46 protein-coding genes, 1 tRNA gene and 1 pseudogene (2 of these 48 running past the window's edge) are annotated in these 57671 nt (G+C 62.8%); 26 read left to right on the top strand and 22 right to left on the bottom strand.

Features of this window, described 5'->3' with window-relative positions; genetic code table 11:
- From tolQ to B0E48_RS13355, 9 genes are all read left to right on the top strand, one after another.
- Positions 1–656: the 3' portion of a protein TolQ gene (tolQ, locus tag B0E48_RS13315; protein WP_077518629.1), read on the top strand. It extends 31 nt beyond the left edge of the window; the window shows 656 of its 687 coding nt (coding positions 32–687); its start codon lies off the left edge, out of view; its stop codon occupies positions 654–656.
- Between the two features lie 14 nt (positions 657–670).
- Positions 671–1123, top strand: a complete 453-nt coding sequence (gene tolR, locus B0E48_RS13320; protein WP_077518630.1) for a protein TolR — start codon at positions 671–673, stop codon at positions 1121–1123.
- On the top strand, positions 1110–2048 hold the full coding sequence (locus tag B0E48_RS13325) for a cell envelope integrity protein TolA (protein WP_077518631.1): 939 nt from the start codon (positions 1110–1112) through the stop codon (positions 2046–2048). The genes tolR and B0E48_RS13325 overlap by 14 nt, the downstream gene beginning before the upstream one ends.
- An 8-nt stretch (positions 2049–2056) precedes the next feature.
- The gene (tolB, locus tag B0E48_RS13330) at positions 2057–3373 is read left to right on the top strand and encodes a Tol-Pal system beta propeller repeat protein TolB (RefSeq protein WP_077518632.1); all 1317 of its coding nucleotides are present in this window, start codon (positions 2057–2059) and stop codon (positions 3371–3373) included.
- 247 nt (positions 3374–3620) lie between these two features.
- Complete coding sequence (pal, locus tag B0E48_RS13335) at positions 3621–4130, top strand: peptidoglycan-associated lipoprotein Pal (protein ID WP_077518633.1); 510 nt, start codon at positions 3621–3623, stop codon at positions 4128–4130.
- 41 nt (positions 4131–4171) lie between these two features.
- On the top strand, positions 4172–4969 hold the full coding sequence (ybgF, locus tag B0E48_RS13340; protein ID WP_077518634.1) for a tol-pal system protein YbgF: 798 nt from the start codon (positions 4172–4174) through the stop codon (positions 4967–4969).
- A gap of 31 nt (positions 4970–5000) precedes the next feature.
- On the top strand, positions 5001–5672 hold the full coding sequence (gene queE, locus B0E48_RS13345) for a 7-carboxy-7-deazaguanine synthase QueE (protein WP_168170368.1): 672 nt from the start codon (positions 5001–5003) through the stop codon (positions 5670–5672).
- A 95-nt stretch (positions 5673–5767) separates the two neighbouring features.
- The gene (gene queC / locus B0E48_RS13350; protein WP_077518692.1) at positions 5768–6463 is read left to right on the top strand and encodes a 7-cyano-7-deazaguanine synthase QueC; all 696 of its coding nucleotides are present in this window, start codon (positions 5768–5770) and stop codon (positions 6461–6463) included.
- Positions 6464–6526: 63 nt separating this feature from the next.
- Positions 6527–6602 (top strand) — tRNA-Lys (locus B0E48_RS13355).
- A 52-nt stretch (positions 6603–6654) separates the two neighbouring features.
- Here the strand turns inward: B0E48_RS13355 and B0E48_RS13360 are convergent.
- The 4 genes from B0E48_RS13360 to B0E48_RS13375 all read right to left on the bottom strand — a co-directional run bounded on the left by B0E48_RS13360 (position 6655) and on the right by B0E48_RS13375 (position 16413).
- Complete coding sequence (locus tag B0E48_RS13360; protein ID WP_168170362.1) at positions 6655–10929, bottom strand: MBG domain-containing protein; 4275 nt, start codon at positions 10927–10929, stop codon at positions 6655–6657.
- Positions 10930–10998: 69 nt separating this feature from the next.
- On the bottom strand, positions 10999–12696 hold the full coding sequence (locus tag B0E48_RS13365) for a ShlB/FhaC/HecB family hemolysin secretion/activation protein (RefSeq protein WP_077518636.1): 1698 nt from the start codon (positions 12694–12696) through the stop codon (positions 10999–11001).
- Positions 12693–14825 (bottom strand): CHAT domain-containing tetratricopeptide repeat protein, encoded by a 2133-nt coding sequence (locus tag B0E48_RS13370; protein ID WP_217318037.1) that lies wholly within the window; start codon positions 14823–14825, stop codon positions 12693–12695. Before B0E48_RS13370 ends, B0E48_RS13365 begins: the two co-directional genes overlap by 4 nt.
- Before the next feature lie 154 nt (positions 14826–14979).
- Positions 14980–16413 (bottom strand): HAMP domain-containing sensor histidine kinase, encoded by a 1434-nt coding sequence (locus tag B0E48_RS13375; protein WP_168170363.1) that lies wholly within the window; start codon positions 16411–16413, stop codon positions 14980–14982.
- Between the two features lie 351 nt (positions 16414–16764).
- Here B0E48_RS13375 and B0E48_RS17900 point away from each other — a divergent pair, with 351 nt between their 5' ends.
- Both B0E48_RS17900 and B0E48_RS13385 read left to right on the top strand, forming a co-directional pair.
- Positions 16765–17358 carry an OmpA family protein gene (locus B0E48_RS17900; RefSeq protein WP_217318041.1) on the top strand — a complete coding sequence of 198 codons (594 nt, stop codon included), beginning with the start codon at positions 16765–16767 and terminating at the stop codon, positions 17356–17358.
- A 10-nt stretch (positions 17359–17368) separates the two neighbouring features.
- Positions 17369–17758, top strand: coding sequence for a DUF4280 domain-containing protein (locus B0E48_RS13385; protein WP_077518638.1), 390 nt, complete (start codon positions 17369–17371; stop codon positions 17756–17758).
- Positions 17759–17898: 140 nt separating this feature from the next.
- On the opposite strand, the gene B0E48_RS13390 is transcribed toward B0E48_RS13385, so the two are convergent.
- The 7 genes from B0E48_RS13390 to tssI all read right to left on the bottom strand — a co-directional run bounded on the left by B0E48_RS13390 (position 17899) and on the right by tssI (position 25696).
- Entirely contained in the window at positions 17899–18810 is a 912-nt protein-coding gene (locus B0E48_RS13390; RefSeq protein WP_139350292.1) for a hypothetical protein, read from the bottom strand.
- A 53-nt stretch (positions 18811–18863) separates the two neighbouring features.
- Entirely contained in the window at positions 18864–19973 is a 1110-nt protein-coding gene (locus tag B0E48_RS13395; RefSeq protein ID WP_139350293.1) for a hypothetical protein, read from the bottom strand.
- Positions 19974–20161: 188 nt separating this feature from the next.
- On the bottom strand, positions 20162–20767 hold the full coding sequence (locus B0E48_RS13400) for a hypothetical protein (protein ID WP_139350294.1): 606 nt from the start codon (positions 20765–20767) through the stop codon (positions 20162–20164).
- Between the two features lie 148 nt (positions 20768–20915).
- Positions 20916–22181, bottom strand: a complete 1266-nt coding sequence (locus B0E48_RS13405; protein ID WP_139350295.1) for a hypothetical protein — start codon at positions 22179–22181, stop codon at positions 20916–20918.
- Positions 22182–22184: 3 nt separating this feature from the next.
- Positions 22185–22985 (bottom strand): hypothetical protein, encoded by an 801-nt coding sequence (locus B0E48_RS13410; RefSeq protein ID WP_077518643.1) that lies wholly within the window; start codon positions 22983–22985, stop codon positions 22185–22187.
- A 2-nt stretch (positions 22986–22987) separates the two neighbouring features.
- On the bottom strand, positions 22988–23578 hold the full coding sequence (locus B0E48_RS13415) for a DUF4123 domain-containing protein (RefSeq protein ID WP_077518644.1): 591 nt from the start codon (positions 23576–23578) through the stop codon (positions 22988–22990).
- Complete coding sequence (gene tssI, locus B0E48_RS13420) at positions 23579–25696, bottom strand: type VI secretion system tip protein TssI/VgrG (RefSeq protein WP_168170364.1); 2118 nt, start codon at positions 25694–25696, stop codon at positions 23579–23581.
- 688 nt (positions 25697–26384) lie between these two features.
- On the opposite strand from tssI, the gene B0E48_RS13425 reads away from it, so the two are divergent.
- The 4 genes from B0E48_RS13425 (at position 26385) to B0E48_RS13435 (ending at position 32581) form a co-directional block, all read left to right on the top strand.
- Entirely contained in the window at positions 26385–31010 is a 4626-nt protein-coding gene (locus B0E48_RS13425) for an RHS repeat-associated core domain-containing protein (RefSeq protein WP_168170365.1), read from the top strand.
- Between the two features lie 6 nt (positions 31011–31016).
- Positions 31017–31463 (top strand): SEL1-like repeat protein, encoded by a 447-nt coding sequence (locus B0E48_RS17585; protein WP_139350296.1) that lies wholly within the window; start codon positions 31017–31019, stop codon positions 31461–31463.
- 375 nt (positions 31464–31838) lie between these two features.
- The gene (locus B0E48_RS13430) at positions 31839–32225 is read left to right on the top strand and encodes a VOC family protein (protein WP_077518647.1); all 387 of its coding nucleotides are present in this window, start codon (positions 31839–31841) and stop codon (positions 32223–32225) included.
- 17 nt (positions 32226–32242) lie between these two features.
- Positions 32243–32581 (top strand): VOC family protein, encoded by a 339-nt coding sequence (locus tag B0E48_RS13435; protein WP_077518648.1) that lies wholly within the window; start codon positions 32243–32245, stop codon positions 32579–32581.
- 18 nt (positions 32582–32599) lie between these two features.
- Here B0E48_RS13435 and B0E48_RS13440 read toward each other — a convergent pair whose 3' ends face one another.
- From B0E48_RS13440 to B0E48_RS13475, 10 genes and pseudogenes are all read right to left on the bottom strand, one after another.
- Complete coding sequence (locus tag B0E48_RS13440) at positions 32600–32965, bottom strand: hypothetical protein (protein WP_168170366.1); 366 nt, start codon at positions 32963–32965, stop codon at positions 32600–32602.
- Between the two features lie 32 nt (positions 32966–32997).
- Positions 32998–33453 carry a hypothetical protein gene (locus B0E48_RS17590; RefSeq protein WP_139350297.1) on the bottom strand — a complete coding sequence of 152 codons (456 nt, stop codon included), beginning with the start codon at positions 33451–33453 and terminating at the stop codon, positions 32998–33000.
- A 17-nt stretch (positions 33454–33470) separates the two neighbouring features.
- The gene (gene tssH / locus B0E48_RS13445) at positions 33471–36119 is read right to left on the bottom strand and encodes a type VI secretion system ATPase TssH (RefSeq protein WP_077518650.1); all 2649 of its coding nucleotides are present in this window, start codon (positions 36117–36119) and stop codon (positions 33471–33473) included.
- 46 nt (positions 36120–36165) lie between these two features.
- Positions 36166–37308 (bottom strand): type VI secretion system baseplate subunit TssG, encoded by a 1143-nt coding sequence (gene tssG, locus B0E48_RS13450; RefSeq protein ID WP_077518651.1) that lies wholly within the window; start codon positions 37306–37308, stop codon positions 36166–36168.
- A 13-nt stretch (positions 37309–37321) separates the two neighbouring features.
- Positions 37322–39157, bottom strand: coding sequence for a type VI secretion system baseplate subunit TssF (gene tssF, locus B0E48_RS13455; RefSeq protein WP_077518695.1), 1836 nt, complete (start codon positions 39155–39157; stop codon positions 37322–37324).
- Between the two features lie 119 nt (positions 39158–39276).
- Positions 39277–39864, bottom strand: coding sequence for a hypothetical protein (locus tag B0E48_RS13460; RefSeq protein WP_077518652.1), 588 nt, complete (start codon positions 39862–39864; stop codon positions 39277–39279).
- A gap of 43 nt (positions 39865–39907) precedes the next feature.
- Entirely contained in the window at positions 39908–40588 is a 681-nt protein-coding gene (locus B0E48_RS18095; RefSeq protein WP_343124609.1) for a 3D domain-containing protein, read from the bottom strand.
- 330 nt (positions 40589–40918) lie between these two features.
- Positions 40919–41371: pseudogene (locus tag B0E48_RS18195) on the bottom strand (MltA domain-containing protein); the annotation flags it as partial.
- 572 nt (positions 41372–41943) lie between these two features.
- Entirely contained in the window at positions 41944–43029 is a 1086-nt protein-coding gene (gene phnD, locus B0E48_RS13470; protein ID WP_254423966.1) for a phosphate/phosphite/phosphonate ABC transporter substrate-binding protein, read from the bottom strand.
- 143 nt (positions 43030–43172) lie between these two features.
- A complete protein-coding gene (locus B0E48_RS13475; protein ID WP_077518654.1) occupies positions 43173–43829 on the bottom strand; it encodes a response regulator transcription factor in 657 nt (218 codons plus the stop codon).
- Between the two features lie 186 nt (positions 43830–44015).
- Here B0E48_RS13475 and B0E48_RS13480 point away from each other — a divergent pair, with 186 nt between their 5' ends.
- From B0E48_RS13480 to tssA, 5 genes are all read left to right on the top strand, one after another.
- Positions 44016–45098: a TraB/GumN family protein gene (locus tag B0E48_RS13480; RefSeq protein ID WP_168170367.1), complete on the top strand. Its 1083-nt coding sequence runs from the start codon at positions 44016–44018 to the stop codon at positions 45096–45098.
- A gap of 35 nt (positions 45099–45133) precedes the next feature.
- Positions 45134–46561, top strand: coding sequence for a type VI secretion system baseplate subunit TssK (tssK, locus tag B0E48_RS13485; RefSeq protein WP_077518656.1), 1428 nt, complete (start codon positions 45134–45136; stop codon positions 46559–46561).
- 5 nt (positions 46562–46566) lie between these two features.
- Positions 46567–47910 carry a DotU family type IV/VI secretion system protein gene (locus B0E48_RS13490; protein ID WP_077518657.1) on the top strand — a complete coding sequence of 448 codons (1344 nt, stop codon included), beginning with the start codon at positions 46567–46569 and terminating at the stop codon, positions 47908–47910.
- 11 nt (positions 47911–47921) lie between these two features.
- Positions 47922–51431 carry a type VI secretion protein IcmF/TssM N-terminal domain-containing protein gene (locus B0E48_RS13495; protein ID WP_077518658.1) on the top strand — a complete coding sequence of 1170 codons (3510 nt, stop codon included), beginning with the start codon at positions 47922–47924 and terminating at the stop codon, positions 51429–51431.
- Between the two features lie 85 nt (positions 51432–51516).
- Positions 51517–52599, top strand: coding sequence for a type VI secretion system protein TssA (gene tssA, locus B0E48_RS13500; RefSeq protein WP_077518659.1), 1083 nt, complete (start codon positions 51517–51519; stop codon positions 52597–52599).
- A 46-nt stretch (positions 52600–52645) separates the two neighbouring features.
- On the opposite strand, the gene B0E48_RS13505 is transcribed toward tssA, so the two are convergent.
- Positions 52646–53098 carry a cupin domain-containing protein gene (locus tag B0E48_RS13505; protein ID WP_077518660.1) on the bottom strand — a complete coding sequence of 151 codons (453 nt, stop codon included), beginning with the start codon at positions 53096–53098 and terminating at the stop codon, positions 52646–52648.
- A gap of 222 nt (positions 53099–53320) precedes the next feature.
- Between B0E48_RS13505 and tssB the strand changes: the two genes are divergently transcribed.
- The 6 genes from tssB to B0E48_RS13535 form a co-directional block, all read left to right on the top strand.
- Complete coding sequence (gene tssB / locus B0E48_RS13510) at positions 53321–53839, top strand: type VI secretion system contractile sheath small subunit (protein ID WP_077518661.1); 519 nt, start codon at positions 53321–53323, stop codon at positions 53837–53839.
- An 88-nt stretch (positions 53840–53927) separates the two neighbouring features.
- A complete protein-coding gene (gene tssC, locus B0E48_RS13515) occupies positions 53928–55412 on the top strand; it encodes a type VI secretion system contractile sheath large subunit (RefSeq protein WP_077518662.1) in 1485 nt (494 codons plus the stop codon).
- 21 nt (positions 55413–55433) lie between these two features.
- Complete coding sequence (locus tag B0E48_RS13520; protein WP_077518663.1) at positions 55434–55922, top strand: type VI secretion system tube protein Hcp; 489 nt, start codon at positions 55434–55436, stop codon at positions 55920–55922.
- Positions 55923–56016: 94 nt separating this feature from the next.
- Positions 56017–56619, top strand: a complete 603-nt coding sequence (locus B0E48_RS17595; protein ID WP_139350298.1) for a type VI secretion system tube protein Hcp — start codon at positions 56017–56019, stop codon at positions 56617–56619.
- Positions 56620–56663: 44 nt separating this feature from the next.
- Entirely contained in the window at positions 56664–57104 is a 441-nt protein-coding gene (gene tssE / locus B0E48_RS13530; RefSeq protein ID WP_077518664.1) for a type VI secretion system baseplate subunit TssE, read from the top strand.
- Between the two features lie 13 nt (positions 57105–57117).
- A protein-coding gene (locus B0E48_RS13535) for a YkgJ family cysteine cluster protein (RefSeq protein ID WP_077518665.1) crosses the window boundary here: on the top strand, positions 57118–57671 show its 5' portion. Its footprint extends 214 nt past the window's final position; the window shows 554 of its 768 coding nt (coding positions 1–554); the start codon lies at positions 57118–57120; its stop codon lies off the right edge, out of view.

Genomic DNA, 57671 nt, shown 5'->3' on the forward strand with positions numbered 1-57671 from the left:
TCGCGGATTCGAGCCTGCCAGTGCAACTGGTGCTGCTGGTGCTGCTGGTGTTCTCGTTTCTGTCGTGGGTGATCATCATCCGCAAGTACACGCAGACCAAGGCGGCGATGGAAGACGCCGAGGCGTTCGAGGAGCGCTTCTGGTCCGGTGGCGACCTGGCCCAGTTGTTCCGCGAGGTCAGCAACCGCGGTGCCGAGAACGGCGGTATCGAGAACATCTTCGAGTCGGGCTTCCGCGAATTCGCCCGCCAGCGCCAGCGCAAGACGCATGACGTGCGCAGCGTGATGGAGAGTTCCGAGCGCGCGATGCAGGTCGCCGGCACCCGCGAGATCGGCCGGCTCGAGCGCAATCTGGAGTTCCTCGCCAACGTCGGTTCGATCAGCCCGTACGTGGGCCTGTTCGGCACGGTGTGGGGCATCATGGGCGCGTTCCAGGGCCTGGGCGAGATGAAGGACGTGACCATCGCGGTGGTCGCACCGCACATTTCCGAGGCGTTGATCGCCACCGCGATGGGCCTGTTCGCGGCGATTCCGGCGCAGTGGGCGTACAACCGCTACGCCACCAAGGTCGAGCGCATCGCCTCGCGCTATGACGTGTTCCAGGAAGAGTTCTCCTCGGTGCTGCAGCGGCAGATCCAGACCGACGACGTGGCCTGAGCGGAGCAGCAGTCATGGCAACCCTCCGGCGCCAGAAGCGCTACAAGCTGAAATCCGAAATCAACGTCGTGCCGTATATCGACGTGATGCTGGTGCTGCTGATCATCTTCATGGTCACCACGCCGATGATGAACTCCAGCGTCGACGTACAGTTGCCGCAGGCCAATGCCAAGTCGCTGCAGCAGAAGAAGGACCCGGTACTGGTCTCGGTGCTGCAGGACGGCCAGCTCTATCTGACCCTGAGTGGCGCCAAGAAGGAGCTCGTCGACGAAGACGCGCTCAAACTCAAGGTAGGCGCCTTCGTGCGCGAGAACCCCGAGGTCAGCGTGCTGGTTGGCGGCGACGAGCGTGGCGCCTATGGCGGCGTGTTCAAGGTGCTGGCCGATCTGCAGCAGGCGGGTGTCGCCAAGGTGGGCTTGATGGGTCAACCCGAGCAGGGCAAGAGCACGTCCAATGGACGAAAGTAAGGGCACGCCGAAGGCGGTCGTATTTTCCGCCATCCTGCACATCGGCATCGTGGGGTTCCTGTTCCTCGCGATCCTGCCGTGTTCGAGCTACGAGAATGTCTTCAACGCCCTGGGCCTGCCGGCCTGGATGAATCCGATCACCTGTTCCAAACCGCTGGAGCTGCAGGGCCAGATCATCGAGGCGACCCTGATCGGCACGACTGGCAGTCCGCCGCCCAAGGCCGTCAAGACCAAGCCGATCCCCGATACCGTGCCGCCACCGCCGACGGTGCCGCCACCGACGCCGCAAGTCGAGGCGCCGCAGGTGAAGACCTTGCCACCGCCGCCCGAGCATCCGGACGTCAAGGATCAGGAGCGCGTGGTCGAAGACGCGGCGGAGCAGGCCGAGGCGAAGCAACTGCAGGAAGAGAAGCAGCGCCAGCGTCAGGCCGAGCTGGATGCGCAGGCTGCCAAGCAGAAAGAGGAAAAGCAGAAGCAGCTCGACGCGTTGTTCGCCAAGATGGACGCGGCGGCACAACAGACGAACAAGCTCGACAACAAGGCCAAGCAGGCCAAGCAGCAGATGGATGACCTGAAGAATGCCCAGGACGACGCCCAGGCCGATCTGCCGGATGCTGCCCAGCGTCAGACCGGCAACAACAGTCCGAACAGCAGCCTGGCCGACCTGTATGCCGCGGCCATTCAGAATGCGGTCACGCCGAACTGGCTGCGTCCGGATAACATGCCGAGTGTTGCGTGCCAGGTTCATATCGTGCAATCACCTGGTGGCGACGTGTTGAGTGCCACGGTGGATTCCAGTTGTCCTTACGACGATGCCGGCCGACGTTCGGTCGAAAATGCGGTGCTGCGCACCAAGACCTTGCCGTACAAGGGTTTTGAAAGTGTGTTCCAGCGCAACCTTACCTTCACCTTCAGGCCGCAGTGATCAAGCCCATGCGCAAATTCAGCTCAAGCTTCGCCGTCATCCTGCTCGCTCTGGCGACGTGGTTTGGTGGCCCGGTAACCGCCCAGTCGCTCAATGTCGACATCGTCGGAGGTGTCAAGACCGCCACTCCGATCGCGGTCATACCGTTCGCCCAGGCCGGCGGCGCGCCGCTGTCGACCGATATCGCCGACGTGATGCGCAACGATTTCAACCGCTCCGGCAAGTTCCGCTCGCTGGCCAAGAGCGACATCGTGGAATTCCCGTCGCAGGGTTCGGACATCAAGTTCGCCACCTGGCGCCTGCTCAAGCAGGACTACATCTTGGTCGGCCGCGTCAAGGATGCCGGCGGCGGCATGTTGCGAGTCGAGTACGAGCTGTGGGATGTCAACAAGCAGCAGAGTCTGCTGGCCCAGGCGTTCCCTTCAGTTCCGGCCGGCGACCTGCGCGGCATTGCGCACCAGATCGCCGACCAGGTCTACGAGAAGATCACCGGTGTGCGCGGCGCCTTCTGGACCCGAATCGCTTATATCACCGCGGTCGGCCTAGGCAACAACACCACGTATTCGCTGATCGTGGCCGATTCGGATGGCTTCAACCCGCAGGTGGTGGCTCGTTCGAAGGAGTCGCTGCTGTCGCCGGCATGGTCGCCGGACGGCCGCAAGATCGCCTATGTGTCGTTCGAGAGCGGCAACTCGAACATCTATATCCAGGACATCACCACCGGCTCGCGCCAGCTGGTCTCGTCGCACAAGGGCATCAACGGTGCGCCGGCCTTTTCGCCGGACGGCCGCAAGCTGGCGCTGGCGTTGTCCTATGTAGGCAACCCGGAAATCTACGTGCTGGATCTGGCCAGTCGTCAGGAAACCCGACTGACCAACAATCTGGCGATCGACACCGAGCCGACCTGGGCGCCGGATGGTCAGAGTATCTTTTTCACTTCCGATCGTTCCGGCCGGCCACAGATCTACCAGGTTCCGGCTGGCGGCGGCGGTGCGGACCGGATCAGTTTCCAGGGTCAGAACAACGCCAAGGCCTCGGTGAGCTACGACGGCAAGCAGATCGCGATGGTGCAGGGCAACGGGAACGTGTATCGTATTGTAATTCTGGATCGTAGCTTGGGTGGGCAGGTACGCTTCATCTCGCCTGGGCCGATCGACGACGCCGTCAGCTTTGCGCCCAACGCAAGCATGCTGCTGTACGCCGCCACCGAGGGCAGTCGTGGAGTTCTGTATTCAGTATCCAACGACGGGATGGTCCGGCAGCGGCTCGCACTTGCCGACGGCAATGTGCAGGAGCCAGCTTGGGGTCCGTACCGGCAACGCTGATTTTCCGTGCTGCTTCGCACCATGTGTGGCAGCATGAAAGCCCAAGGAGTGGGCCCGAACAGCGCTCTGGCGCATGTCGGTTTCAGGTTGTGACGCTTCGCCGCGCCATGGCCAGTCAGGTCGGTTGTGCACTGTCATGCACAATCGACCTTTCACATGTCAAAATAACAGCCGGTTAACCGGCGTCGTTGTCCCGTAACCCAGATCGTCATCGTTAGTCGGAACTCAACTCGTAAGGAACGTCACCATGAATAAGACCGTTCGCGTCGCCCTGGTCGCCCTGCTCTGCGTAGGCGCGGCCGCCTGCTCCAAGAAGCAGGAAGTCAAGCCGCAGGCTCAGCCTCCGGAACAGGTTGCCCAGACTGAAACCAACCAGTCCAGTGGCAAGTACACCCCGGCCGATCTCGATACCGATGCCTGCCTGCGTCAGCGCGTCGTGTACTTCGATTTCGACAAGACCGAAATCAAGCCGGAGTTCCAGCAGATCATGGCGTGCCACGCCAAGTACCTGCAGGATCGCCCGATGTCGCACATCCGTCTCGAAGGCAACACCGACGAGCGCGGCACGCGTGAGTACAACCTTGGCCTCGGCGAGCGTCGTGGCAATGCTGTCTCCAGCGCGCTGCAGTCGGCCGGTGGTTCGTCCAGCCAGCTCGAAGTGATCAGCTACGGCAAAGAGAAGCCGGTGTGCCGTGAGCACAACGAGGATTGCTGGAGCAAGAACCGTCGCGTCGAGATCGTCTACACGGCGCAGTAAGGATGAGGCAACTGGCTAACAGCTTTGCAGCCAGGATCGGCATGGCGGGCGCAATCGCGTCCGCCATGCTGTTCGCGTTGCCGGTGTGCGCGCAGAGTTCGCGGCTGAGTCTGGCCGATCGCGTCGCAGCGCTGGAACAGCAGGCACAGAACAAGGACCAGTCCGGTATCGGCATGGTCAACCAGATGCAGCAACTGCAGGCACAGGTGCAGCAGTTGCAGGGGCAGATCGAGGAACTACAGCACAAGCAGCAGGAACTCGAAGACAAGAACAAGGCCCAGTACACCGATCTCGATGCCCGTCTGGGCCGTCTTGAGAACGGGGGCGCTGGTGGTGCGGCCGGTGGCAATCCGCAAGCCCAGGGCGATACACCGCCAGCCGCTAGCGCAGTTCCCGCTGCAGGCAATGCCACTCAACAACAGCCCGCAGTGGCAGGCAGCGCCGATCCGGCGGCCGCCCAGGGCGCTTACGACGTGGCCTTCAAGGCTATCCGTGCCGGCGACTATGTGCAGGCATCGCGCGAATTCCGCAGCTTCATCAAGCAATACCCGAATCACCCGCTCACGCCCAATGCCTGGTACTGGCTGGGTGAGTCGTACTACGTCACCACCAATTATCCGGTGGCGCTGCAGTCCTTCCAGCAACTGCTCAGCCAGTTTCCGCAAAGCGACAAGGCACCCGATGCCATGCTCAAGGTTGGCTACAGCCAGCTTGAGTTGAAGCAGAACGCGGCCGCCAAGGCGACGCTGACCCAAGTAGCCACCAAGTACCCGGGCTCCAAGGCTGCCAGCCTGGCCAAGGAACGCCTGCAACGCATCCAGTTGCAGTCGGCCAACTGAGGTCATTGTGGTGAACGGCAATAGCGCAAGCGTGGACGCTTCCACGCCTGCCTCGGCAGTCAGCGAACGGCTGCGCATCACCGAGATCTTCCACTCGATCCAGGGCGAGGCCGATGCGATCGGCTGGCGCACGGTGTTCGTGCGGCTGACCGGCTGCCCGCTGCGCTGCGTCTGGTGCGATACCGAGTATTCGTTCTACGGCGGCAACTGGCACGCGATCGACGACATCCTGGCCGAAGTGGCCTCGCATGGCGTGAGGTATGTCTGCGTGACCGGCGGCGAGCCGCTGGCGCAGAAGCGCTGCCTGATCCTGCTGCAGAAACTGTGCGACGCCGGTTACGAAGTATCGCTGGAAACTTCCGGTGCGCTCGACGTCTCCGCGGTCGATCCGCGCGTGCGCAAGGTGATGGACCTGAAGGCTCCCGATTCGGGCGAGAGCAAGCGCAACCTGTGGTCGAACCTCGATCATCTGCTGCCGCACGACCAGATCAAGATCGTGATCGCCAGTCGCGCCGACTACGAATGGTCACGCGCGATGCTGGACGAGCATGCGCTGGCCGAGCGCTGCATGGTGCTGTTCTCGCCAGTGCACGGCGCGGTGCAGCCGCGCGAGTTGGCCGAGTGGATTATCGCCGACAAGTTGCCGGTGCGTTTTCAGATGCAGTTGCACAAGCTGCTGTGGAACGATGCAGCAGGTCATTGACCGGCTGCTGAAGCGGACCACGATTTATGCGCGCCGGCCTGTGTTGCCGGTGGCGTTTGCGGCCGGTGACCAGTCACTTCTGTGTGGAATACATCATGTCTCAAAATTCATTGCGCAAGGCTGTCGTGCTGGTTTCTGGCGGTATGGATTCGGCGGTCACCATCGCGCTGGCGCGCGAGCAGGGCTATCAGGTGCACGCGCTCAGCGTGGCCTATGGTCAGCGCCACAACTCGGAACTGGCCGCGTCCGATCGTGTGTCGAAGATGCTTGGCGCGGTCGAGCACAAGACCGTCAGCATCGACCTGCGCAGCATAGGCGGTTCGGCACTCACTGCCGATATCGACGTGCCGCTGGACGACAGTGCACACGACGGCGACGGCCATATCCCGGTGACCTATGTGCCGGCGCGTAACACCATCATGTTGTCGATCGCGCTGGGCTGGGCCGAGGTGCTCGGTTCCAGCGACATCTGGTGCGGCGTCAATGCGGTCGATTACTCCGGTTATCCGGATTGCCGCCCTGCCTTCATCGAGTCGTTCGAGGCGCTGGCGAATGTCGCCACCAAGGCTGGCGTCGAGGGCGCCGGCATTCGTGTCCATGCGCCGCTGATGCGCATGAGCAAGGCCGATATCGCGCGCGAAGGCCAGCGCCTGGGTGTGGACTTCTCGGCCACGGTCAGCTGCTACAAGGCCGACGACGCCGGTCGCGCCTGCGGCCATTGCGATGCCTGCCGGTTGCGCGCACAGGGTTTCCGCGAGGCTGGTCTGGCCGACCCCACGCATTACGTCTGAGCATCGTTGCTTGTGCGGTTGCCGCCCAGCCCGTAAAATTGTCCGCTTGAGTTTTGCAATGATGGGTCGTTAGCTCAGTTGGTAGAGCAGTAGACTTTTAATCTATTGGTCCCGGGTTCGAATCCCGGACGACCCACCAGTTTCGAAGCCTGCATGGTCACCGACCCTGCAGGCTTTTGTTTGCGCGAAGCTCAGAAGTCGCCGCAGCTGTTCTTCTGCTTCGACGATATGCAGTTCGCCAAGTTCGGCCGCGAACGTACCCGCGACCACTCGCGTGCCAGCGTGTCGCCTTCCTGCTCGCGGCTGCCGGCCGCGAGGTCAGGTGCCGGGCACAGTCCGACGATGCCGAAGTTGCTGTCGTAGACGTAGGTGACCGGCATCTCGCGAACCACGTCGAGCGTGTAGGTGTCCAGTTGCGGCGCGATGGTCAAGGCGGTCGCATTGCCGTTGGCCTGCACGAACACGTAATTGGTGGCATTGAGGCCACTGCCGAAGATGCCATAACTGCCCACGGGCGAGTCGGTACCGGCCGGGCTCTGGAAACCGAGCGTGCCAGTGGTGGCGCTGGCCTGGGTATCGTCGAGCTTGAAGCCGGTGACGCTGCCGCCCAGGGTGCCGTTCGGTGTGCCGATGAGCCGCTGCAGCGGATTGGCCACATAGGTCAGCGTGGCCGGATTGATGGTGAATGCCGTGGCATTGCCGGCCGCCTGCACGAACACGTAATTGGTGGCGCTGAGGCCGCTTCCGTCGATTGCATAAATGCCCACGTTGGAGGCTTGCGTGGCCGCTGTGGTGAAGGCAAGCGTGCCGGTGGTGGCGCTGGCTTGCGTGTCGGTCAGACGGAAGCCGGTGAGCATGCCTGAGAACGTGCCGTTCGGATCGCCGTAAATACGGCTGTACGGATTGGCGATATAGGTGAGCGTGGCCGGGGTAATCGCCAACGCACCCGGAATGACATTGACCAGATAGCCTGCCGGCGAGGTGAAGTTGCCATTGATGGCATAGCTGCCGACATTGCTGGCCTGGGTGGCCGTAGTCAGGGGCGAGCCGGCAATGGCATTCGTTGCCTGATCGCCAAGTATCAATCCATTGATGCTGTAGCTGATCGCTGCATTGGGCAAGCCGTATTCACGCGTGCTGTTCGCAAAGTTCACCGTGGCCACCGGCTGTGTCACGTAGATGAACTGATTTGCGGTGGTGGATAGTGTGAGCGCGCAGGGTGCGCCGAAGGTGCAGCCGTAGAGATTCGGCAGCGTGCCATTGCCGGCCACGCCACCACGAGTCTCGCCTACCCAGGTGTTGCCCCATACGTGCCAGTCGCCGGTCGCGGTGATCGTGTCGCCGCCGGCGTTATCGAAGATGCCGGCGCTGACGAGGTCGACGTTGCTGCCGCTGACGTTTGCATTGAGGATCATGTTGCCGGTGAGCGCACGCACCAGCACGTCGTTGCCGCTGACGCCGGATCCGCTCAGCGCGGTCGGCGTATTGGCGGCGGCACCGAAACCGGTGGCGGCGACATTGCCGATGCCGACGGTGCCGGCGTTGACGAAGGTGAAGTCGCCGTTCGCCGAGCCGGCCAGCGTGGCCGACGAGACGTTGTTGCCGGCGTTGTCGAGGTTCACCAGGCCGGCGCTGGATTGCGCGAGCAGGGATGCCGCGGTGACCGCTGCGGCCTGGGTAATGTCGCCCGCACTGATCAGCGCCAGCGTATTCGTGCCGAGGTTGAGTGCGCCGTTGACCGCGATGCCGCCGCCGGCACCGCTGTAGAGCGTGAGATTATGGGTGTAGGTGATCGGTGCGGAAACGGTGATCGCACCGGCCTGAATGTCGCTGCCCAACACCAGGTCATGCGCGGTGATGTTGCCGATTTCCGTCGCGCTCAGGGCGAATCCGGTCGCACCACCCAGGGCGATCGCATCGTCCGGATTTTCGGTCAGCGCGCCATTGGCGTCGACCCCGCCCGGGCGCAGGTCGATCGTGCCTGTGCTGGCCAGCGTGCCGTCCAATACCAGCGCGTCGGTCGTGCCATCGTTATGCGCGCGCACAACGACGTTGCCACTGCCGCTGTCGATGGTCGGCGACGCGAGTATGGTGCCGTCTCCTTGCGTGCTGACCAGGCTGACGCCGGCGCCACTGCCGGCCGACGTGCCGCTCAGATAGATATTCCCGCTGCCACTGCTCACCGTGGTCAGGCTGTCGAGTACCAGTCCATCGTTGAATGCGGGAGTGCTGACATAGCCGCCGTTCACTGCGCCGTAGCCGCGCAGATCGATCGTGCCGGTCGTGCTTTGCAGCGTGTAATTGACGGCCGACAAGCCATCAAGACTGCCGAACTGGTAGCTGCCGCTGCTGCCGATGCCGGTGATCGCGAGGCTGCCGCTGGTGGTGGTGATCAGGCTGGCGGCGCCCTGGGTGCTGGCGAACAGCGAGACACCGCTGCCGCCGCCGGTGCCCATGCCGAAGATGTCGATATTGCCGGTGGAACTGTGCAGATCGGTCTGGGTCAACGAGACCCCGGTCCCCCCGCCATAGTAGCCGGCGAGGCCGCGCAGGCTGATCGTACCGCCCGCGTTCGCATCGCTACCCGCAATACGCGTGTCCAGCGTGCTCTGCTGCAGTGAAATGCCGGTGATGAAGGATTGGGCGAATCCATTGACGGGATCGTCCTGCCCGAACATGGCGATGCTGCCGCCGTTGGTCAGCAGATTCGCGGTGTTGAACGAAATGTCGCCGTTGTTGGTGCTGCCGTTGTTGGCATCGCTGTCGAACACCAGATTCAACGCACCGACCGTGGACTGGATAGTGAATGGGCCGTTGCCGGAGATATTGGTATTGGCGTCGAGGCGGAAGGTCAAGGGTGCGGTGCCCACGTTGCGCAGGATGTCCACGCCGCCGTTGATGGTGATATTGCCGTTGGTCGTGCTGCCACTGGTGCCGGTGGTGATGGTGACGTTGGAGCCGCCGTTCAACGCATCGTTGATGTCACCGTCCTGGATCGTCGAGGTGGTCAGCGGTACGAAAGGAGGATTGACCGGCAACGTGCCGACAGCGCTGCCGTGAACGATGGACACGTCGTACGGATCGATCAGCCAGGTGCCGGCTGCGCCGTTGGCGGCACCGGCGCTGACCTGGATGCCACGCAGGTCGAGCCCGCTGCCGGATGTCTCGATCAGGCCACCGTTGCCACTGGTGGAGCCGCCGCGCGCGCTGAAACTGCCGTAGGCGTAAAGCCCATTGGCACCCTCGGCGATGATGGATCCGCCATTGCCATTGGTCACGGCATTGGCGTTCAGCGTCGAGAGATTGTCGATCTCGGCGACGTTGCGTGCGTTCAGGCTGATCGTGCCGCCGCTGGAGCCGGAAGCGTCCAGCACAGAGGGGATCGAACCCACCTCGGTCGTTTCCGAGAGGATGCCGACGTTGTAACCATCGACCTCCACGCTGCCGCCACCGGCACCGTTCCCGCTCACATCCAGGGTTCCACCCTGCACCAGTACCTGATCGCTGGTGCCGTTATCGGAGCCGCTGGTCAGCACAATCTTCCCTGCGCGGGACTGCAGCGAATGTGCCTGTATCACGCCATTGTTGACCACCGATGCAAACGACACGACACCATCGTTTGTGCCGCCGGACGCCTGCGCCAGGATCTGGCCGCCGTCGGCGCTCAAGTTCGCGCCGGCGTTGTTCTGTGCGTATATGCCGTTGCCATTGGTCGCGCCGACATTGATCGTGAGCTGGGTCAGTCCGTCGCCACCGATGTCCAGGGTGATCTGGCTGCCTGCCCCGAGCGCGATCGTGCCTTGTGGCGCATTGATCGATGCGGCGTTGATGCCGTCGCCGTTCTGCACACGGCCACCGAGCAGGGCCACCGTGCCGTAGATCGGCACCGTGATCGTCCCCTCATTGTCGACATTGCCTTGCTGAACTACGCCCGCGGTGCCGAACACGAACGAATTGCTCGTTACGCCTGCATTGAAGGCGTTGTCGCTGATGGCCAGGGTGGAGGCCACCAGGCCGCCCACGTTCACCTGGGCGCCGCTGCCGAACAGTATGCCGGCCGGATTGACCAGGAAGACGCTGCCGTTCGACGCGTTCATCGCGCCCAGGATGTTCGATGCTGTCGGGTTGTCGCCGGCGAAGCCGACTACCCGGTTCAGGGTGACACTGCCCGCGACCTGCTGATTGAAGTTGACCGTATTCTGCGCACCGATGGAGAACGAGCCCCAATTGATGATCGCTCCCTTGGTGGTCTGGGTGATGGTGGTGCTCTGGGTCAGCGGGATCGAAGTGTTCTGGGCTGGGTTGTACGAAATGCTCGCGCTACCACTTGTCACGGTCCCGACACGCGGCAGTTCACCAAGCGCCACTTGCGCCAGCGCGGGCGAGGCGATCGGCGCGAGAACCAGCGCAATCGCAAGCGCCAGTGGGCGGCAGGCTGGGAGGTAAGCGGGCTTGAATGCACTCATGGCAGATCTCCGATCGCGACGCCGATGCGCCGCCGTTCGCGTGATGGCGCGCAGGCGCGCCATCGGGTGTCAGAAGAATTTCTGGAACTGCAGAAACACCCGCGGTCGCTTGTTGCCATCGCTGGTCACGGCCGGTCGCGTGTCGCTCCAGCCGAGAGTCAGGTCGAGCGAGAAATTGCCCGGCTTCGCCCAGTTCAGGCCCAGGCCGGGACCGCGCAGGCTGCGGACCGGGCGGCCACCGGGTGGCGTGTACGAGCGATCGAGCCAGCCGCGCGAGGCGTCGTAGAACGCATAGGGCGTGATGTCCGCGCTCAGCGCATAGCGGTATTCGAGGTTGGCGATGATGCCCTGATTCACCAGCACCTCGCCCTGCGGATAGGCACGCACGGCATCGTGGCCGCCGAGCGATAGCTGCTCGGACGCGTCCAGGTTGCCGCTGCTCAACTGGCCGCCGATGCCGAGGAACAGCGTCTGCTTCGGCGCCAGCGCCTGCAACCGGGAGAACTGGAAGGTGAGCTTGGTGAAGCTGCCTTCGGTGTGGCTGCCGTAGATGCTCTGGTCGTAGGCGCGCGCGGCCGGGTCGCGGATGTGCAGGTCGCCCACATACAGCACGCCGTTGCTGCTGAAATAACCGCCGCCACCGAAGTCGTCGCGACGTTCCCACGCCCAGCCAAGTCCCACGCCGTGCACCTGCTTGTGCGAGCTGTAATCCACGGCGTGCAGATTGTCGGTGAGTAGCTTCTGGTCCACGGAAAGCCGAAGGAACAGGTTCTGGTCGCGTTGGCGGATGACCGGGAAGGTCATCGATGCATCGTCGATCAGTGCGGTGCCATACGCGTCCAATGGCTGGAAGGCGCCGCCGAGGGTGTAGTCGACGCGGGCGACGCCGGCGCCGACACGGATGCCGTCGTTGCCGAGCGGCGCCTCGTAGGACAGTCGTCCGAACGTGGTGCCGCCATGTTCCGAGAACAGCGCACGCGCATCCAGGTTGTCGCCGATGCCGAACGGGCTGTTCCAGCGCAGCGAACCGCCCAAGCGCCATATGCCGGACTCGCGTGTGCCGTAGTCGTCGATGCCCACCGAGGCGGTCACCGGATGGGCACGGCTGATCTTCACATCGAGGTCGGTGGTGCCAGGCGCAACGCCCGAGCTGAGCGAGGACTGCGCCTTGATGCCGGGTATATCCGACAGCAGCAGCATGGTGCGCTCGTAGACCTTGCCGTTGAGCGGCTGCCCTGGCACCAGTGGCGCCAGCATCGCGCGGATGCGTGCTTCCTTGATCGGTGCGGTCGGATCCACCTCGACCTTCATCTCGCCGAGGCGGCCCTCGATCACGCTGATCTCGACCACGCCGTCCTTCACTTCCTGCACCGGTACCAGCGCGGTGGCGAAGATGAAACCGGCCTTGTGATAGAGCATCGTGACCCGCTTCGCCAATTCGTCCAGATCAGCCAGCGTCACCGGCTTGCCGATATGTTCGGCAGCCAGTGCGTCGAGCTGTGTCGCGGGGAACACGCTGGCGCCGTTGAACACCACCCGGCGCAGCACGAAGCTGGCTTGTGGCGCAGTCACCGGCGGCGGCGCGGGTACGTTCTGCGGTTGCGGCAACGGTGCTGCCTGCTGGTTGTCGGCGGGAATCTGTGGCGTGGCCTGTGACTGCAGACCCTGACTGGTGGTCTGGGCAAACGCGGGCAAAGCCAATAGTCCCAACACGATCGCCAACGACAAACGTCGCGGCGGCAGCGCAATCCTCGCGAGGCATGTCATGGCTTGGCTCCCACGGTGAGGCGCCAGTCACCGATGACATCGAACGGCGCCCAGAAGAACGGATGATCCATGCCCTTGGTATGCAGCACGGCCAGTTGCGCGCGCTGCATGGCCACCTGCACGTCGCTGCCCTTGGCCAGTTCGCCGTACAACGTGGACATCAGCAGCTTGGTGGCGTCGTCGGAGACCGGCCACAGCGAGACGATCAGGCCGGAACTGCCGGCGGACAGGAACGAGCGGGTGAAGCCGAGCACCTCGTCGCCATCGGCGACGCGACCCAGTCCCGACTCGCAGGCCGACAACGTCACCAGCGAGACCTTGTCGAGATTCAGTCCGAGCACTTCGTGTGCTTCGAGGAAATCGACCTTGCCGTTTTCATTGGCAAGCAGGATGCGCGAGTACAGCGGATCGATGGTATCGGCTTGCGCATGCGCGGCGACGTGGATCAGCGAGGTCTTGCCGGCGCTGGCCTCGAAGCGGCTCTTGGTCGCCTGGTCGTGCAGGAACAGTTGCGTGCCCGGGAATGCGGCCGCGAGCGCCTTCACCTCGGCCTCGGAACCGGGCAGTGCGTATTGCGGCGCCACGTCCGGATTGCCGAACGCGGTCAGCGAACCGTTCATCACGGTGCCGCGCCGGATCAGCTGCATCGCGATGCTGATCGATGGCGTCACCGAGATCGGGTGTTGCTCGATCAGGTAATGGCCGTCCACGCGCAAGGCTTGAAACGGCAGATAGTGCAGCGGCCCGTGTGGCACCACGATCAGGCGAGCATTCAGCGGCAGGTTCAACGGCTTGATCAGCAGTTCACCGAGTTGTTCGGCGGCCCCTACCGCGCTGCGTCGGCCCGCGATGATCGACTGGCGGAACGCATCGACCAGCCGGATCAGGTCCTTGTGTGGAATCGGATAGCTCTGCTCACGCAGGCCGTCGTCGCCGACCACCCAGACCAGCAGGCGGTCGGGCAGCGAATGGAACTCGACCACCCGTTCGTCGGCATGCAGCTGTTTCTGCAACTCGGCCACCGGAATGGTGGACGCCACGCCCGGGGCGAGTTTGGCGCGGTCGCGCACCTCGTCCAGCAACGCGCGCGAGCGGCTACGCTCGGACAGGTCGAACGCTGTCGCGCTGTCGCCCATTTGCGAGTACAGATCGATTGCTTGCGCGAAGACGCTCTGCACATCGGAGAACAGGCCGATCTTGAATTCCTCGCTGCGGAATTGCGCGCGGACCTGATCCAGCCCGTCCAGCGCCTGGGTCCAGGTCGCCGCCGCCTGTGCCTTGTCGCCCATCGCCAGCTGGCTGCGCGCGATGCCGTCCTCGGCCCAGAAGCGCTGGTAGCCGCCGTCGTCGCCGCTGGCCGAGTGTTCCAGTTCGCGATAAAGCACCAGCGCGTCGGCCGGCTTCTTCTCGGCCAGCAGCAGCTTGGCCTCGGTACGTTTCAGTTCGGTCGACAGCAGCGTGTCGGTCGCGGCGATCTTCAAGCTGCCCAGTTCGGTACGCGCACTGGCCAGGTCGCCTGATCCAATCAGCGCGTTGACCAGCGACAGCTGCACCAGTGGACGGTAATGATCCGAACTGCCCGGTAGCGCCAGCCGGTATTCGGCGATCGCGCCGTTGTAGTCGCCCTGGCGCGCGGCCGCATCGCCGAGCACCTTGTGTGCGGGGCCGACGATCTGGGTCGGATCCTTCACGGTCTGCTTGAGTGCGGCGTTGGCGAAGGCGACCGCCTTGTCGTAGTCGCCGCCGTAACCGTAGACGATCGCCAGGTCGCGGTAGGCGCGCGCCAGCAGTTCGCTGTCCTTGCTTTGCTGGGCGAGATACAGCGCCTGGCTCGCCGCGCGCACGCTTTGGCGCAACTCGCCCTTTTCGGAAAGCGCAACCGCCAGGCTGCAATATTGATAGCCGTCCATCTTCAGCGGACTGGCGCCATACAGCAGGGCGCCATCGGCGCTCAGCGCCAGCGCGGTATCGGCATCGTCCATGCGCGCCTGCGCGTTGAGCGCGGTCGAAGTATCGATGGCGGCCGCATCGTGACTGCGCAGGGCCGGCAGATCCTGGGCGGCGAGGTTGCCGGCAAGAATCGTGATGATCGCGGTGGCTAGCCGGATCAGGATGAGCTGTGCGCGCACGTGGTGTCCCTCCCAACTTGCGAGTCGGCCACGTGATGCGGCGGGCTCCTGACGTTTCGGCAGTCTAGGCAGCCACGACAGCGCGGCCTATTCCCAGTAGGGCATAGCTCATTCGGATGACAGCTGCCTTTGCTGGCTGCGGCAGCGATGGCGCTCAGCGCATGAGCGGCAGCGCGCGACGGGCGTCGGCGCTGCCATGACGCTCGATCGCCATCATGTCGGGCAGTTCGAACCAGAAGGTGCTCCCGCGCCCGGGTTCCGAACGCAGACCGATCTGCGTGCCCAGCACTTGCGCCAGGCGCGCCGCGATCGCGAGTCCCAGCCCATAGCCGTCGCGGCGATCGCCGTCGCCATGCAACTGCACGAATTCCTCGAAGATGCGCTGCTGATGGATCGCCGCGATGCCCACGCCGTTGTCGCGCACCTCGATGCGCACGCCATGGCGCCGCCAGCGCGCGGCGACCAGTACGCGCCCATGCGCGCCGCTGCATGCGATCGCGTTGCTGACCAGTTGTCGCAACAGGGCCGCAGTCAGTTCGACATCGCCGTGCAGGTGATGGTGACTCACGCGCCAGATCAGGCTGACGTTGTGCTGCCGTGCATCGTCGAGCTGCCAACTGCGATCATGCAGAAACAGATCAGCCACGCCGAACGGGGCCGACGCGACTTCCACCACGCCGGCATCCAGTTGCGATATTTCAAGCAGAGCGTCAAGCAGTTTGGTCATCACGCCGATGCTGGTGTGCATCTGTGCCAGCAGCGCCTGCTGCTCTGCGTCGATGCCCGGATGCAGGCTGGCGGTGATCAGCTGCATCGCCTGCAAGGGCTGCCGGAAGTGGTGGCCGACCAGCGCCATGAACTGCGTCTTGCTGCGCGAAGCCGCCTGGCTCTGGCGCAACTGATCCAGTGCGTCGATCGCGGTGGCACGCTGGATTGATGTCCGGTCGAGCCGGTTCGCTGCCAGTAGTGCGGCCAGCGCGCTGGTACTCGTCTGCAGCCGGGCAAATTCCCGGTGGGCTTCATCTGTCTGGGCGATGCTGTTGGCGCCGCTGAGCAAGTCGTCCAGCGCACGTTGCATCCGCTGCAACGGCTGCAGCACGCGATAGCGCATGCTGTGCATGGCGAGCAGGGTCAGCAACACGATGCCGAAGCTGTTGAGGGCGCCGTACAGCCATACCAGTCGCTGCGCGTGCCAGCGCGCCTGCGGATCGACGTGCAGGGTCAGTGTTCGGTGCCGGCCGTCGCCGACGGGTGACTCGCGCCGGTAGTCTTCCAGTGGCGCCGCGGTCGGTGCGCCGCTGTGCAACTGCACGCCATCGGTTTGCTGCAGGTCGATGCGCTGCAAGCGGTCGGCTTCGCCCATGCGCAACGCATCATCGAGCAGGCGCTGCGTTGCATGGCCGGCATCGCGATCCAGCGCGGTGGAGAGCTGCTCCAGGTGCAGCGCGATACGCATGTGCGCCATGTCGTCCATGTCGCGCAGCTGGCGGATCGTGAGCGTCGCGGTCAGCGCGAGTGCGGCAAGCGCGCACGGCAGCACCCCGTCGGCGAGCAGACGTGGCAGCAAGGCAGTCGGTCGGCGCAGCATGACCTTAGCGTTGCCGTGTGGCCGGTGCCGCGGGGGCACCAGGGGCATTCCGGCCGGGACAGGTGGCCACGGAGTGATGTTGTCGTTGCATGGGAGTCATGGCAAAGGTCGATATCGGGTCGATTCGTAGTGCGATGCACAATCTCCTTATGCCTTGTGCGCAGCGGCTTCCATGGCCGCGACACATGCACTCTAGAAAATTCGAGTAGCCGATTCGATACGCAGTTCGGCATAGCAACATGCGGCATAGAGCGAATTGCATATCGAAAAAATGCGGTGCCCTGCACACACTGCGGGATATCGAATACCAGCCACCGCTGCGCCCTCGTGCGCGAAGACCGGAGAGTTCCCATGAACGCCATTCGTCCGCTGTCCTGCCTCGCCGCCGCCCTGCTGCTGGTCGCCACCTGCGCCGTGGCACAGGATGCCGGCTCGGCACCGCCGTCCTCGAATGCTTCGGATACGCCGTCGGTGAAGTCGATCGTCGATCAGCTGAAGGTCAAGGACGATGACTCGGTCAACACCGGCGCCACCCGCTCGCTGCGCCTTGGTGGCGCGGAAGCTGCCGGCAAGGTGGCTGATGAGCCGGTGGCCCCGCCACCGCCGGCCTCGATCTCGATGCAGATCCAGTTCGCGTTCAACTCCGACCGCATCGAAGGCGCCTCCGCCACCACCATGAGCAATCTGGCCACCGCGTTGGGTTCGGACGAACTGAAGGGGCGCACGTTCCAGGTCATCGGTCATACCGATGGCGTGGGCTCAGCGGGTTACAACATGCATCTGTCGCAGATGCGCGCCGCCTCGGTGAAGCGTTTCCTCACCGAACATGGTGTGGCTGCCGACCGGCTCAGCGCCAGCGGCAAGGGCGCCAGCGAATTGCTCAACAAGGCCGATCCGACCGCGGCCGAGAATCGTCGCGTCGAAATCGTCGCCAGCGGCGGCTGAGGACACGCTCATGCCGATGCATGTGGTCAACGGCGCCACCCTGATGTGCAGTTTCGGTGTGGCGCCATCGAGCCTGGTGGTGCTGCCGGTGAACAGGATGCTCTCCGGTAATCAGCCGGCGGCGACGATCATGGATCACATCCCGATGACCAACATCATGCCGTTCGGCATGTGCATGTCACCGAGCAATCCACAGGTGGCCGCCGCGACCACGGCTGCGCTGGGGGTGCTGACGCCGCAACCGTGCATCCCTGCCACCACGTCGCCGTGGGTTGCTGGAACGCCGACGGTGCTGCTGGGCAACCAGCCTTGTCTGGACAACACGCATACCTGCATGTGCATGTGGGGCGGCGTGGTGACGGTCAGCGTGCCGGGCCAGATGACGGAACAGATTCCCTGAGTACGCTGCCGCAGACCGGAATGCTCCAGCGCATCGATCCGGCAGCGTGAGTTGTCCTTGTATCGTGTGACCTCATGGGTTTTCGCGGAAATCACGCCTTGGGATGCCAGGATGTCGATCCGCATTCGATTCCGGTCGATTCAGTGAACTGCGGGATACGTCGCCCGTATCTGCCGGTACTGTTCTTCCAGTTCGGCCGGCAACGGCTTCATCGCTGCCCGTTGATTCAACGCTTCGATCACAAGTTTCTCCATCGGCAGGCGTTCTTGCCGTTCTTCGCTCTGTCCGGTGTATCGCAGGAGAAGCTTCAGCTGCAATAGCTGCTGCAGTGACGATCGCGGGTTTTGCTCGGCAACGAATTCGCGGCACAGAAACCGCACAGGGTCGGTTTGAGGCGCGGCGAGCCCTTCATGCGTGATGGCGAACACCACGATGCCGAAGATGAAACCACGCAGATCTACGCTTGTGATCGGATCCTTGAGCAACGACTCCAGTGCCGGAGCCAGTGAATTCCACGGAGTCTTATGCTGAAGCAGTACGCGTAGTGCCGCCTCGCGCGCCTTGTCGCTGCGGCTGGTGCGAAGATAGTCCAGCCACGCGGCCGACTGCCCAGCCCCTGGGACCTCCTGCAATCGAACAATATCGCCAAGCAGGATAACGAGTGCCCCCGCATCCTCGCCTGCCGGCAACACGGTGGCCGGTTTCCCGGTGGATCCTTGCAGAAACAGCACGGCAGTCTGGCCGGGTACCAGGTCGCCGTAATCAGCTTGCCAATACGGGATATCCGGATTGGAAGGCACCATTGACGAGTGCTCTACACGTGTAAAAGTCAAAATTGTGGTGGTCGCAGCCCCCTTGATGACATGCAGTTGTTCGATCTGGGCGGAAACGGTCCAGATCAGTGGAATAGGTTCAAGGCCGGCGGATGACGAAGTGACGACTCGGTTGTAGTGCGTGATTTTGCCGGCAACAATCAGCGGAGACCTGGCAGCCAGCGATTCGATGCCCGACTGGTAGATCTGATCTGCGCCGGTTCCGGCGAACGCGGTCATGGCCATTGTTCCTCCAGCAAGGACTGCAAATATGGAACCTGAATTCACGGGGATCATATGCCTGGCGCTGCATTCGTGTTGACGGTGTGATTGACGTTGGGGTAGGGGTCGGCAAGATTCGGTGTGCCGCCGCCTTTGCCGATGCCAACCGGACCTATGGTGGGGTTTTGTGAGAACGGCGTGCAGCGGTTGCCCACCGGCTGTGTCGTGTCGACAGCAACGTTGAGCTGCATCGACCATTCGAAGTTGCGCAGGAACACAAACGACGTCGCCTTGTCGTGCACGGCCCATTCGATGTTCTGCACTACAAGCCAGACCTTGAAACCATCGGAGAAGAACATCTGTCGCAGCTGCCGATTGATCGGTGGAGGTGGGGCAGGCGCGCCGCCGCGCGGGTCGACCCAGTCAGTGGATTGATTGGGGCTGTCCTCATGATGGACGGTTTGTCGGTCGCCATCTCCGGTAAATGGCGTTACCCCTTCATAAAACGGCTTGGGTCCGTTGATCTGGTCGCGGATGGGCAAAACGACCGTTATCTCGATCAAGGTGTGGGTATAGCGCATGCGTCGATCATTGGTGAGCACGGTCTGCAGGAATCCGACCTGGTGGTTTTGCGCGCAATCGGTTTTTCTCGGGCAAGACGCATCGAGCTTGATCTTTACCTTGGGATCTGTGGACATGGTGGCGATACCTGGCGCATTGCCCAGGTCCACGCCGAGCGCGGCTTCGTTAGCCTGGGTAACGCCACCGGTGACGGTGGTGTCGGTCACTTCAAAATCGATGCCGTGGATCGGCACAGGTTTGGAATCGCTTGCGGTACCGTTTGGATGGGTATAAGTGACGGAGACTGAAGCCGTCTTGGCGGGAATCTTGCCGGTGGCATCGTCAGGCTTGAAGCTGCGCAAATTCACGGTATCGCCAGTGCTCACCGGATTTCCCGTGCCATCCACCAGTGCCGCGTCACCACCTGACACGGTCCAACTGAAGGTGCCCCCAGATGGAGTGCCGACTGCGGTAATTGCCAACGGATGTCCCGGGCAGGCTACTGCCGCCGACAGGGTGATTACCACCTTGACCTGCAACGGACACGGCGCCTTGCTGCCCGGCGCGCAACTGCTCGCGCCGCTGGCGCTGGGAGATGGTGTCTTGTCGCCCCAACACATTGCACAACGCTCCCGATGGCATCGCGCCGGATCACACGCTTCGCTACTGCCAAGTGCAGCTCAAGCGCACCGACGATATGACTATCTTGTGGCTTTGGCCCGGTACTGCCTATGTGCGTGAAGGATTAGGCCGCGTGGTCTAAGCCCAGCCAACGGCAATCCTCCGCGCATGTCCGGATAGGTGCAGTTCAGTGCTTCGGCACGGTGCGCAGCTCGTCTTCGAACCACTGGGCATCGTTTTGGAATCCGACGATTGCGGGTTGCCGCTTGTAGAGCACGATGAAAAGCTTGCCATGGTGTAGCAGCATGTCTTCGCGCTGGAACCAGGACGTCGTCAGGAACGGGTCCTGCATCGGCGCGGTGGACATGAGGGTGCCATCCGCCATGTTCGATGGATAGTGAAAAGCTTCGGTTTCGCCGGGGTTAATGGCCCGAAGCATCAGTTTGGCCGCGGCTTCAATCGATGCTCTGTCCCAGGCTCCCGTCCGGGGGGCCGGAAGTCGCACGATGAGAAAATTGACACCTTCGAAAATATCGACAGACGATCCATCGAGAACATACGCATGATGCAAAAGATCGAGTCCGATCTTGCCTGCTGGATGGTAGCTGTGGCTTGCATGATTTGGCGGCGCGTACGGGTTGGCGGCTTGACTCAACATGGTTTCGCACCATTGCATGGATTCGGTCCTGGCGCCGCTGTTGAACGTCTCGAAGTCCGCGATGGCAATGAAATCTCCAGCGGGGATGCGTTCGATCTGTTGCAGCCAGTGTTCGATGATCTCGCTTGCGTTCATGGCATTCTCGTTTGAGGCGTGTCGCTGCGTGGAACGTGCGGTCGATATCGCTGTGGTCATGAAGCACAACAAGATCAGGCCGAGTACTTGCCGTACGCTGAAGATGTGTGGTTCGCCACGTCGTTTCATGAGGGAGGCAGTTCGGGTTTCAATCATCATAGATCGCGATGATCTTTGTGATTTTCAGGCCCGGCAACTTGTTCGGGTCGTCGTCGTTCGGGTACCAGGCAGAGGTAAACTGGACAAGCGCCTGAAATGAATGCTTGAGCACCGCATCGGCGCTTTTCTCGCGGCTTCCGTTCTCGCCGCCGGGGTAGTAGTGGGTTTCCAGTGACCCGCTTTTTCCTTCGGGGCCGTTCTTGGCCGTGAATTTCAGGCAGGCCTCGAAGGCGTTGAAACCCATGCTGGTGGTTCCGTCCGGCATCTTCGTTTGCGATGGTGGGTATCGCCGTCCGACATCGTGCTCGGTCACTTCCTGGTCGACCAGGGAGTAGCCGGGATGGTGGTGCAGGGCGGGCATGGCCGTGCTCTCTGGATCCTCTTTGGCGGTTTTGGGCGATGCGGGATCGGCATAGACATAGACCATGACAGCTTCTCCGGGGAAGCCGAGCTGCAGGATGATTTTTCGTGCGAAGCGAACGATCGCCTGGCACTCAGCCGAGTATTCGATGTAGTCGGCAATGGGCCATGCACCGCCTTCGTTGTTGAAGTATTTCGGATGATTGAATTTCGACGGCACGGCCGGGTTCGCCTTGAGCGCATAGCCCGGAATCTTTTTCATGAGTTCGTGTACAACGTGGTGTGGATTGGTGCTGGCCATTGGCGACACCAGTTCCATCGCCATGCGCATTCGTTTTCGGGTGACTGCGTGCGTGTGGTTGCCGGTGTCGCGCGGCTGGTCGACGGTGACGAAGATGGTGTCGGACGTACTGTCGGACAGTGCAGTACTGGTCGTTGTGCTCCAGTGGATGCTGTTGCTCAGGACGTGCACCGTCTTCTCGAGCTTTCCCGCGGACTCCATGTGCAATGTCAGGGGGCCGGGGGCGAAGGTCACGCCGGTCTTTTCGAAGACCAGACCGTTGAGAATGCTTTCGCCACGGATGTCGCCGACCTCGCTACAGGCATCAGGTGGTTCGATCTGCAGAGTCAGTTCGACCGATACGGCAAGGTCCATCGAATGCGTGACCGGGTCGCCCTTGCTAGTGGTCCATTCGGGTTTCTGATAGCGGACACCGCTGTCTTTCCAATCCTTTTCATTGTCCTTGAGAAGATCGTGATCGGAGAGGAATTTGAGTGAAACGATGCTGATGCTGGATATCGGCTTGCACTGAAACGGACACGATGCGCTGCTGCCTGGCGGACACGCGCTGGCTCCGCTGGAACTTGGCGTGGGTGGTCTATCGTGGGGAGGCACTGCCTAGGTTCCCGTCTGGTGTGCGAAATCCCACCAGTTTCCCAGTACGCCGAGCGCTTTCAGATAAAGCTTGTCGACGCGTTTGGTCGGCGTGCGGATCGAACGATCCTTCAATGTCGGTGCAATCCACGGCAGTAGTGGATCGCGCTCAAAACCGCTGCCGAGCACGAACATCAGCGTGGCGATCAGGGTGATGCCGCGCGTACCGGTGATACCGTAGCCCGCACCGGTCCCGATCGCCGTGCGAACCAGTAACTGCACGTGCTCCGTGCCGATGTTATTGCACTTGGCCGGAAACACCTGTCGCAAGCGTGCCTGCAGTGCATGGTCGAACACCGGAAGGTTGTGCGGGCCGAGCGATTCGTCCGGCATCGTGCGAAGCTGTTTCAGTTCCGCTGCAAAGCGTGCGGTGTTCGGCGTGCCGCTCGCGTCGCGGTAGTCGGGAATGATGTGTTCGATGTATTCCCACGCGCGCGCATAGAAGCGGTCACCACGCGCGACCTGGTCGGCGGAAGGGGACTCTTTGAGGATTTCAGCAGCCCATGGCAACAGGGGGTCGGTGTCGAAGCCGCCGCCGAGCAGGCACATGAATTCGATGTACATGCGCACGCAGCATTCCGCGGTGAAGCCGTAACTCTTGGATTTCTCCCATCCATACCGTATGACCCGGCGCATCTGCTTCTCGCCGAGCAAATGGCAATGACCGGGGAAATACTCTTTCAGATGAGCGTAGGTTCGGTCCTCGAAAGCGAGGGTGGCGGCACGCTCCAGCACATCCATCTGAGTCTGGCGGATCGTCAGCATGGCTATCTCCCGAACCCAGCCGACGAGCCGGCGTAGGTCTGCTCGGCCATCCTGATGGCTTGAGACTGCAGCGAGCCGGACGCGATCGAAAACCGCAAAAGAACGTCCGGGTCTTCATCTTCAAGCATGAAGCACAGTGCAGGTCCGAACATCATCGCCAACTGCTCCTTGTCGCAGGTAGGCAGAAACGTGCGTAGCACACGCGGGTCGTAGTAGCGGAAATACATCGGCTTGATGGTGGGGTCGTAGACCATCAGAAAGGTACGCAGATGTCGGCGCAGTTGTTTGAACGGTATTGACGCGCGCAGGAAGATTCCCCAGCTGTCGCCCCAACCATTTCTGACCAGTGCATCGATAAAGGCATGGTCGCGTTCAAGCTTTACCAGGTAGGGTGCTGCGCGTACGAGGTCGGGTGCGAGTTCGCCGGTGTAGAGACATTCGAACTCGCATTCCGATCTGACGACGGAGGGATAGATGCCGTCGTTGCGTGCACCGTCGAGCACGGCGTACAGCTGGGTGCCATCGTCTGGGTGCGTTGGCCACAGTGTGCTGAGGACTTTTTCTGCGTGGGCGTACGGCATGGCTTCATTCACCTAGGTCTGCCCTGATGCCTGGGCTTTTCGCGCGGCTTCGCATTTCTCGCAGAAGGGCGTGCCGGACTTGGCGGCATCCTTGAGTACGCCGGCCTGAGGGGATGCTGGCGGAGGCGGAGCATCGCCAGGAGCAGGGGGAGGCATCGCTTCACCCGGCTTGGCTTGGTCCGCTTCCAGCGGATCTTTCGGGGCAGTTGGCGAGCTCCCCGACCCGGTTCCCGCTGAACCGCCGCTATTGATCATCACCATCGTGCCTTGCATGGAGATGCCGGACGGATTGATGTTGATGAAGTTGCTGCCTACCTTCAGCGTCAGCGTCGCACCGGCCTCGATAACCAGGTTCACGCCGGCCTTGAGATGGATTTCGGTGCCCGCATCCAGCGCTGCGTTGGAGCCGACTTTCTGCTGCAGGTTGGTGCCGGCATTCAGCGACACGGTGCCATCGACCTTTTCGTTCTGGTCGCCGGTGATGGTGAGGTGCTTGTCGCCCGTCACTTTCTCCAGCTGATCTCCTTTGACGATCAGGTGGCGATCCTTGCCGATCCATTCCATCGAATCGTTCTTCACGCGAGCGTCCCGATTGCGCTCGGCATGCGTAAACAGCTGCTCGCTGCCCTTCTTGTCCTCGAAGCGTATCTCGTTGAATCCGTCACCGCCCTTCGATGACCAGCTCTTGAGCGTGCTCTTGGTCATCTCACCGGGTAGCGCGTACGGCACGGTGTTGTCGCCGTTGTAAACGCAGCCGGTGATCAGAGGATGGTCGGGATCGCCTTCCAGGAAATCGACAATCACCTCCATGCCGATCCGCGGCAGGAAGAACGCGCCCCAGCCGCGGCCGGCCCAGGCCTGCGATACGCGAATCCAGCACGAACTCTTGTCGTCGCTCTTGCCCAGGTGATCCCAGAAGAAATGCACCTTCACCCGGCCGTACTGGTCGGTGTAGATCTCCTCGCCGGCCGGCCCGGTGACGATCGCCGTCTGCGGCCCGCGCATGCGCGGGCGCGGCGTGTCGCGCGGCGGCCGGTAGGGGAGTGCCAACGGCATCACGCTGAAGTCGTTGCGGTAATAGCTGTCGCCACTGTCGTCGTCGAGATTGTTTTCGCCGCGATGATGTGCGCGCAGCGTGCGCCAGGCCGGTTCCAGCACCTCGTTCGGTGCATCGTCCAGTTGGAATGCCACGCCGGGGCGAATATCCAGATGCGTGCTGGCACCATCGAGCAGTTCGTGCCCGGCTTCCTCGATCTCCATCGCCAACTTGGTGCGATCGTCGCCGCCGCTGTGATCCAGATAGCCACCGGGGTAGCGGAAGCTCTGGAACGATTTCTGCGCGCCCACCGTGAGCATGGTGTCCACGCCCGCTTCCAGGTTCTGGGTGGGCTTGGTGAAGTCGAAGTCGCGCATCATCACGCGGCCGGTGCGCATGCGCTGCCGCCGCGTCAGCGCGAACACCACCGCCTCGTACTGCTCGGTCCAGTTGGCGGCGAAGCGCAGGTTCGTCACCTGGCCCTTGTAGTCCTTCTCCTGGTGATCGGAAATCACCAGCACGTCGGCCGGTTCGTGCGGATCGTGCTTGAAGAAATAATGGATGCCGGCATCCTCCAGCAGCCGCCCAATGAAATCGAAGCTGCTCTCGTCGTACTGCACGCAGTAGTCGAGCGGCGCGTAGGTGCCGGAGAGATCGGTTTCGTGCTTGCCCAGCTGCAGCTCGCCCAGGATCGTGTCGACGATGTCGGGGATGCTCTGGTTCTGGAAGATGCGGCAGTCCTCGACCAGCTTCAGCTGCCAGAACCACGGCACCAGCACCGCCTCGTAGGTGGTCATTTCCTGCTTGTCGCCGGCGCCGGCAAACCACTGCGAACCGCTGCGCCCGAAACTGGCCACGATGCCGCTCCAGCACGCACCCCCGTCGTCGTCCTCGTCGCCGCGGTTGGCCCACAGCGTAAGGCGCTTGCCGACCAGCTTCTTCGCATCGATCGCATCGTCTTCCGAAACGATCGTCAGGCGAAACTCGAACGGCTGCGACAGCGCCTCATCGCCCTCGAAACGATGCAGCAGCAACACGTCCTCGCTCAACGGCGAGGTGAGGTGGAAGGGACGTTGCTTGGTCGAGTACGGCATGGCGACGCAGGACGGGACAATGCCCCTATCCTGCGGATTCGCCACCGCCGCGACCATTCGCGGTATGGGGTAGGCCGAGTGGCCGATTGGACCACTCGAGTCCATCCGCATGACATCAGGAGATGCTTTGGCGTTCTGTCAAAAAGCTCGCTCCTTCTTGAAGCCGCCTGCAGAGATTTCTATGTCAGAGAAAGCCGCGATCTGTCGTAGGCGCGTACTGATATTTGCTGAACAAAAGTTCGCGCAAGATCGTACGGCGATGTTGGACACCAGAAGCAATAGCTAGAGACGTAGTGGCGTAGACGTGAGGCGAGGTTGCCGACACGGTGATCTCAGGGGTTAAGAGTCTCAAGTATCCGCAGTGCACGAGCAGCCGGAAAAGCCGGGTTGTCAGGGCGAGTGCGTTGAAGCCAGCGAGTACCAGTTGCTGCCGACTACGTATTTTCTTGCTGTTTGACACGTCGATCGTTCATGGGATTCCCGTGTATAGATTTCTGCCGAAGTGACGCATGCTCGCAACTGAAAAATTGAATGCTTGAAAGCCGGGCATGCCGCGAATCGATTCAGAGACACGCTAACAGCCACAGGAAGACTCATCGGGAATTCACGGGTTCCCGGAAGCCACGCACATCGACGTGATCCGTGCACGATGCAGCATTGGGGCACGATGCAGCATTGGGGAAGGCACATGGACTTTGCACGTTTCGCCATTCTGGCGCTGGGTCTTTTGATCGGTTCTATAGGGGCGGCGCGGGCCACTGACCCACCCACTGCAGTTGCTATTCGGGTTCATTCCGCCGTTGCCCATGCGCAGGCAGTTCAGGTACCAAACGCGCTGACCTTCCCAGGCTTTACCGCCAAACCACAAGCACTCACGGCCCTCGCATCCCCGGCAGGGCTCGCTCCTGACGTTACTTATGGGGCGCCATACAAGTATGGCGCTTGGTTCCCGGGTGGAAGTGGCTGTGTGAGCGGCCCCCGATTCCCTGTCTTTACAGGGCCTCCCGAGTTGACTGTCAATGCGGCGATTGCTGATTATGAAAATCAATTCATCTCTTGCTTTGGGGGCGGGTGCGACTGGACTGCTGTTCTAGGTCCTGATCCAACAGATCCAAGTCCAGATATTTTTGCCTATATTGAAGATGGCGGTGGCTGCACGGGAGGAAATGAGGACATCTATGGAACAGCCCATTCTGCAAACGTTGGCGATGGCAACGTCAACGGTGACGGAGAAGGGGATCAGGTCAATAGTGCCGCGCCTGACGTCGGCGATCCCATCAATGCATCAACAGGCAACAAATACCTGAAGCAGGATGATTACGTTGACAACACGACTTGGCTGACTCTCAGCCGTTTCTATAACAGCAACGACGCGACACCCCGTAGTTTCATGGGTGCCCAATGGCGCCATAGTTTCGATCGATCGCTTCTCATCCTGGGCAGCCCGACCTCGACCATCATCATGACGCGTCCCGATGGCTCGCAAACGACGTTCACGAAGGGCGGTGGCGGATGGGTCAACCCCTTGTCATTGGTCGATCAACTCACGGAAACCGACAATGCGCAGGGTGTCGCGACTCTATACACCGTTTTTATCGGCGCCAATCGTCATACCGAAACGTACAGTACAGCGGGCTTGTTGCTATCGGTCACCGATCAGACCGGTCAAGGTATAGTGCTGACATACAGCACGCCATCGACGCCGACCACGATCGCACCTTCGCCGGGTCTGCTGCTCACAGTCACCGACTCAAGAAATCGCCAACTCAGTTTTGCGTATAACAGCAGTGGTCTCGTCACTCAGGTCACGTTACCCGACATGGGAACGTTGACTTATGTCTACGGTGGTAATGGGGACGGTGCCATTACGGCTGTTAATTACCCGGACCTCAGCAGCAAGCAATACCTCTACAATGAGTCTGGTTTAGTTGAGGCAAGCTCCCTCTATAGCCCGTACTTGACCGGCATCGTGGATGAGAGTGGCGGCCGCTACAGCACCACCGGATACGATGCTGAAAATCGCGCGATTTTAACGTTTTTTGGTGAGGGCGCGAATAACACGCAAGTGACCTACAACAGTGACGGAACAGCGACGACCGCTTATCCGTTGGGCCACAACGCCACGATGAGTTTTTCGCAGACCAATGGATTGAACCAGATCGGATCCATCGATCAATCGTGCACTCCCGACTGCAATCAGCGATGGAAGACCCGTACCTACGACACCAACGGTTACCCGGCGTCCTATACCGATTTCAAGGGCAACCTGACGACCACGCAATACAATTCCTACGGTTTGCTGCATATCGAGATCGACGGAGTAGGTAGCGCCAATCAGCGCACCACCACGACCGTCTGGAATGGGGGGTTACGCGAGCCGCTGACTCGTCAGGTGCAGAATGCCCAAGGCACTCTGGTAACCGCAACCGCCTGGGCATACAACTATCTGGACGAGATGAACGCGCGCTGCGAGATTGACCCAGCGGTGCCGGGTGCCATGTCTTATACATGCGCAAATACCACGGTGCCCCCGGCTGGTGTGCGGCAGTGGGGTTATCACTACTGCGGCGGTGTTGATACGGTTCAATGTCCCGTGATTGGTCTGCTTCTGAGTGTCGATGGTCCGCGCACTGATGTATCGGATGTGACGAGCTATGCGTACTACATGCTAGATGGCGTGAACCATCATCACGGTGACCTGAAGTCGATCACCGATCCGCTGGGCCACGTCACCACGTATCTGGTCTACGACGGTGCCGGGCGCGTCACCAGCATGCAGGACGCCAACGGTGTGGTGACCAACCTGACCTATACGCCACGCGGCTGGCTCGCCACGCGCAGCGTCGGTAGCGCCATCACCTCGTTCCACTATTGGCCTTACGGAGCAGTCAAGACCATCACCGATCCCGACAACGTCACCACGACGTTTACCTACGACGGTGCGCATCGCCTGACCGACATCACCGATGCGCAGGGCAACGATCTCCACTACACGCTGGATGCGTCCGGCAACAAGACCGGTGAGCTGATCCATCCGGTGTCCAATAGCACCCCGGTGAAAAATCTCACGCGGATCTACAACACCTTGGGCCAGCTCACCACGGTGATCGACGGTCTGAACAACACTGTCTTCAGTGCGAGCACCAGCACCAGTTACGATGCCAATGGCAATCTCGTCAACAGCGTCGACGCCCTGGGCTATCAGCGCCAGCAAAGCTTCGATGCGCTGAACCGCCTGAGCAGCACGATTGCCAACTACAACGGCGCCGATCCGGCGACCAGCAACACTAAAACGACGATAAACCGCGATGCGCTGGATCGCTTGGCGAGCGTCATCGATCCAACGGCCCTTACCACCACTAACACCTTCGATGGACTCAGTAACCGCACCAGGCTGCAAAGCCCGGATACCGGCACGAGCAATGACACCTTTGATGCAGCCGGTAATCGTCTCGTGCACACCGATGCGAAGGGCATCGTTGGTACCTCGACCTACGATGCCGACAATCGCATGGCCAGCACCAGCTACGCCGACACCACGCTCAACGTCACGTACAAATACGACGAAGCCAACTCGGTCACCGGCTGCAGTGCATCGAGCCCGATCGGTAGGCTGACGCGCATCGTGGAAGGCAACGTCACCACGATCTTCTGCTACGACGTGCGCGGTAACGTCATCCAGAAACAACAGGTAGCTTCGACCCATACGGACACCACGCTGTACGGCTACACCCTGGCGAATCGACTGAACAGCGAAAGCACGCCCAATCACACCACGATCAGCTATGCCTACGACATCAACGGCCACGTCAGCGGCGTCACGGTCACACCCAGCGGCGCCAGCTCGGCACCACCCACGGTGGTCAGCGGCATTACATGGATGCCGTTCGGGCCGATCAGCAGCTACACGCTGGGCAACGGCCAGATCATTACGCGCACCTACGACCTCAACTACCGGCTCACCGACCTGACCAGTCCGGCGTTGGCGCTGCATTTTGCTCTTGATGCGATGGGCGACATCAAAGCCCTGGGCAATGCACCGGGTGCCAATCCAGCAACGGAAACCTACAACTACGATCCGTTGTATCGGCTCAATAAGGTCATCGAGAGCAACGGCAGCACGCTGGAGAGCTACACCTACAATCCCACCGGCGATCGGTTGAGCAAGACGACCACGGGTCTGGCCGGGGGTGCGTACCTTTACACCACCGGTACGCACCAGCTCGCCAGCATCGGCAATGCTTCCCAAGCCAATGATGTCGATGGCAATACCACGGGCAGCGTCATCGGCGCCAACACCTCCGGCTACCACTACAACGCCCGCAACCGCCTGGACCTGGCGCAGCTCAATGGTCAGACCGTGGGCACCTACACGTACAACGCCCTGGGCGAACGCATCGGCAAGGTGGCGGCAACGACCGAGCGTTATGCCTACAACGAAGCAGGCCAACTGATCGGTGAATACGGCACCACCAACCGCGACTACATCTGGTTGGGTGGTTTGCCGGTGGCGGTGATCGACAACACGATCAATGGTAGCGTGACCAGCAGTACGGTCAACTACGTGACCGCCGATCAACTCGGTACGCCGCGGGCGGTGACCAACAGTGCGGGCACCGTGATCTGGTCGTGGGCCTATCAGGGCAATCCGTTCGGCGAACAGCAGCCGACGTCAACCACCGGCTACGTGCTCAACCTGCGCTATCCGGGCCAGTATTACGATGCGGAGTCGGGGACGAACTACAACCTCAATCGTACTTATGAATCCGCGACAGGGCGGTATTTGCAGAGTGATCCGATCGGATTGGCGGGCGGTATATCGACTTATGCCTATGTCGGCGGCAATCCATTGGACGGGCTTGATCCGCTAGGGTTGATAAATCTGAATTTATTCCCGGTATTTCAAGATATATATCTATACGCGCAAGCTATTCCAGATGTACCCGGTCAGTATATTGTTGGCGGTCATGGATCATCAACAAGCATGTCTGCGCCAGATGGTACTCCCCTTACACCTGATCAGATCGCGGCAATGATTGAATCGGACGATAACTATGCGCCAGGTGAGCCGGTCACATTGGTATCTTGTGATACTGGAGTCCCTGCTGCTGATGGCTCACCATCATTTGCCGAGCAACTGGCCGACGATCTCGACGCGTCGGTTACGGCTCCGAATTCCATTGCGTGGCTTAGTCCTGACGGGTTTTATAGAGCTGCGGGATCATATGTCCCATCCAACCCCGACTTTGGCCCTAGTATCCTCGAGCCTGGGCAATTCATTACATACCTTCCCACACTGACACTGCAGGAATGAATCGCTATGAAATTTGTTGTGTGCATGTTTTCTTCAATACTCCTTGCAACTGCTGCTATTGCGCAGCAAGCGCCAATGTCAACTTGGATGACGCATCAAGTTTCAATTAATGGGAATGAAGGCGTCGCTCTAACTGACCAGCAAGTTGCGACATACTCAGCTCAGGCTTTACGGGGATCAGGCGCCGCGGCTAATAGACTCGGTGAACATTTTCTTTTAACAATAAATAATAGACGCCTTGCGGAATATTGGTATCTCATTTCCGCAGAAGATGGAGATGCGGGTGGTCAACGTGGCTATGGTTCAATGATCCTTGAGGATTCGAGTGAAAACAAAACAAGAGCAATTTTTTGGTTGGAAAAATCCGCAAGCCAAGGAGATGCTATAGCCAGAAATAGTCTGCAGCACATTATGCATTGCCCGAATTTGGTCGCCAGTGAACCTTGCAGTTAGGGTAACTACCCGGCGCTTCGTATAACTGTTTTCGACCTGATGTTCCGCTTCGCCAATATGTACGCCTATGTCGGCGGTAACCCGCTGAGCCGCATTGATCCGTACGGGATGTTTTGGATACCTAGCTGATAAGGGGGCGGAGTGGACTGCTGCCGGTTTCGCGGACGGTTGAGTTAAGGTCGTGGAGGTCTGATCCCGAATTTCAATTCTGTGTTGGACTGTGAATCGGCGGGTGGTCGACTGCCTTGGGTCGTGTTCTCGCCATGGCTTTCAGTTACGGTTGAGAGTTCCACCAGAGAATTTCTGCCAACGCCACGCGCCGCCTGATTTCACTGCCAAGCGCCACAACAGCAGATACGAGGTTGAGGAATCGCTATGAATCTCGCAGACGCAAAGATTGCTCAGCTCCTGATCCCCGTCGACGACTTTGATCGTGGCGTGGCTTTCTATCGAGACGTTCTCGGCATTCCATTTCTGTTCGCGGCGCCTCCACAAATGGCTTTCTTCAATTGCGGCGGTGTCCGGCTGCTGGTCGGTGTCATGCCAGCGGGTCAGGAGGCGCAAAGGGGTTCGGCCATCTATTTTCAGATAGCCGATATCCACGCGGTGTTTTCTTCGTTGCAGGACCAGGGCGTGGTGTTCAAAGCGCAGCCGCATCTGGTGCACCGCACGCCGCAGTCCGAGTTGTGGCTGGCGGAGTTCACCGATCCTGATGGCAACCAGTTGGCGCTGATGAGCGAGATGGCGTCGGGTGGCACCTGACAACCGCGGAGATCACGATGGCAAGCGCAATCCATTCGTCACGTGACGTCATCATCCGCACCGATGCCTGGGCCGAGGCTGTGGGGTTTTATGGAACCGTGCTCGGCCTGCCGGTCACGCACCGGAGCGAGACGCTGGTGGGTTTCGAGACGGGTTCGTTCTGTCTGTATGTCGAGAAGGGCCCGGAACACGGGCCTGTCTTCGACTTTCTCGTGGCCAATGTTCAGGCCGAAAAGCATCGGCTGGTCGCGGCAGGTTGCGTCGTCATCGAGGAGAACGCAGCCATTCCACATTGCTACCTGCGCGACCCATATGGCGTCGTGTTCAACCTTGGTAAGGTGCCTGCCGCATGTTGAGGAAGACGCCGCGCCGACTCACAACCGTGCATACGCGAACCGACCATCCTCGCCCACGCTGGCGTTGATCTCCTGCACTGGTTCGCTGCGGCTCATCCGTTCGAGCACTTCGCCGGCGACTTCGGGGAGCAGGCTGCCACTGAGGATGTTGTCGATGTTGCGGGCGCCGGAATCCACTTCGGTGCAGCGTGCGGCGATGGTGTCGACCAGGTGCTCGTCGTAGCTGAAGCGGGCGCCGTGGTTGGCGGCGATGCGCTTGACGATCTTGTTGAGTTTCAGCCGCACGATCTTCTTCATGTTGACGTCGCGCAGTGGATAGAACGGGATCACCGTGGTGCGGCCGATGAAGGCCGACTTGAAGTAGTCCTGGAGCTCGCTACGCAAGATGACGCAGGGCAAGTACTGCCATCTTTCGGTTACACACGAGGAATTGCTTGCCGCGACACGTTGGCGATGGCGGCCGGGCATCCAGGAATGAGATCAAGCCGCGGGTATAGGTTGGGATACCACCCGGCAATTGCCAGATTGATATCCAGTATTAGAAACTCCGCGCCTGGCGCATAAAGGATGCCATTCGCAACACTGATATGGCCATCGATCACGGTATGGGGACGTTGGCTGTGTACGTGTCCTTGCATGGCTAGAATTGCCGCCACCAAGGGATCGTCATCTCTGCTGCTGCAGGAGCCAGTTACACGCACCGAGCGATATATCTGGAGAGTGGCTGCAGGGATCCCGCTTTCGCGGGCGCAAGCCTCTACAAAACTCCATTGCACAAAGCTGATATCCATCGAATTGCCATTGCTGGCGTTTTTCCCCACCGATTGGTGGAGATTCCAGAAAAATTGATCTGAAAGGACGATTGGGCGCATGGTTGTCTCCTTGCTTTTCAGTTGACGCTGTATTCAAACCGTCCATCCTCGCCCACGCTGGCGTTGATCTCCTGCACTGGTTCGCTGCGACTCATCCGTTCGAGCACTTCGCCGGCGACTTCGGGAAGCAGGCTGCCGCTGAGGATGTTGTCGATGTTGCGGGCACCGGAATCCACTTCGGTGCAGCGGGCGGCGATGGTGTCGACCAGGTGTTCGTCGTAGCTGAAACGGGCGCCGTGGTTGGCGGCGATGCGCTTGACGATCTTGTTGAGCTTCAGTCGCACGATCTTCTTCATGTTGACGTCGCGCAGCGGATAGAACGGGATCACCGTGGTGCGGCCGATGAAGGCCGGCTTGAAGTGGTCCTGCAGCTCGCTGCGCAGGATGTCGTTGAGCGCTTCGACCGTGGGCACCTCGCCGTCGCCGGCGCAGGCTTCCATGATCAGCTCGGTGCCGGCGTTGGAGGTGAGGATGATGATGGTGTTCTTGAAGTCGATCTCGCGCCCTTCGCCGTCTTCCATCACGCCCTTGTCGAACACCTGGAAGAACAGCTCCAGCACGTCCGGATGCGCTTTCTCGATTTCGTCGAGCAACACCACGGAGTAGGGCCGCCGACGCACCGCCTCGGTGAGCACGCCGCCTTCGCCGTAACCGACGTAGCCGGGCGGCGAGCCCTTGAGGCTGGAGACGGTGTGCGCCTCCTGGTATTCGCTCATGTTGATGGTGATCATGTTGCGCTCGCCGCCGTAGAGGATCTCGGCCAATGCGATGGCGGTCTCGGTCTTGCCCACGCCTGACGTGCCGACCAGCAGGAACACGCCCTTGGGTTTGTTTGGATCTTCCAGGTTGGCGCGCGAGGTGCGCACGCGCTGGGCGATCGCATCCAGTGCATGGCTCTGGCCGATCACGCGTTCCTCCAGTTGCTCGCGCAGCTTGAGGATGTTCTGGATTTCGTCGGCGACCATCTTGCCGAGCGGGATGCCGGTCCACGCGGCGATGATCTGCGCAGCGGTATTGCCATCGACCAGTGCGTTGACCATCGGCGCCTGTCCCTGCAAGGCCTTGAGTTTCGTACGCAGCGCATTGAGTTCCTCGACCAGGCCCGCGCGCTCCGGCGCATCGGCGGCGAGCGCCTCGACCGCATCGAGCTTGCCGTGGATCTGGCCGACCAGATCGAGTTCCTCCTTCCAGCGCGCTTCCAGCGCGGTGAGCGTGGTCTGCAGCTCGGCGGTCTCGGCGTCGATCTCGGCGAGTCGCTTGCTGTGGTCGCTGCCGCCGGCGGCTTCCTTGGCCAGCTGCTCGCGTTCGGTGGCGAGGATCTCCAGCCGCTTGCGGCTGTCCTCGACCGGCGCGGGAATCGAGTTGAGACCGATGCCGATGCGTGCGCACGCGGTATCCAGCACGCTGACTGCCTTGTCCGGCAGCTGGCGGCCGACGATGTAACGTGCGGAGAGCTTCACCGCTTCGGTCACCGCCTCGTCCAGCACGCGCACCTGGTGATGTTTGGCCATCGCCTTCGCCACGCCGCGCAGCATGCTCACGGCGCGCGCCTCGTCGGGTTCGTCCACCTTCACCACCTGGAAGCGGCGGGTGAGGGCGGCGTCTTTTTCAAAATATTTCTTGTATTCGCCCCAAGTGGTGGCGGCGATCGTACGCAGCTCGCCACGTGCAAGCGCAGGCTTGAGCAGGTTGGCCGCATCGTTCTGGCCAGCCGCGCCGCCAGCGCCAATCAACGTATGCGCCTCGTCGATGAACATGATGATCGGCTTGGCGCTCGACTTCACTTCGTCGATCACGCCTTTCAGGCGTGCCTCGAATTCGCCTTTCACGCTGGCGCCGGCCTGCAGCATGCCGAGGTCGAGCGAGAGCAGCTCGACGTTCTTCAGGATCGGCGGCACGTCGCCGGCGGCGATGCGCGCGGCGAGACCCTCGACCACCGCGGTCTTGCCGACGCCGGGTTCGCCGGTGAGGATCGGACTGTTCTGGCGGCGGCGGGTGAGGATGTCCACCATCTGGCGGATTTCCTCGTCACGGCCGAGCACGGTATCGAGTTTGCCTTCGCGCGCCCGCGCGGTGAGGTTGCTGCAGTACTTGTCCAGGTTCGGTGTGGCGCTGGGCTTGCCGCCTTCGCCAGCATCACCGCCGGCCGAGGCCATCGGCGCGCCATCACCTTCGTTGAAGCTGCGTGCTTCGCGTGCTTCCACCGAGGCTTCGACCAAGGCGTGGAAGTTCTTCTGCAGGGTCTCGACGTTGATGTCCTGCAGGGATTTGGCCGCCACCAGGCGGCGCAGTTCGGGCACCGCGACCAGCGCCACCAGCAGGTGGCCGCTGCGGATGCGCGTCTCGCCGAACTCGATCGAGGCGTAGGTCCACGCCTGTTCCAGCAGTTCGGGGATGTGGCCGGAGAGTGCCGGTGTACGCGTGTTGCCGGTCTTGAAGCCGGCCAGGATCTGGTTGAGTTCCTTTTCCAGCCGTTCCGGCGCGACGTCGAACTGACGCAGGATGCGGCGGATGTCGCTGTTGTCGACCTCGAGCAGCTTCAGCAGCACGTGCTCGATCTCCACGTCGTAATGCGTACGCGACAGGCAAAGCCCGGCCGCGCCTTCCATCGCACCGCGACAGGTGGTGTTGAGTCGCGCTACCAGCGCGCGCAAATTGACTGCCATGACTGCTCTCCCGTCGATTGTTTCCCTCTCCCTCAGGAGAAGTGCTCTACGTCAAACCACTGAACACGAAGCGGCATTCGTCCGCCGGCTGTTCGCTGCGGCGACCGGCCAGCCAGCTGTTCCAGCCTAGTCGCGCCGGATGCGCGCCACCCACGCGCGCGCGCGGTACGGCTTCGGCCCGGAGTACCAGCTGGATCTCCAGGTCGAGTGCGAGGCCAGTGAGAAAGCGCAGCAGTTCGACCACCGCGCCAAGCAAGGCATGCTGTGGCAGCAGCGCATCGAAGCCGCGCAGACGCATCGGCCCGATGCGCACGCGCACCGTGGTCTGCCGATCCCAGAAGCGCGAGCCAAGCACGCAGCCGTCGCCGAAGCGCTGGTTGTGCCGGCCCAGGCGGGTGCGGTCGCGCACGGGAATGCGCTGCCAGGTGCCATGACAGCCGATCACCTCCACCGGTGCATCGACCACGTCGCCGATCACTTGCGCCAGGGCGTCCACGCCGTGCGGGCGCTGTGCCACCAGGCCGCTGTAGTAGCCCAGCGCGGCGGCCGGCAGTCTGGTTTTCGTGCTGCTGCCGCGCGTACGTGGCTCCACCAGGGCATGCAGCGCCGGTGTGCCCAGCCCGATCAGGTCGTAGATATGGCGCAACACGCCGCTGCCGCTGCCGCCCTTTTCGCCAGCAAGTTCCTGGCTGAGTTCGGTGCGGTGTTTGGCCCATGCACGCCAGAACAGGCTGAGCAGGCGATGGTTGAAGATGTCCAGGAAATCGCGCGAGGCGGTGTCGCGCGCTTTCAGCTGAGTCATCAGCCATTCGGTGTAATGTCGCGGCAGCACGCCGGAGGGACCGGTGAGGCCGAGAAAATTCACGCTCATCGTGTAGCGCGGTGCTGCGCTCTCGTCCTGGCTGGCGCGATCCAGTGCATGCAACTCGCACGGCGGGAAGTTCAGCGACGGTGGCACGGTGAAACGCAATGCATCGTGGGTTGACGACACCCCGGCGCGCGGCGGCATGCCGTGGGCCCGGTACAGCAGACGCACGGCCTGGAAGAAGCTGTAGCGCTCCGGCTCGGCAAGCAGCGCATCCAGCGGCGCATGCGGCAGCAGGCCGGGCACGGTCAAGGCACCGGCCAGCAACGGCAGCGGTAGCGGAGCCGGTGCCTCGGTGTGCGCGGAGTCGATCAGTTTATCCATCAGATCATGCTCATCAGATCAGCGCCTGTGCGCCGGCACGCGGCGCGAACGCTGCCAGTGGTTCCTCACGCTGCACGCTGCGCGCGGTCAGCCGCGTATAGGAATTGGCCGTGCAGTACAGGCCGAAGAACAGCTCAAGCACGCGCGCGAGCAGGTAGGCGCCCGAGCCCACGTACTGCTCCTCGTCGAAGGTCAGTTCGATATCGGTGCCGCGCACGAACGATTGCCGCGGCGCCTTGCCGACCCGGCTCAGCGACGGCTGGCTGCTGACCGCGACGATGCCGGCGATCTGCTTGCGCAGCGTGGCCGACTCGGCAAAGTTGTACAGGCTGAGAATTTCCAGCAGCGCATCGCGGCCACCCTCGATGATCGAAAGATGGTTCAGCGACAGGTGCGAGATCAGCCGCCACTGGTTGGCCATGCGCATCGGCGCGCGCCAGGTCGGCGTCGGCTTCTTCAGCAGTCGTGCCCGCGCGATCACGCCGCCATCCTCCACCTGCAGCACGCTCTCCTCGCCACCGAACGGCAGCTGCGAGGGCAGGTCGCGGTTGGTGCAGGTCAGCGCGATGGAGAGGGTTTCCACCACCGGCACGCGCGGATCCATCTGGCGATCCACCAGCGCGATTGCCACTTCGGTGCCGTCGTCGTTCGGTCGCGCGGATGGCAACCGTTGCGCATACCAGTAGCACCCGCTGTCGTCGCCGCCCAGGCCATGCTTGGTCGAGAAGAACGGCAGGAACTCGCTGCCCGTGCTGGCTTCGCCGCTGCGTACCAGCCGCTGCACATGGTCGATCGAATACACCTCCAGCCCCAGCGGCCGGCGCACATCCGGGATCACCGGGTACTGGCTCAGTTCCTGGCTGACCCGGATCGGTTCGGCCTGCTGCGTGAACAGGTTGACGATCGGCGTGCAATGCAGCCGGAAGGTGTCGCGCCCCACGGTCTGTTCCATCCGCGCGGTGCGTTCCGGACGTCCGAACGAGCGCAAGGCGATGCGCAGTTCGATCGCCGTGCCGAAGCGCTTCAGGTCGAGGCCACCGATGTCGATGAACAGGAATTTTTCCGGCAGGGTGAAGTATTCCTGCAGCAGGCGATAGCCGAGGAAGCTGCGCGGGTCGTAGTCGAGCAGACCCTCATCGAGATCGAAGCCGACCGCGTGTATGCAGTCATCCGGCAGTCGTAGCGGAGGTACCTGCGGCTGACCGTCCGGCGCCACCACGCTGACCGACTCCACGCTGTTGAGCAGGAGCTCATGCAGTGCATGTACCAGCGGGCTCTCGCCGTCCAGGTAGAAGCGCAGCTGGTGCGGGTCCAGCGCGGCGAAGGTGGTCTTGCCGATCACCTCGATGCGGACCCGCACGCTGGCGGCCACGTCGGCGCTGCGCACGGCGAACGCCGAACGTTCGACCGATTCGAATGCCGCGTCGGTCACCTGCAGCGGCCACACCTCGACCGGATACGCCGTGCGATAACGTACCGGCATGCCCTGGATCGCCCGGGTCAGCAGTTGGGTGCCGATCGGCACCTGCTGCATCGCCGTCAGCTCGGCACCCGGCGCCGGTGCCAGCTGCGCGATCGACATCGACGGCACTGGTCGCAGGTAATGCGGGTACAGCACCGATAGCAGCGCTTCGGTGATCTGCGGGAAATCGTCGTCCAGCTTCTTGTGGATGCGCGAGGCGATGAAGGCGAACGACTCGATCAGGCGTTCCACGTGCGGGTCTTCGCAGACATCGCCTTCCAGCGACAGTCGTGCGGCGATCTTGGGATAGCGTGCGGCGAACTCCTTCGACAGCGAGCGCAGGCTGGTCAGCTCGTTTTCGTAGTAGGGCAGCAGTTCGTCGAGCATGGCCACGACCGTCGTCGCGGCAATCGCGCCGCGGTCCACAGAGTCTCGGTCAGCCGGCCGGCGCGCTCTATTCCACGAAGGGTGTAGTACGTATGGCGTCCCGGTTGTTTCCGCGACACCTACGGTGTGATGTTCTGCGTTCCCAGGGCGAGATCGAAACGCAGGCCGGTCGGTGGCCGCGCGAGGGCGAAAGCGCTGTCCCAGTGAGCCTGCAGTGGCTGATTCAAGCTGTGATTGGTTTGCTGGTCGTAGAGTCCATCGCCCGCCGCGGAACTCTCCATCGCGTCAATGCGACGCGCCGCCTCGGTCTGCAGTGCTCTCGCGAAATCCCTCACGTCGTTTTCCGTGGCCATGACCGTGGGCGGACTGAGCAGGTCGTTGAACAGGTCGCTCATCGTCAGCGCCACGATATCGTAGTGACCCTGTTCGTGAGCCAGCAGTTCGGGTGTCTGCGCACTGGTCACCGACCACATCAGGTGACGGTTCAACGTCACCTTGATCTGCAGGTTGCTGACCACGAAGCCCAGATCGTTCTGCGCGTTGGGCACGCGCATGCCGATCGACGCATAGGCCTGCGCGATGCCGAAATTGATGCTGTACGAGGCTGACGTGAAGGCGACCTGGTTGGCCGGCCGGTTTTGTGGAACATGGCCGATGAAATCCGTCCAGTGCAGCCGCAGGTTCTGGCCGGTGATGTTGTTGGACATGGACGTACTCCTTGGCTGGCAAAGCCATATCGACGGGACTCGATCAGTTCTCCACGCAGCTCTCGTCATCCGGGATGACGCAATCCGGTGCGGCAGCGGCGCTGTCGAGGCCGCGTGTGCGTACTTTCGGATTCAGCGCGCCGAGCGTGAGCCCCTTCGGCAGCAGCAGCCACATGCGGCCATTCGCATTCATCGAGGCGGCCATGCTGCCGGCGTCGTCGCCGAAGCCCCAGAAGAAATCGCCGCGCACGCTGCCGCGGATCGCGCCGCCGGTGTCCTGCGCAAACATCAGGCGGTCGAGACTGCCGGCACCGCCGGGCGCGGCGGTGGTGATGAAGACCGGCGCGCCGAGCGGGGTGGTGCGCGGATCGACGGCCAGCGAGCGACCGGCGGTGAGCGGGACGCCAAGTGCACCGAGCGGCCCCTGCGGTCCGTCGGGAATGACCCGGAAGAACACGTAGCTGGGGTCGCCGATGCCGCTGACACTGCCAGCGCCGCTGCTGCTGGCGGCGAGGTGCTTCGCCGCGCCGCGGTGATGCGGATCGGCGGCCACGCGCGCGGCGTCGCTGCCACTGATCCGGCTGTTGTCGCCGGGTGGATCGTCGCGTCGCGAGGTGGCGCCGGCAGCCGCGGGCGGCGGCGCCTTGCCGAGTAGCTGCGCGATCATGGCTTGCACCTGCGGATCGTGAGCCTTCGGCGCCGCCGTGGGCGCGGTTGCCGGCATCGGTGACGGCGCGCTGGCGGATGCGTTGCCGCTGCCGTGCTGGAGTTGGGCGATGATCGCCTGCACCTGCGCATTGCCTGCGCGGTCGGCGTTGCTTTCGACCGGCGCGGCGTGTTGGCTGTTTGTGCGCGTTGCAGCTGCCGGCGCGGTGGGGACCGGTGTGCTGCCACCGCCCTGCTTGAGCTGCGCGATGATCGAGGTGACATCCTCGCTCGGCGCGTTGGCCGCTTCGTCCGCGGCGCTGGCGGCGCCGAGCCGCAGGCCGCGGGTCTTGATCGCGCTGCTGGCCAGGGCGGTATCGCTGGACGACGCGTTCGGCAGGAACGGCTGGCCGTTCTGTTCGGCATAGGCCACGCGCACCAGCCGCCCATCTTCCAGTTTGATCTTGCCCGAGCCCTGTACCTGCATCGAATACAGCGCATAGGCGTCGTCGACCCAGGCCAGCACCGGCGCATCGATGCCCTGCGCCTCGATCTGCTGGCGGTTGTAGTAGGGCACGATGCGATCGCCGTCGATACGCACGCGATAGCGCTTGTCGGCCATCCCTGGCATATCGTTGTCGAGCGCGAGTTCGTATTCATGCGCATCGGCGGTGTTCGGCGCAGCGGCGAGCAGATGGCCGTCCTCGGCGCGGAACCACTGGCGGCTGGCGCCACTCAGCGAGCGCGCATCGAGCTGGTACAGGTCGCGCGGGGTGCCGTATACCGGAAAGCGGAATTGCGCGGTGCGCGTACTGCTGCCATCCAGCTTTGGTTCGTAATAGCCGGTGATGCGGCCGTCGGCGCTGGCGTCCGGATTCATCACCTGATAGACCTGAAAATGCGCTTCGAAGAAATGTCGTGCGGAGTCATCGCTGCTGGCATCGGTCGCGCTCAACTCGGCGCAGGCCTGGCTCCACGCACTCTTGCGCGACAGCACCTTGCAGCTGCGGCTGAACACGTCGAGGCTCGCGCGCAGCGTATCGGTGCTCCAGCCAGGCAGCGTGTCGAACGGCACCGGCTGGAAGCGCGCGTATTTCGTCACGAACGGTTGGCCGAGCGCATCGGCGCCGACTGGACTGGCACTCGCGCTGGTTGCCGCACTGGCAGCCGTTGGCGGCAATCCTTGCGCCAGCAGCGCACCGCTGCCGGCAAGCAGCAGGCCCAGCGTGAACCGGGCGAACGAGCGGAGTGACGCAACATGGCGTGACGTCATGGCGGATTTCCATGCGTGAGGATGTCGACCATGATTGGCGCGTGCGCCTGGCGATGCCATACCTCGGATGCGCTATGGCGGCAGGGGGAACCACACGGCAGGCCAGTAGGTTCGACAAGTTCGCAGGCGTGGCAATCGCAGGATCGATGGGACGCGTTGATTCAGGGCTGGTCGCCGTGATTGGGCAGATCCATCGACGAGTTGGCCTTGAGCTTATGCAGCAGCTGCTGGTGGTCGTACTCGATTTTCTGCAGGCGTGCCTGCATGGCGGCGTCATTGACCCATTGCGCACTGAGTGCGCGGCGCCGCTCCAGCGTGTAGTCGACATCGGCGAACGGCGCCAGCATGGCATCGCCGGCCGGCGCGAAGCCGCTGATGTCGTGGATCAGCTTCAGCCTGCCCAGCTCGGCTGCCGCATTCGGGCCGGTCTTGGCGTAGTGGGTGATGAAGTCCACGATCGCCGTGCGCAGCTGTGGCGCCAGGTCCTTGCGCACGATGATGACGGCATGCGGAATCAGGGTCGATTTCCACAGGATGCGCAGGCGCGCATATTGTTCGGGGAAGTGCTGGGCGAAGCGTTCCAGGTCGGCGGTATTGTTGGTCGCCACATCCACTTCGCCGTTCGCCACCGACAGCGCATTGTTCTGGTGGTTGTTCACCACCACGTTGGCGAAGAAGGTGTCCGAATCGAGCTTGTGACTGGCGAACAGCTGGGTCTCGGGAACCAGGTAGCCCGAAGTCGACAGCGCTTCGCCGCGGGCGAAGCGCCAGTGGCCGGGCTGACGGTACAGGTCATCCAGCGTGCGGATCGGCGAGTCCTTTTGTACCAACAGCACGGAGTAGTAGCCGCGCGAACCGTCGCCGCGGGTGAGCTGGGCGATCACTTGCATGCGGTCATGGTTGACCGCGTCCAGCGCCAGCACGCCGGAGACAAAGGCAATGTCCACGCGCTCCTCGGACATGGCCTGGGCCAGTCCTTCGTAAGTGCTTACCGAAATGCTGTGGATCGGCCGTTGCAGTGCCTTGCCCATGTCGTCCAGCATCGGCCGCCAGGCATCCAGCGATTCGGAGGGGCCGCCGATCGGCAGGATGCCGAACGTCAGCGCCGCCTGCGGCTTGCCGGCATGCGCGGTTGCGGCATGGAGCGGGAGCCAGTTCAGGGCCAGCAATACCACCAGTGCGGCACGTCGGAACGTGACCCACGAGTGATGGGACTTCCGTTTGTCAGCACTGTGTTTCCCCGCCACGAACCCACTCCCTTGCAGCCGATGGCTATACGGCCGCCATGCGCACGTGATCATTCAGATCCTGACCACGCAAGCATACGCTTTACGGCCGCGCGCTGTATGACACCTGTCGTGACAGACATCGGCCCGGCGGGATGTCGCCGTCAGAGCCCGCTGATACGCCGTGAAGCCACCACCGCCTCGACCCGGTTACGCACGTTGAGCGCACGGAAGATCGCCGCCAGATGGATCTTGACGGTACCTTCGCTGATACCCAGATCGCGCGCGATCACCTTGTTCGGCTTGCCCTGCGACAACAGTCGAAGCACGTCGATCTGCCGTTCGGTGAGCAACTTGCGCAGCCGATCTTCCAGCGACGCGGCCGGCTCGCCATGGGCAGTGTTTGCGCCGGCGAAGTTGCCCAGTTCCTGCAACAGCATTGGCGGCACGTAGACCCCGCCACACAGCACCAGCCGTACCGCTGACAGCATCACTTCGGGCGAATAGGCTTTCGGGATGAAGCCCTGCACACCCATAGCCAGCAGTTCCTTGATCAGGGTCGGATCTTCCGAACCGGAAAGAACGATGACCGGCACACCGGGCAACCCGCGGATGGTTTCGATCAGGTGTTCATGACCGTCGCCACCGGGCATGGTCAGGTCGATCAGGGCCAGATCGGGCGCAGGGTCGTGCTGGACCGAATGGCGTAGTTCGTCCACGTCCATGGCCACCGTGAACTCGGTGTCTGTCCCGAGTTCGGCGAGTTTGACTTTGACGCCTTCGACGATCAGCCGATGGTCGTCCGCGATCAGTATCCGCATATCGGTTCCCCGTGGCGGCATCGCGGCACTCCCGCCGCGACACGTCCGTGCCCGCAGCAACATAGCCCCAGCGGCTGCCGGCAGCAACACATCTGCGCCAACCCGAACGGCCTAGGCTCTCCGTGATATGGCCGTTACGGCGGGGCGTCGTGAGAATCGCTGATGATTCACGACAGGGAAACGGCCATGACAATGGCGCTCACAGCGGCACGGTGGCGAGGCTGGCATGGCCTGCTCCTGCTGTGTGTGGGCCTGCTGGCCGGTTCGCTGGCGTGGGCGCAGCCACTGCTGCAGGTCGCATCGACATCGGCGTCTTCGCCGGCGGCAACAGCGTTAGCGAGGACGGGTCCGGCATCTTCATCATCTTCATCATCGCAGGTGGCGCCGCCGTCGCCGGCCATTGCCGTGGCGGCCACCGATGACTTCGACTGGCGCGCCGCGCGCGGCGTGCTGTTCCGCATCCACTCGCCGCAGCCCGGTGCGCCGGACAGCCTGCTGTTCGGCACGATCCACATCGGATCGCCCGCCGAGCTGGGGCTGGATGCGGAACGGGTGCGCCATGCCGTGCAGGCGCAGCACACCCTGGTCAACGAGGTGGATGGCGATGCCGCATGGCAACGGCGTTACGACCGCTATCGCCTGCTGGCGCCGGATCAGAGTCTGGCCATGCTGATCGGCGGTACCCAGTTCATCGAGCTGGTCACCCTGCTGCCCGGGCACAGCGGCGTCCAGCTCAACCGATTCAAGCCGTGGGTGGCGATGACCCTGCTGGAGGAAGGCGTGGACGAGCCTGCGCAGAACGCCGGCGATCCGCGACAGCGCAGCATCGACAGCGTGGTGGAAGACACCGCCCGCGGGCATGGCCTGAAGCTGGTGCATCTGGAGACGCTGGAAGATCAGCTCGCCGCGCTCGACTGCACCACGCCGGCCGACTACGCGCCGGTATTGCAGCAGCGGCTGGCCGATCCGGAAGAGCTGCGCGCGGAAACCGAGCGTGCGCTGGCGTTCTATCGCGCCGGCGATCTACCCGGCTGGCTCGCCGATATCGATGCCATGCACGGGCTGGACGCGAAGGCACAGCTGGCCGAACGGCATGCACGCGACTGTCTGATCGAACAACGCAATGCACGCTGGATCGAGGAACTGGAGCCGTTGCTGCGCGCAGGCGGCTGCTTTGTCGCGGTCGGCGCGATCCATCTCACCGGCAAGGACGGACTGCTCGTCGGACTCGCGCGGCGCGGTTTCGAAGTAAGCGCACAGGCGTGGTAAGCGACGCAGCGCAACACTGACACAGGACGCAAGTCATGCAGGCAGCACGGCAGGTTCATTGGGCGCAGGGCGGCTTTCTCACGCCACAGCATCTGCAAGCGCAGGATGCCTGGCAGCAGGCGTATGCGCTGCGGCTGCACCGGCAGTTTTCGCCGTACCACTGGGGCTATGAAGCCCTGGTGCTGCGCGAAGATGCACTGGCCACCGGCATGGCCACGCTGGAGCGCTTCGTGCTGCTGACCCGGCAGGGCGAGTTGATCAGCGGCGGTGTCGCGGCTACCGCCGAGGGCGGCGGCAATGCACGCGTACCCGAACGCAGCCTGCTTGAACTGAGCGTGCCGAACAACGATCCGATCTCGCTGCACCTGGTGCTCAAGCGCGAACGCACGCTGGATGGCCTCGGCCGCGCCGACGAACGCAGCCGCCTGCCGGCGCGGCATCGGCTGGACGGCGAGTCGCGGGTCGATCCGTACGATCCGCAGGCGCCGGCGGCCGAGGTGGATTTCCTCGGCTACCAGGCGCAGATCGTCAGCAGCCTGGATGAAGGTGCCGACGCGTTGCTCGCCGCGTGCGAGTCGTACAAGTTCGCCGAGATCGTGCCGAACGGGCCCGGTCGGTTCAAGTTGTCGCCGGACTACATTCCGCCACTGGTGGCGCTGCAGGGTTCGGTCAACCTCAGCCGCTGGACGCGCAGCCTGCGCGACCTGCTGGTGTCGCGCGGCGCCGATTTCTCCAGTGTGAAGCGCCAGCGCGGCATCCGCGCCGCCTCGACCAGTGCGCAGGAAGTGATGCGCGTGGTGATGATGCAGACCTTCGCGCGCTACATCGCCGACCTGCAGGAAACCGTGCGCGTCAGCATGATCGGGCCGTATCCGCTGTACCAGCAGTTGCGTGAGCTGGTCGCCGAATTCTCGGTGTTCTCCGAGGAGATCAGTTTCGCCGGCGGCCTGCGCGACAACCCAGCCGAGACCGAGCTGCCGCCGTACGACCACGACAATCTGCGTGCCTGCTTCCGCATCGCGTTCCAGCGCGCCGAGACGCTGATCAAGGCGCTCACCGTGGGTGCCGAGGTGGGCATCACGCTGACCTACGACGGCAAGCTGTACAAGGCCGAGCTGCCGACCAACCTGTTCGACTCGGACAAGACGCGCTTCTATCTCGCCTTCGAATCCGAGCTGCACGGGCAGGACCTGTTCGGACGGCTGTCGCGCACCGGCAAGATCTGCTCGGTCGAAGAGATGCCGCGCCTGCTGCAGGCTGCGCTGTTCGGCCTGAAGATCGACCTGCTGCCGGTACCGCCGGAGGAACTGCCGCAGAAGACCCCGAACACCACCTACTTCCTCGTCGATACCCGGCATCCGTTCTGGCAGAACATCCGCAACGCGCGAAACATGGCGGTGTTCTGTGACCTGCCGCCGGAGCAGACGGTGATCAAGCTGTATCCCGTGGGCGCGGAGGAGTAACCGCAATGGCGCGCATGCTCGAGTACTTCACGCCACTGTTTTCCTTCGGTCTGGCGATCGATGAACAGATCGCTGCAGGTACGGCGCAGGGCAGTGTGGATGAGGCCTATACACAGGCACGTACGCTGATCGAGCAGGCGCGCAGTGCCGCGCTCACGGCCGGCAAGCCGTCCGCGGCGGTGGAGTCGGCGGCGTTCGCAGTGGTCGCCTGGTTCGACGAGATCATCACGCGCAATCCGTCGTGGTGGAGCCAGGCCAGTCCGCTGCAGGTGTCGCTGTTCAACACCAATAACGCCGGCAACGAGTTTTTCGAGCACCTGTCCAACCTCAAGGGCGGCGATGACGAGGTGCGCGAGGTGTACTACCACGCGCTGCTGCTCGGCTTCGTCGGCCAGTACTACTTCGAGACCGGCGATCACGGCGAGCTGGGCAAGGTCAAGGAATTGAACAGTCGCCAGTTGCCGGTGGCGCCCGCGCCGCTGCATACGCTGCGCGAGGAACAGATCACGCCGCAACCGTATCTGATGAAGGATCCGTCGGGTCCGCGCTATCCCAAACAGTGGGATGCACTGCTGATGAAGATCGGTGTGGCGGTGGCGCTACTGATCCCGCTGGCCTACCTGGTGTGGTTCTTCCTGTCGCCCGAGCGGGTGGCCGGCCCCAGCGTGCAGCAGCTGGTGGATCAGGAAATCACCGGCTACAGCTGCGCCGATCTTTCCGCCACGGTGGACAAGGATGGCGTGACCGCGGTGAGCGGCTATGTTTCCAAGCCGGTGGATCTGGAGCGCCTGCACAGCGACATCGACGCGATCAAGGGCGTAAAGACGTCGAGCTATCAGGTGAAGGTACTGATCTGGCCGCATTGCGAAGTGGTCAAGCTGCTCACGCCGTACCGACAGCGCAACCTGGATCGCCACGACGGCCTCGCGGTGACGCCGACCACCGGTCACAGCGACCGCTTCGTCAAGGACGAGCAGGTGATGGTCAAGCTCGCCCAGGCCAATCACGATGGCTATCTCTTTGTCGACTACTACACGGTCGAAGGTGAGGTGGTGCACATCCTGCCGAATCCGCGCGATTCGCACAGCGGGCAGATCATTCCGGCCAGCCAGCAGTTCGACGTGGGCAAGTTGGCGCAGGGCGGTGGCTGGATCACCGTCGAGCCGCCGTTCGGACAGGAACTGATCACCGTGGTCACCACGTCCAAGCCGATCTATACCGGGTTTCGGCCGGACGTTGAGCCGGCCAAGGATTACCTGCCGTTGCTCAAGCAGGCGATCGAAGCCAATCGCACAGACGACAAGTTTGTGGCCGATTTCATGACCATGCAGACCGAACCGGCGCACTGAGGACTACTGCCATGAGCCTCACTCAGAAGACCTGGTTCCGACCCGCGTTGTATGTACTCGGCGGCATCGTGCTGCTGGTGCTGATCGTGTTCGTCGCGCCGGCGCTGATTCCCGGCGTGCCGCCGCGCTTCTGGCAGTTGCTGGGGCTGTGCCTCGCTGCGCTGGCGGTGCTGTGGTGGTTCACCAAGGGCGCACGCAAATACTCGCGCGCGGGTCGGGCGCGGCAGCGCATCGGTGACCTCGGTCCGGGCAATCCGGATGACGAGCGCGAACCGCTGGCGAAGATGAGTGCAGCCATCCAGGAGGCCAAGCACGCGATCCAGCGCTCGCCGGAAATGGCCGGTGGCCGCAATTCGCTGTACCGCGTGCCATGGATGCTGTTCCTCGGCGATGCCGACGCCGGCGTGCATGGTCTGCTGCAGGCGGCGAGCACCACTTCGCCGTTTCCCGCGCCGGCCGGTGGCGATGCCGACGCAGTGTGGCGCTGGTGGTTCTTCAAGTCGATGATCGCGATCGAGACCAGTCCGCAGCTGGTCTGCGACGCCTCGGCGCGCACCGAGCGCGGCCTGTGGTACCAGGCGTTGATGCAGCTGGCCAGCGAGCGCGACCAGCTGCCGCTCAACGGCATCGTGGTGTGCATCGGTGCGCGCAGCCTGCTCGGCAATGGCGACGCGCTGAAGGATGTCAGCATGCGCCTGCGCCGGCTGGTCGACGAAAGCATGGAGCACCTGCAGATCCAGCTGCCGGTGTATGTACTGGTCACCGGGCTGGAGGCGTTGACGGGCTACGGCGCCTTCCGTGCCGCGGTGCCGGCCGAGGCGTTCGCCCAGGCGATGGGCTGGCGCCTGCCGGAGAACGAAGCGGTCAGCGCCGGTACCAGCACGAAGTTCGACAGCCTGTTCGCGCCGATGGCCGAACGCCTGCATGCACTGCGGCTCACCGCGCTGGCGACGCAGCACGAAGTCAAGGGGCGACGCGGCGTGTTCGAGTTCGTGCAGTCGATCACGCGCCTGCAAGGCGGCCTGCGCAAGTTCGTCAGCCTGCTGCTGGAAGACAATCCGTTCCAGCGCACGCCGCGCTGGCGCGGCCTGTACTTCGCCGGTGGTCCGGGCCCGGATACGCCAGCGGGTGCGTTTGTCGCCGACCTGTTCACACGCTTCCTGCCGGCCGATCAACCGTTGGCGATGCCCAGTTTGAAGGGGAGCGCCGGACGGATGGGCGTTGCCGCACTCGGCGTCGCAGCCTTGCTGGGTCTGTCCGCTTATCTCACCTATGGCCTCAGCCAGGCGCGCACCGACGATGCGCAATTGCTGGCGCAGACGCGGGCGGCTTGCCAAGGTCGCGAGAATGCCGGCGCCAGCGGGCGCATCGGCTGGGTGGCGGCTTGTGGCCGCACCATCGAGCAACTGGAGGCGAGCACCGACAAGAGCCAGCTGGGTTTCGGCCTGCGCCGTTCCGATCGCGATATCGAGGAACTCAAGCAGGAAGTGGTGGGCGATTTTTCCAGCCTGATCCTGGCGCCCTATGACCAGATGCTGGACAGCGACATGGCCAATGGCCATGTCGGCATCGAGCACGTGCTGGCGATCACCCAGCGCCTGCGCATCCTGCAGCATTGCCGTGGCCGTGGCGCCAGTTGTCTCGACAGCGAAGTGCCGTACAACGTGGTGTTCGACCCGCGCTCACGGCTGTTCGCGCCGTTCTTCACCGCCGATGCGGATACGCGCCGCGACCGCGACAACGCGGATGCGTTGCTCACCACCTACCTCGGCTACCTGCGCTGGCAGAAAGGCGCCGTGCTGGACGATGAGGAGCATCGCCTGCAGGGCGAACTGCAGCGCTTGCTGACCGCCTACACGCCGCGCCCGCAGGATCTGGAAGTGTGGGCCGATGCACGCATGACCGGTCCGCGCCTGCAGGATGACTGGCTGCCGGCGGATCGCCTGGTCGGCGTGGACGCTGGCAGCCTGCCGACGATCTCCGGTGCCTATACCGTGGAAACCTGGAACGGCGTGGTGTCGCCGATGACCGACACCATCGGCGACACCCTGGCGGAAAAAAAAAGTCTGGCTGACGGCTTTCGCAGTGCCTACTTCACCAGTTATTTCCATGCTTGGGCGCAATTCCAGAGCCGCTTCTTCGACGGCGTGAACCTGTGGAAGGGACACACCGATGAACTGGCGACGCGCGCGGCCGGCAACGACAATCCATACCGCTTTTTTTTTGACAGCGTGCAGCACAACCTGCTGAGCCTGCCGCTGCAGTTGCCACTGTCATTGCGCTGGCACCAGGCCTGGGCGCAGACCAAGGCCGCGGGCTGGGGCGGCTGGAAACCGTTCGGCGCGTTTCTCGGGCATACCGTGGGTGGCTGGTTCAGCAGCGCCAAGCTGACCCCGCCGACCTGGCTGCTGGCGATGCTGGATACGCGCCGCGACGTGCTGGACAAGCAGCAGGCCTTGTTCGCCAACGGCTATCTGCGCCTGCAGGCGCAGGGCGGCGAGCAGAACCTGTACCAGATCGTGGCCGATATCTATCGTGCGAAGGGGGCGCCGACGCAACCGCCGGCCTCCGAATACGCCACCTTGCTGCAGTCGGTCGACCGTCCCGACGACAGTTATGCGGCAAAGTTCATGGGTGACGACCTGGGCGCGTGGTCGGTGGTGCAGGGCCCTTCGCACCTGCTGCTGTACCTCACCTTGCAACGCGCCGCGGCCTACGTGCAGCAGCGCTGGAACGATGGCGTGGTGACGCCGCTGAAGCAGTTGCCGCCCGAGCAGCAGATGGCGGCGCTGTATGGCGCCCAGGGCAAGCTCAACGCCTTCGTCAACGACTGGCTGGCGCCGTTCGTCAGCGAGAAGGAGCACACGCCGATCAAGGTCGGTGGCATCGCGCTGCCGCTGACGCCGGGTTTCCAGTCGATGATGGCTGCGCAGAGCCAGGCGCAGCCGACCTTGAATACCGATCAGCCGTTCCTGGTTGGCAGTTTCAGTTTCACCGGACCGAGCCAGCTCGGCAGCCTGACCGAAGGCGCACTCGGCACCGTGCTGCAGATCGATTGCAAGGATCACAGCTACAGCGCCAGCAGCAAGGCGCAGTCGCTGGCCGAATCGAAGGTCGCGGTGTTCTGGTCGCCGACCAATTGCCTGCAGGCCAGCCTGCGCATCAGTCTGGAGCAGCCAGCGCCTGCCGAAGTGGCGCTGGTGCCGGCCGGTTCCGCCAGCGCAGCCGGTGCGGCTGCGCCTGCCGCGCCCGAACCGCTGGTGCTGACCAAGCTCTACTCGGGACAGGACGGTTTCCTGCAATTGTTGAAGGATTTTGCCGGCGGCTCGCACAGCTTCGTGCTGGCGGATTTTCGCGATTCGTACACCCCGCTGCAGTGGGCCGACATCACCGGACGTCTGCGCGACGTCGGCTTCAGTCAGGCGCAGGTATTTCTCGGCGTCGATCTGTCCGATGCGATGAAACAGTACCTGAGCGCACGCAATACGCCGGTGACGATGCCGAGCGCCATCATCGAATAGACCACGACCGAACCGACAGCGACCGAATTGAACCACGACCGAATTGAATCTGGGGCGGACCACCGAGCTCCGCAGGGAGAACACCATGAGCATCGATATCACCGAACTGCTGGCGCCTATCTCACCCGACCGCCCTTGTGGCGAGGACGTGAGTTTCAGTGATGTCTACGATCGCGTGCGCGAGGCACGTCGCGCCGACGATCCCAACCTGCGCCAGGGCGAATGGCAGACCGATCTGAAAATCGCCGACTGGCGCTTGGTGACCCGCCTCGCCAGCGACGTGCTGACCAAGCAGAGCAAGGATCTGCAGATGGCCGTCTGGCTGGGCGAGGCGCTGATCTCGATGGAAGGCCTGGCCGGTGCCGCGCAGTCGTTCGAACTGCTCAACGGCCTGCTGGAAAACCAGTGGGAAGGCCTGTTTCCGGAACTCGATGGCGACGATCCGGAAGAGCGCGCGGCCAAGCTCGCCTGGTTCAACATCTATGCCAGCGATGCGTTGCGCAAGGTGCCGTTGACCAGCAGCGCCAAGCCGATGACCTTGCTGTCCTGGCAGGACTCGCGCGAGGTCGACAATCTGGCGCGACAGAACCAGGAGGCACACAAGGCGGCGCTGGACGAAGGCCGGCTTAGCGGCGACGCATTCGACAAGGCGATGCTGGAATCCACCGGCGAGGTGGTGTTGCGCATGCTGGAGCAAGCCGATGCCGCACTGGCCACATTCGATGTCTTCAAGCGCATCGCCGATACCCGGCTCGGTCGTGCCGCGCCTTCACTGGCAGCAGTGGAAGACGCGCTGAAACGGATCCGCCAGCTGGTCGGCAAGGCGGCGCAGGCCAAGGGCGTCGGCGGCAGCGCTGCCGCCGACGCGGGCGATGATCAGCTGGCCGCCAGCCCGCTCGCCTCGATGCCTGCCGGCATGACCGCGGGCGGCGGTCTGACCCTGGATCTCTCCGGCAACAGTGCCGCCAGCAAGGAAGCGGCACTGCGCGCGATCAGCGACATCGCAGTGTTCTTCCGCCGTACCGAACCGCACAACCCGGTCGCCTACATGCTGGAGAAGGCGGTGGCCTGGGCCAACACACCGCTCGACGCATGGCTCAGCGAAGTGGTCCGCGACAGCACCGTGCTCGCCTCGATCCGCGATCGGGTGGGGATACCTGGGGAGTGACCCTGTTGCCTCCTCTGCTGAAATGGCAGGAGGCAATGCGTTGCGCTCACCGCGGATACGGCGTTCCGTCCTTGTGCGTATAGCCTCGTTCATCCGCACACAGATCGATATCCGGGTACGTGCACACATCGGCGTCGGAGCGGCTGCCGATCTCCAGATACACCGCCGTCTCGGTGCCACGATTGATCAAGTGATGCCCGTCGGGCGCGTTTTTCGGAAATGCAGCGCAATCGCCGGCATGCAGGACTTGTTCGCCGGCATCGGTGATCAGGCTCAGTTCGCCGGACAGCAGATAGACGAATTCATCCTCGTGCGAGTGCCAGTGGCGCTGGCTGGACCAGGCGCCGGGTGGCAGCCGGCTGAGGTTGACGCCGAAATCGGTCAGGCCGCCGGCGTTGCCGAGCGCCAGCTTGCTGCGCCCGGCGGCTTGCGGGGCGTAGGGTTGGGGATAGTTGGAGCCTGTACGTAGGCTCAGCTGGTTCGGGTCGATGCGTGGCATGGGGAAACTCCGCGAGAACGGCTCTGGTTGGAACGGTCGTTGGCCTTGCGCTGCGCGCGCAAGGCCAACTGGATGGTACGGAAAGGTATACCACCCCCAAAGTCATAGGCCACCGACTGGCCGTACGGCTAATTCTCTCGCGCCCGGCGGCTTCCTAGACTTCTCTGCCATCGCCGTTGCGCATTCGCGCAACGGGCGTCGCCCAACTGCCGGGGAATCGTCATGGCCAAAAAAGAAAGCACGCAGCACAAGCTGGATCGCGTGCGCGCACCGCGCGTGCAACTCACCTACGACGTGGAAGTGGGCGATGCGATCGAAAAGAAGGAACTGCCGTTTGTCGCCGGCGTGATTGGCGATTTCAGCGGCCAGCCGGCCGAGCCGCTGGCGAAGCTGAAGGAGCGCAAGTTCGTCAATGTCGACAAGGACAATTTCGACGACGTGCTCAAGGGCATGAAGCCGCGCGTGCAGATGCAGGTGGACAACAAGCTCAAGGGCGACGGTTCGAAGGTCGGCGTGGAGCTGAACTTCAAGAGCCTCGACGATTTCACGCCGGAAGCGGTGGCGAACCAGGTGGAACCGCTGCGCAAGCTGCTGGAGGCGCGCCAGAAGCTGGCCGACCTGCGCAACAAGATGGCCGGCAACGACAAGTTCGAGGAACTGCTCAACGAAGTGTTGCAGAACACCGACCAGATCACGCGGCTGACCAAGGAAGTCGGCTCCGGCGGCGGCTCGGAAAGCTGAGCCGATCGTCACGCCGGGCGGCGTAACCGAGTCGCCGTCCGATCGGACTGACGCACTTCTCCATCACGGATATCGCAGGGATCAAGACATGGCCAGCACACAGCAAGAATCCGCGCAGGGCACTGCCGCCGCCACTCAGGAAGGTAGTCTGCTCGATTCCATTCTCAGCCAGAGTCGCATCGCCAAGACCGACAGCGAGCGTGATCGTACCCGCGACCTGATCGCCGAGCTGGTGAACCAGGTCACCGACGGCCAGATCAGCATCTCGCACGATGCGATCGCCTCGCTCGATGCGCGCATCGCCGACATCGACAAGCTGCTCTCCGACCAGCTTTCGGCGGTGATGCACGCGCCAGAGTTCCAGAAGCTGGAAGGTTCCTGGCGCGGCCTGAAATACCTGGTCGACAATTCCGAGACCAGCACCACGCTGAAGATCAAGGTGCTCAACTGCACCAAGAAGGATCTGGTCAAGGACTTCAAGAACGCCTCGGACTTCGACCAGTCCACGCTGTTCAAGAAGATCTACGAGGAGGAATACGGCACCTTCGGCGGCGCGCCGTTTGCCACCATGATCGGTGACTTCGAGTTCAGCCGGCAGCCGGAGGACATGTACCTGCTGGAGGAGATGTCGCACGTGGCCGCCTCGGCACATGCACCGCTGCTGTCGGCAGCCTCGCCGGAGATGTTCGGCTTCGAGAGCTTCACCGACCTGGCCGGTCCGCGCGATCTGGCCAAGGTGTTCGACACCGTCGAATACGCGAAGTGGAAGTCGTTCCGCGCTTCGGAGGATTCGCGTTACGTGGGCTTGGCGATGCCGCATGTGCTCGGCCGCCTGCCATATGGTCCGGATACCACGCCGGTGGAGAGCTTCAATTTCGTCGAGGACGTGTCCGGCAAGGATCACAGCCGCTACCTGTGGACCAACGCGGCGTATGCGTTGGGTAGCAAGATCACCGACGCATTCGCCAAGTTCGGCTGGACCGCGGCGATCCGTGGCGTCGAGGGCGGCGGCTTGGTGGAAGGCCTGCCGACGCACACATTCGCCACCGACGACGGCGAGGTGGCATTGAAGTGCCCCACCGAGATCGCGATCACCGACCGTCGCGAGAAGGAGCTGGCGGACCTGGGCATGATCCCGCTGGTGCACTGCAAGGGCACCGACTACGCGGCGTTCTTCTCCACCCAGTCGGCGCAGAAGGCGAAGGAATACAACACCGATGCCGCCAACGCGAACGCACGGCTCGCCTCGCAGTTGCAGTACATCTTCGCGGTAAGCCGCATCGCGCATTACATGAAGTCGATGATGCGCGACAAGATCGGCAGTTTTGCCTCGCGTTCCTCCGTCGAGCGTTTCCTCAACACCTGGATCACCCAGTACGTGTTGCTGGACGACAACGCCTCGCAGGAAATGAAGGCGCAGTACCCGCTGCGCGAGGCGAGCATCGAGGTTGTGGATGTGCCCGGCAAACCCGGGGCCTACAAGGCGGTGGCTTTCCTGCGGCCGCATTACCAGCTGGACGAACTGAGCGTCTCGCTGCGTCTGGTGGCCGAGCTTCCGAAGTCGGCGCGTTGAGAATCTATCGAGGATTGATCCATGTCACAGAGCGACTTCTTCCTGAAAATCGACGGCATCGATGGCGAGTCCACCGATGACAAACACAAGGGTGAGCTGGAAATCCAGTCGTGGTCGTGGGGAGCGACCAACCAGGGCACCTTCGGCGCCGGCGGCGGTGGCGGCGCGGGCAAGGCCGATTTCAGCGACATCACGATCAGCAAGTACGCCGACAAGTCGACGCCGAAGTTGCTCAAGGCCGTGGCTACCGGCCAGCACATCAAGACCATGACCCTGGTCTGCCGCAAGGCCGGTGGCCAGCAGCAGGAGTATCTCAAGCTGACCCTCGAGGACGTGCTGATCTCCAGCTATCACTCCAGCGCATCCGGCGGCAGCAGTCCGATACCGAACGAATCGATCGGCTTGAACTACGCCAAGATCAGCTACGAATACAAGCCGCAGAAGGTGGACGGTTCGCTCGAGGGCTCGATTGCCATCAGCTACAACCGCCATACGAACGTGGCGGCGTGAGCGGGTCGTCCTGAAACCAGGCCACTGCACTGGCACGGCGTGCCTTGCGGCATGTCGTGCCGATGCGTGATGCGGACGAGGTGGAGCAAGATCGATGCCTATCGAAGTGCCGGAGTTGAAGATCAGGACGACCTCGAACAACGATTTCTTCCTGAAGCTGGACGGGGTCCGGGGCGAGACGAACGACGATGAGCATGCCGGTGAGATCGACATCCTCGGCTGGTCGTTCGGCGTCAACGACTACGATGCCGCCGAGTCGCGCGACGTGCGCAGGGCGTCCGGGGGGCGCGATGACCTGCCGGTGTTCACCAGCGCAAATCGGTTAGAGGAGGCCGCCACTGGACGAGCCGTGCCGGGCAGCGTGCGCGTCGGCGATCTTCATCTGAGCAAGCATGTCGACGCGGCATCCGCGCCGTTGCTGAAGGCAGCTACCTCGCGCCAGATGATTGCCAAGGCGATCCTCACCTGCCGCAAGGCGTCCGGCGCAGAAGGTCTGGAGTACCTGCAGATCCAGTTGCAGGACGTGATGGTGTCGCGCTGGGCGGTGGCAACGGATGACGATACCGCCATACCGTGTGAGCGCCTGGTGCTCACTTACACGCGGATCGAATTCACCTACCAGCCGCAGGGCCGCAAGGGTACCAGCGAGGGCAAGATGCACGCCGGCTGGGACCGCAAGCTCAATGCAACGATGTGATCACGCCAGTGCAGCACCATCTTTATCGCTATTGAGGATCACCGATGCGCTCCGTCCTCGATCGCCTCACCGACAAGCCGCTGCCGGAAGACAGCGGCCGGGGCATGTCGCTCACCGACTACCGCGACCTGGTGTCGCGCGATCTGGAGGCGCTGCTGAATACGCGCTCCGAAGCCGCACGGGTATTGCCGGAAGCATTCGTGGAGTGTCGCAAGTCCTCGCTGACGTTCGGCATCCCGGACTTTTCCTCCTACAGCCTGCTCAGTCCGCGCGATCGCGACCGCATCCGCCGTGCGCTGGAAACGGCGATCGGGTTGCACGAGCCGCGACTGACCCGGGTGCGCGTGGTGCTGGAATCACAGCGTGCCTACGAGCGCGCCTTGCGTTTCCGGGTGGAGGCGCTGATGAATCTTGGCCCCGAGCGCGAGAAGGTGCAGTTCGACGCCGTGCTGCAACTGAATACGCAGTCCTATCAGGTGCACTGAGCGGCATGACGCCATGGCGAACGAGCCGACACAGCAGAACGCAAGCGTCACGGCGACCATCGAACTGGTACTCGATGGGGAACCGTTGCAGATGCAGCTGACGGTGCCGACCGGCCCGGCCACGCCAGGCCAGCTGCTGCACCTGCTGCGTGGCCTCACTGACGCGGTGGTCGATTCCGCGGTGGAAAAAAGTACGGCGCAAGGCAATCCGATCTCCTGCCGCAAGGGCTGTGGTGCCTGCTGCCGGCAGCTGGTGCCGATCGCGCCGGCCGAGGCGCACCGTTTGCGTCAGGTGGTCGACGCGATGCCGGAGCCGCGACGTAGCGAAGTGCTGGCCCGGTTCGAGGCCGCCCGCGCGAAGCTGGCCGCCAGCGGCATGCTCGAGCGGCTGCGCGCACCGGCGCGCATGGACGAGACTTCGCGGCGACAGCTCGGTATCGACTATTTCCGTAACGGCGTGGCCTGTCCGTTTCTCGAGCAGGAATCCTGCTCGATCTACGCGGAGCGCCCGCTGGCCTGTCGCGAGTACCTGGTCACTTCACCGACAGAGCATTGCGCGCAACCCAC

Source organism: Rhodanobacter sp. C03 (assembly GCF_002001175.1).
GTDB lineage: Bacteria > Pseudomonadota > Gammaproteobacteria > Xanthomonadales > Rhodanobacteraceae > Rhodanobacter.

What these genes read in the sequence shown, in the direction of transcription:
- ybgF (WP_077518634.1), top strand. Translation starts at nt 4,172, where the DNA reads ATGGCGGGCGCAATCGCGTCCGCCATGCTGTTCGCGTTGCCGGTGTGC.
- B0E48_RS13460 (WP_077518652.1), bottom strand. Translation starts at nt 39,864, where the DNA reads ATGTCCAACAACATCACCGGCCAGAACCTGCGGCTGCACTGGACGGAT.
- tolB (WP_077518632.1), top strand. Translation starts at nt 2,057, where the DNA reads ATGCGCAAATTCAGCTCAAGCTTCGCCGTCATCCTGCTCGCTCTGGCG.
- queC (WP_077518692.1), top strand. Translation starts at nt 5,768, where the DNA reads ATGTCTCAAAATTCATTGCGCAAGGCTGTCGTGCTGGTTTCTGGCGGT.
- B0E48_RS13375 (WP_168170363.1), bottom strand. Translation starts at nt 16,413, where the DNA reads ATGCTGCGCCGACCGACTGCCTTGCTGCCACGTCTGCTCGCCGACGGG.
- tssH (WP_077518650.1), bottom strand. Translation starts at nt 36,119, where the DNA reads ATGGCAGTCAATTTGCGCGCGCTGGTAGCGCGACTCAACACCACCTGT.
- tssC (WP_077518662.1), top strand. Translation starts at nt 53,928, where the DNA reads ATGGCCAGCACACAGCAAGAATCCGCGCAGGGCACTGCCGCCGCCACT.
- B0E48_RS18095 (WP_343124609.1), bottom strand. Translation starts at nt 40,588, where the DNA reads ATGCCGGCAACCGCGCCCACGGCGGCGCCGAAGGCTCACGATCCGCAG.
- B0E48_RS13395 (WP_139350293.1), bottom strand. Translation starts at nt 19,973, where the DNA reads ATGTGTTGGGGCGACAAGACACCATCTCCCAGCGCCAGCGGCGCGAGC.
- B0E48_RS13390 (WP_139350292.1), bottom strand. Translation starts at nt 18,810, where the DNA reads ATGACCGCGTTCGCCGGAACCGGCGCAGATCAGATCTACCAGTCGGGC.
- B0E48_RS13505 (WP_077518660.1), bottom strand. Translation starts at nt 53,098, where the DNA reads ATGCCACGCATCGACCCGAACCAGCTGAGCCTACGTACAGGCTCCAAC.
- B0E48_RS13520 (WP_077518663.1), top strand. Translation starts at nt 55,434, where the DNA reads ATGTCACAGAGCGACTTCTTCCTGAAAATCGACGGCATCGATGGCGAG.
- B0E48_RS17595 (WP_139350298.1), top strand. Translation starts at nt 56,017, where the DNA reads ATGCCTATCGAAGTGCCGGAGTTGAAGATCAGGACGACCTCGAACAAC.
- tolR (WP_077518630.1), top strand. Translation starts at nt 671, where the DNA reads ATGGCAACCCTCCGGCGCCAGAAGCGCTACAAGCTGAAATCCGAAATC.
- B0E48_RS13475 (WP_077518654.1), bottom strand. Translation starts at nt 43,829, where the DNA reads ATGCGGATACTGATCGCGGACGACCATCGGCTGATCGTCGAAGGCGTC.
- B0E48_RS17585 (WP_139350296.1), top strand. Translation starts at nt 31,017, where the DNA reads ATGAAATTTGTTGTGTGCATGTTTTCTTCAATACTCCTTGCAACTGCT.
- tssA (WP_077518659.1), top strand. Translation starts at nt 51,517, where the DNA reads ATGAGCATCGATATCACCGAACTGCTGGCGCCTATCTCACCCGACCGC.
- tssK (WP_077518656.1), top strand. Translation starts at nt 45,134, where the DNA reads ATGCAGGCAGCACGGCAGGTTCATTGGGCGCAGGGCGGCTTTCTCACG.
- B0E48_RS13425 (WP_168170365.1), top strand. Translation starts at nt 26,385, where the DNA reads ATGGACTTTGCACGTTTCGCCATTCTGGCGCTGGGTCTTTTGATCGGT.
- B0E48_RS17900 (WP_217318041.1), top strand. Translation starts at nt 16,765, where the DNA reads ATGAACGCCATTCGTCCGCTGTCCTGCCTCGCCGCCGCCCTGCTGCTG.
- B0E48_RS13410 (WP_077518643.1), bottom strand. Translation starts at nt 22,985, where the DNA reads ATGCTGACGATCCGCCAGACTCAGATGGATGTGCTGGAGCGTGCCGCC.
- B0E48_RS13495 (WP_077518658.1), top strand. Translation starts at nt 47,922, where the DNA reads ATGAGCCTCACTCAGAAGACCTGGTTCCGACCCGCGTTGTATGTACTC.
- tssB (WP_077518661.1), top strand. Translation starts at nt 53,321, where the DNA reads ATGGCCAAAAAAGAAAGCACGCAGCACAAGCTGGATCGCGTGCGCGCA.
- pal (WP_077518633.1), top strand. Translation starts at nt 3,621, where the DNA reads ATGAATAAGACCGTTCGCGTCGCCCTGGTCGCCCTGCTCTGCGTAGGC.
- tssE (WP_077518664.1), top strand. Translation starts at nt 56,664, where the DNA reads ATGCGCTCCGTCCTCGATCGCCTCACCGACAAGCCGCTGCCGGAAGAC.
- B0E48_RS13365 (WP_077518636.1), bottom strand. Translation starts at nt 12,696, where the DNA reads ATGACATGCCTCGCGAGGATTGCGCTGCCGCCGCGACGTTTGTCGTTG.
- tssF (WP_077518695.1), bottom strand. Translation starts at nt 39,157, where the DNA reads ATGCTCGACGAACTGCTGCCCTACTACGAAAACGAGCTGACCAGCCTG.
- B0E48_RS13435 (WP_077518648.1), top strand. Translation starts at nt 32,243, where the DNA reads ATGGCAAGCGCAATCCATTCGTCACGTGACGTCATCATCCGCACCGAT.
- B0E48_RS13400 (WP_139350294.1), bottom strand. Translation starts at nt 20,767, where the DNA reads ATGAACGCAAGCGAGATCATCGAACACTGGCTGCAACAGATCGAACGC.
- B0E48_RS13360 (WP_168170362.1), bottom strand. Translation starts at nt 10,929, where the DNA reads ATGAGTGCATTCAAGCCCGCTTACCTCCCAGCCTGCCGCCCACTGGCG.
- B0E48_RS13430 (WP_077518647.1), top strand. Translation starts at nt 31,839, where the DNA reads ATGAATCTCGCAGACGCAAAGATTGCTCAGCTCCTGATCCCCGTCGAC.
- B0E48_RS13385 (WP_077518638.1), top strand. Translation starts at nt 17,369, where the DNA reads ATGCCGATGCATGTGGTCAACGGCGCCACCCTGATGTGCAGTTTCGGT.
- B0E48_RS13325 (WP_077518631.1), top strand. Translation starts at nt 1,110, where the DNA reads ATGGACGAAAGTAAGGGCACGCCGAAGGCGGTCGTATTTTCCGCCATC.
- B0E48_RS17590 (WP_139350297.1), bottom strand. Translation starts at nt 33,453, where the DNA reads ATGCGCCCAATCGTCCTTTCAGATCAATTTTTCTGGAATCTCCACCAA.
- tssI (WP_168170364.1), bottom strand. Translation starts at nt 25,696, where the DNA reads ATGCCGTACTCGACCAAGCAACGTCCCTTCCACCTCACCTCGCCGTTG.
- B0E48_RS13480 (WP_168170367.1), top strand. Translation starts at nt 44,016, where the DNA reads ATGACAATGGCGCTCACAGCGGCACGGTGGCGAGGCTGGCATGGCCTG.
- B0E48_RS13490 (WP_077518657.1), top strand. Translation starts at nt 46,567, where the DNA reads ATGGCGCGCATGCTCGAGTACTTCACGCCACTGTTTTCCTTCGGTCTG.
- tssG (WP_077518651.1), bottom strand. Translation starts at nt 37,308, where the DNA reads ATGGATAAACTGATCGACTCCGCGCACACCGAGGCACCGGCTCCGCTA.